General features: G+C 65.0%; 58 protein-coding genes and 1 tRNA gene (2 of these 59 cut by a window edge). 39 read left to right on the top strand and 20 right to left on the bottom strand.

Annotated elements, in window-relative coordinates; all coding sequences use genetic code 11:
• The 8 genes from G7044_RS12475 to G7044_RS12440 form a co-directional block, all read left to right on the top strand.
• Positions 1 to 493 carry the 3' portion of a L,D-transpeptidase family protein gene (locus G7044_RS12475; protein WP_328803852.1) on the top strand. The gene continues 71 nt to the left of window position 1, outside the view, so the window shows 493 of its 564 coding nt (coding positions 72-564); the start codon falls outside the window, past its left edge; the stop codon is at positions 491 to 493.
• A 12-nt stretch (positions 494 to 505) separates the two neighbouring features.
• Entirely contained in the window at positions 506 to 1,000 is a 495-nt protein-coding gene (locus G7044_RS12470) for a GNAT family N-acetyltransferase (RefSeq protein ID WP_207630293.1), read from the top strand.
• A 9-nt stretch (positions 1,001 to 1,009) separates the two neighbouring features.
• Positions 1,010 to 1,633, top strand: a complete 624-nt coding sequence (gene pgsA / locus G7044_RS12465; RefSeq protein ID WP_166329316.1) for a CDP-diacylglycerol--glycerol-3-phosphate 3-phosphatidyltransferase — start codon at positions 1,010 to 1,012, stop codon at positions 1,631 to 1,633.
• A gap of 9 nt (positions 1,634 to 1,642) precedes the next feature.
• On the top strand, positions 1,643 to 1,894 hold the full coding sequence (gene moaD, locus G7044_RS12460; protein ID WP_166329314.1) for a molybdopterin converting factor subunit 1: 252 nt from the start codon (positions 1,643 to 1,645) through the stop codon (positions 1,892 to 1,894).
• Positions 1,894 to 2,331 (top strand): molybdenum cofactor biosynthesis protein MoaE, encoded by a 438-nt coding sequence (locus G7044_RS12455; protein ID WP_166329312.1) that lies wholly within the window; start codon positions 1,894 to 1,896, stop codon positions 2,329 to 2,331. The genes moaD and G7044_RS12455 overlap by 1 nt, the downstream gene beginning before the upstream one ends.
• Positions 2,322 to 2,849, top strand: a complete 528-nt coding sequence (locus G7044_RS12450; RefSeq protein WP_166329310.1) for a hypothetical protein — start codon at positions 2,322 to 2,324, stop codon at positions 2,847 to 2,849. Before G7044_RS12455 ends, G7044_RS12450 begins: the two co-directional genes overlap by 10 nt.
• Positions 2,850 to 2,914: 65 nt before the next feature.
• Positions 2,915 to 4,285, top strand: a complete 1,371-nt coding sequence (locus G7044_RS12445) for a glutamate--cysteine ligase (RefSeq protein WP_166329308.1) — start codon at positions 2,915 to 2,917, stop codon at positions 4,283 to 4,285.
• 7 nt (positions 4,286 to 4,292) lie between these two features.
• Positions 4,293 to 4,829, top strand: a complete 537-nt coding sequence (locus tag G7044_RS12440; protein ID WP_166329306.1) for a hypothetical protein — start codon at positions 4,293 to 4,295, stop codon at positions 4,827 to 4,829.
• Here the strand turns inward: G7044_RS12440 and G7044_RS12435 are convergent.
• Positions 4,826 to 5,638 (bottom strand): uracil-DNA glycosylase, encoded by an 813-nt coding sequence (locus G7044_RS12435; protein ID WP_166329456.1) that lies wholly within the window; start codon positions 5,636 to 5,638, stop codon positions 4,826 to 4,828. The two genes, G7044_RS12440 and G7044_RS12435, sit on opposite strands and share 4 nt — an antisense overlap.
• Before the next feature lie 111 nt (positions 5,639 to 5,749).
• Between G7044_RS12435 and G7044_RS12430 the strand changes: the two genes are divergently transcribed.
• The 6 genes from G7044_RS12430 (at position 5,750) to G7044_RS12405 (ending at position 10,521) form a co-directional block, all read left to right on the top strand.
• Positions 5,750 to 6,715 (top strand): aspartate carbamoyltransferase catalytic subunit, encoded by a 966-nt coding sequence (locus tag G7044_RS12430; RefSeq protein WP_166329304.1) that lies wholly within the window; start codon positions 5,750 to 5,752, stop codon positions 6,713 to 6,715.
• Positions 6,708 to 7,271, top strand: a complete 564-nt coding sequence (locus G7044_RS12425; RefSeq protein WP_166329302.1) for an aspartate carbamoyltransferase catalytic subunit — start codon at positions 6,708 to 6,710, stop codon at positions 7,269 to 7,271. Before G7044_RS12430 ends, G7044_RS12425 begins: the two co-directional genes overlap by 8 nt.
• Positions 7,268 to 7,885 (top strand): hypothetical protein, encoded by a 618-nt coding sequence (locus G7044_RS12420; RefSeq protein ID WP_166329300.1) that lies wholly within the window; start codon positions 7,268 to 7,270, stop codon positions 7,883 to 7,885. Before G7044_RS12425 ends, G7044_RS12420 begins: the two co-directional genes overlap by 4 nt.
• The gene (pyrC, locus tag G7044_RS12415) at positions 7,882 to 9,144 is read left to right on the top strand and encodes a dihydroorotase (RefSeq protein ID WP_166329298.1); all 1,263 of its coding nucleotides are present in this window, start codon (positions 7,882 to 7,884) and stop codon (positions 9,142 to 9,144) included. The genes G7044_RS12420 and pyrC overlap by 4 nt, the downstream gene beginning before the upstream one ends.
• Positions 9,141 to 9,725 (top strand): glycerol-3-phosphate 1-O-acyltransferase PlsY, encoded by a 585-nt coding sequence (gene plsY / locus G7044_RS12410; protein ID WP_166329296.1) that lies wholly within the window; start codon positions 9,141 to 9,143, stop codon positions 9,723 to 9,725. The genes pyrC and plsY overlap by 4 nt, the downstream gene beginning before the upstream one ends.
• Before the next feature lie 61 nt (positions 9,726 to 9,786).
• Positions 9,787 to 10,521, top strand: a complete 735-nt coding sequence (locus G7044_RS12405; protein ID WP_166329294.1) for a dienelactone hydrolase family protein — start codon at positions 9,787 to 9,789, stop codon at positions 10,519 to 10,521.
• Between the two features lie 128 nt (positions 10,522 to 10,649).
• Here G7044_RS12405 and G7044_RS12400 read toward each other — a convergent pair whose 3' ends face one another.
• Together G7044_RS12400 and G7044_RS12395 are read right to left on the bottom strand one after the other, a co-directional pair.
• On the bottom strand, positions 10,650 to 11,963 hold the full coding sequence (locus G7044_RS12400; RefSeq protein WP_166329292.1) for an HlyD family type I secretion periplasmic adaptor subunit: 1,314 nt from the start codon (positions 11,961 to 11,963) through the stop codon (positions 10,650 to 10,652).
• On the bottom strand, positions 11,963 to 13,702 hold the full coding sequence (locus G7044_RS12395) for a type I secretion system permease/ATPase (RefSeq protein ID WP_166329290.1): 1,740 nt from the start codon (positions 13,700 to 13,702) through the stop codon (positions 11,963 to 11,965). The genes G7044_RS12400 and G7044_RS12395 overlap by 1 nt, the downstream gene beginning before the upstream one ends.
• 120 nt (positions 13,703 to 13,822) lie before the next feature.
• Between G7044_RS12395 and G7044_RS12390 the strand changes: the two genes are divergently transcribed.
• Both G7044_RS12390 and G7044_RS12385 read left to right on the top strand, forming a co-directional pair.
• Entirely contained in the window at positions 13,823 to 14,566 is a 744-nt protein-coding gene (locus tag G7044_RS12390) for an MlaA family lipoprotein (protein WP_166329288.1), read from the top strand.
• A gap of 16 nt (positions 14,567 to 14,582) precedes the next feature.
• Positions 14,583 to 15,152, top strand: a complete 570-nt coding sequence (locus G7044_RS12385) for an MlaC/ttg2D family ABC transporter substrate-binding protein (protein WP_166329454.1) — start codon at positions 14,583 to 14,585, stop codon at positions 15,150 to 15,152.
• A gap of 72 nt (positions 15,153 to 15,224) precedes the next feature.
• Here G7044_RS12385 and G7044_RS12380 read toward each other — a convergent pair whose 3' ends face one another.
• On the bottom strand, positions 15,225 to 17,606 hold the full coding sequence (locus G7044_RS12380) for a transglycosylase domain-containing protein (RefSeq protein WP_166329286.1): 2,382 nt from the start codon (positions 17,604 to 17,606) through the stop codon (positions 15,225 to 15,227).
• A 265-nt stretch (positions 17,607 to 17,871) separates the two neighbouring features.
• Here G7044_RS12380 and G7044_RS12375 point away from each other — a divergent pair, with 265 nt between their 5' ends.
• A complete protein-coding gene (locus G7044_RS12375) occupies positions 17,872 to 19,254 on the top strand; it encodes an ammonium transporter (RefSeq protein WP_166329284.1) in 1,383 nt (460 codons plus the stop codon).
• Positions 19,255 to 19,321: 67 nt separating this feature from the next.
• Here G7044_RS12375 and G7044_RS12370 read toward each other — a convergent pair whose 3' ends face one another.
• Entirely contained in the window at positions 19,322 to 20,320 is a 999-nt protein-coding gene (locus G7044_RS12370) for a polyprenyl synthetase family protein (RefSeq protein WP_166329282.1), read from the bottom strand.
• Positions 20,321 to 20,392: 72 nt separating this feature from the next.
• Between G7044_RS12370 and G7044_RS12365 the strand changes: the two genes are divergently transcribed.
• The 3 genes from G7044_RS12365 to G7044_RS12355 are packed head-to-tail and all read left to right on the top strand — an operon-like array spanning position 20,393 to position 21,577.
• The gene (locus G7044_RS12365) at positions 20,393 to 20,602 is read left to right on the top strand and encodes a putative signal transducing protein (protein ID WP_166329280.1); all 210 of its coding nucleotides are present in this window, start codon (positions 20,393 to 20,395) and stop codon (positions 20,600 to 20,602) included.
• On the top strand, positions 20,595 to 21,353 hold the full coding sequence (locus G7044_RS12360) for a tRNA1(Val) (adenine(37)-N6)-methyltransferase (protein WP_166329278.1): 759 nt from the start codon (positions 20,595 to 20,597) through the stop codon (positions 21,351 to 21,353). The genes G7044_RS12365 and G7044_RS12360 overlap by 8 nt, the downstream gene beginning before the upstream one ends.
• A 59-nt stretch (positions 21,354 to 21,412) precedes the next feature.
• Entirely contained in the window at positions 21,413 to 21,577 is a 165-nt protein-coding gene (locus tag G7044_RS12355) for a YdcH family protein (RefSeq protein WP_166329276.1), read from the top strand.
• A 49-nt stretch (positions 21,578 to 21,626) separates the two neighbouring features.
• Here the strand turns inward: G7044_RS12355 and gcvA are convergent, their stop codons facing one another.
• The 4 genes from gcvA to G7044_RS12335 all read right to left on the bottom strand — a co-directional run bounded on the left by gcvA (position 21,627) and on the right by G7044_RS12335 (position 25,886).
• Entirely contained in the window at positions 21,627 to 22,556 is a 930-nt protein-coding gene (gcvA, locus tag G7044_RS12350) for a transcriptional regulator GcvA (protein WP_207630291.1), read from the bottom strand.
• Between the two features lie 259 nt (positions 22,557 to 22,815).
• Entirely contained in the window at positions 22,816 to 23,541 is a 726-nt protein-coding gene (gene phbB / locus G7044_RS12345) for an acetoacetyl-CoA reductase (RefSeq protein WP_166329274.1), read from the bottom strand.
• A gap of 88 nt (positions 23,542 to 23,629) precedes the next feature.
• Entirely contained in the window at positions 23,630 to 24,802 is a 1,173-nt protein-coding gene (locus G7044_RS12340) for an acetyl-CoA C-acetyltransferase (protein WP_166329272.1), read from the bottom strand.
• 262 nt (positions 24,803 to 25,064) lie between these two features.
• The gene (locus tag G7044_RS12335) at positions 25,065 to 25,886 is read right to left on the bottom strand and encodes an EAL domain-containing protein (protein WP_166329450.1); all 822 of its coding nucleotides are present in this window, start codon (positions 25,884 to 25,886) and stop codon (positions 25,065 to 25,067) included.
• A gap of 96 nt (positions 25,887 to 25,982) precedes the next feature.
• Here G7044_RS12335 and G7044_RS12330 point away from each other — a divergent pair, with 96 nt between their 5' ends.
• Complete coding sequence (locus G7044_RS12330) at positions 25,983 to 26,558, top strand: DNA-3-methyladenine glycosylase I (RefSeq protein ID WP_166329270.1); 576 nt, start codon at positions 25,983 to 25,985, stop codon at positions 26,556 to 26,558.
• Here the strand turns inward: G7044_RS12330 and G7044_RS12325 are convergent.
• A complete protein-coding gene (locus G7044_RS12325; RefSeq protein WP_166329268.1) occupies positions 26,536 to 27,078 on the bottom strand; it encodes a TlpA disulfide reductase family protein in 543 nt (180 codons plus the stop codon). The two genes, G7044_RS12330 and G7044_RS12325, sit on opposite strands and share 23 nt — an antisense overlap.
• A 23-nt stretch (positions 27,079 to 27,101) precedes the next feature.
• On the opposite strand from G7044_RS12325, the gene argH reads away from it, so the two are divergent.
• The 6 genes from argH to mscL all read left to right on the top strand — a co-directional run bounded on the left by argH (position 27,102) and on the right by mscL (position 33,451).
• Positions 27,102 to 28,505 (top strand): argininosuccinate lyase, encoded by a 1,404-nt coding sequence (argH, locus tag G7044_RS12320; protein WP_166329266.1) that lies wholly within the window; start codon positions 27,102 to 27,104, stop codon positions 28,503 to 28,505.
• Positions 28,502 to 28,645, top strand: coding sequence for an argininosuccinate lyase (locus G7044_RS12315; protein ID WP_166329264.1), 144 nt, complete (start codon positions 28,502 to 28,504; stop codon positions 28,643 to 28,645). The genes argH and G7044_RS12315 overlap by 4 nt, the downstream gene beginning before the upstream one ends.
• 3 nt (positions 28,646 to 28,648) lie before the next feature.
• Positions 28,649 to 28,900: a DUF2834 domain-containing protein gene (locus G7044_RS12310; protein WP_235931284.1), complete on the top strand. Its 252-nt coding sequence runs from the start codon at positions 28,649 to 28,651 to the stop codon at positions 28,898 to 28,900.
• A complete protein-coding gene (gene lysA / locus G7044_RS12305; RefSeq protein WP_166329262.1) occupies positions 28,900 to 30,168 on the top strand; it encodes a diaminopimelate decarboxylase in 1,269 nt (422 codons plus the stop codon). The genes G7044_RS12310 and lysA overlap by 1 nt, the downstream gene beginning before the upstream one ends.
• A gap of 66 nt (positions 30,169 to 30,234) precedes the next feature.
• Positions 30,235 to 32,856: a DUF4175 domain-containing protein gene (locus G7044_RS12300; protein ID WP_166329260.1), complete on the top strand. Its 2,622-nt coding sequence runs from the start codon at positions 30,235 to 30,237 to the stop codon at positions 32,854 to 32,856.
• 160 nt (positions 32,857 to 33,016) lie between these two features.
• Positions 33,017 to 33,451, top strand: a complete 435-nt coding sequence (mscL, locus tag G7044_RS12295) for a large conductance mechanosensitive channel protein MscL (protein WP_166329258.1) — start codon at positions 33,017 to 33,019, stop codon at positions 33,449 to 33,451.
• 81 nt (positions 33,452 to 33,532) lie between these two features.
• Here the strand turns inward: mscL and ald are convergent, their stop codons facing one another.
• Positions 33,533 to 34,648, bottom strand: coding sequence for an alanine dehydrogenase (ald, locus tag G7044_RS12290; RefSeq protein ID WP_166329256.1), 1,116 nt, complete (start codon positions 34,646 to 34,648; stop codon positions 33,533 to 33,535).
• 187 nt (positions 34,649 to 34,835) lie between these two features.
• Here ald and G7044_RS12285 point away from each other — a divergent pair, with 187 nt between their 5' ends.
• Complete coding sequence (locus G7044_RS12285) at positions 34,836 to 35,294, top strand: Lrp/AsnC family transcriptional regulator (RefSeq protein WP_328803854.1); 459 nt, start codon at positions 34,836 to 34,838, stop codon at positions 35,292 to 35,294.
• Positions 35,295 to 35,296: 2 nt separating this feature from the next.
• Here the strand turns inward: G7044_RS12285 and G7044_RS12280 are convergent, their stop codons facing one another.
• Positions 35,297 to 35,770 carry an META domain-containing protein gene (locus G7044_RS12280; protein ID WP_166329253.1) on the bottom strand — a complete coding sequence of 158 codons (474 nt, stop codon included), beginning with the start codon at positions 35,768 to 35,770 and terminating at the stop codon, positions 35,297 to 35,299.
• A gap of 294 nt (positions 35,771 to 36,064) precedes the next feature.
• Between G7044_RS12280 and G7044_RS12275 the strand changes: the two genes are divergently transcribed.
• The 4 genes from G7044_RS12275 to rnr are packed head-to-tail and all read left to right on the top strand — an operon-like array spanning position 36,065 to position 40,727.
• Entirely contained in the window at positions 36,065 to 36,832 is a 768-nt protein-coding gene (locus tag G7044_RS12275) for a sulfite exporter TauE/SafE family protein (RefSeq protein WP_166329252.1), read from the top strand.
• 31 nt (positions 36,833 to 36,863) lie between these two features.
• Positions 36,864 to 38,009: a succinyl-diaminopimelate desuccinylase gene (dapE, locus tag G7044_RS12270; protein ID WP_166329251.1), complete on the top strand. Its 1,146-nt coding sequence runs from the start codon at positions 36,864 to 36,866 to the stop codon at positions 38,007 to 38,009.
• Positions 38,006 to 38,419: a GNAT family N-acetyltransferase gene (locus G7044_RS12265; protein WP_166329250.1), complete on the top strand. Its 414-nt coding sequence runs from the start codon at positions 38,006 to 38,008 to the stop codon at positions 38,417 to 38,419. The genes dapE and G7044_RS12265 overlap by 4 nt, the downstream gene beginning before the upstream one ends.
• Before the next feature lie 52 nt (positions 38,420 to 38,471).
• The gene (gene rnr, locus G7044_RS12260; RefSeq protein ID WP_166329446.1) at positions 38,472 to 40,727 is read left to right on the top strand and encodes a ribonuclease R; all 2,256 of its coding nucleotides are present in this window, start codon (positions 38,472 to 38,474) and stop codon (positions 40,725 to 40,727) included.
• Here rnr and G7044_RS12255 read toward each other — a convergent pair.
• From G7044_RS12255 to G7044_RS12245, 3 genes are all read right to left on the bottom strand, one after another.
• Positions 40,724 to 41,047, bottom strand: a complete 324-nt coding sequence (locus tag G7044_RS12255; RefSeq protein WP_166329249.1) for a VOC family protein — start codon at positions 41,045 to 41,047, stop codon at positions 40,724 to 40,726. The two genes, rnr and G7044_RS12255, sit on opposite strands and share 4 nt — an antisense overlap.
• A 48-nt stretch (positions 41,048 to 41,095) precedes the next feature.
• The gene (locus G7044_RS12250; protein ID WP_166329248.1) at positions 41,096 to 41,500 is read right to left on the bottom strand and encodes a group III truncated hemoglobin; all 405 of its coding nucleotides are present in this window, start codon (positions 41,498 to 41,500) and stop codon (positions 41,096 to 41,098) included.
• A gap of 107 nt (positions 41,501 to 41,607) precedes the next feature.
• The gene (locus G7044_RS12245) at positions 41,608 to 42,513 is read right to left on the bottom strand and encodes a DMT family transporter (RefSeq protein WP_166329247.1); all 906 of its coding nucleotides are present in this window, start codon (positions 42,511 to 42,513) and stop codon (positions 41,608 to 41,610) included.
• 147 nt (positions 42,514 to 42,660) lie between these two features.
• On the opposite strand from G7044_RS12245, the gene queF reads away from it, so the two are divergent.
• The gene (gene queF / locus G7044_RS12240) at positions 42,661 to 43,122 is read left to right on the top strand and encodes a preQ(1) synthase (RefSeq protein WP_166329245.1); all 462 of its coding nucleotides are present in this window, start codon (positions 42,661 to 42,663) and stop codon (positions 43,120 to 43,122) included.
• Here queF and G7044_RS12235 read toward each other — a convergent pair.
• Positions 43,119 to 43,952, bottom strand: coding sequence for a DUF6635 family protein (locus G7044_RS12235; RefSeq protein WP_235931283.1), 834 nt, complete (start codon positions 43,950 to 43,952; stop codon positions 43,119 to 43,121). The two genes, queF and G7044_RS12235, sit on opposite strands and share 4 nt — an antisense overlap.
• Positions 43,953 to 44,161: 209 nt before the next feature.
• Here G7044_RS12235 and ileS point away from each other — a divergent pair, with 209 nt between their 5' ends.
• The gene (ileS, locus tag G7044_RS12230) at positions 44,162 to 47,149 is read left to right on the top strand and encodes an isoleucine--tRNA ligase (protein WP_166329243.1); all 2,988 of its coding nucleotides are present in this window, start codon (positions 44,162 to 44,164) and stop codon (positions 47,147 to 47,149) included.
• An 81-nt stretch (positions 47,150 to 47,230) separates the two neighbouring features.
• Positions 47,231 to 47,596: a hypothetical protein gene (locus G7044_RS12225; RefSeq protein ID WP_166329241.1), complete on the top strand. Its 366-nt coding sequence runs from the start codon at positions 47,231 to 47,233 to the stop codon at positions 47,594 to 47,596.
• On the opposite strand, the gene G7044_RS12220 is transcribed toward G7044_RS12225, so the two are convergent.
• Positions 47,568 to 48,368: a hypothetical protein gene (locus G7044_RS12220; RefSeq protein WP_328803851.1), complete on the bottom strand. Its 801-nt coding sequence runs from the start codon at positions 48,366 to 48,368 to the stop codon at positions 47,568 to 47,570. The genes G7044_RS12225 and G7044_RS12220 overlap by 29 nt on opposite strands.
• A gap of 33 nt (positions 48,369 to 48,401) precedes the next feature.
• Here G7044_RS12220 and G7044_RS18010 point away from each other — a divergent pair, with 33 nt between their 5' ends.
• Positions 48,402 to 48,941: a hypothetical protein gene (locus tag G7044_RS18010; protein WP_235931302.1), complete on the top strand. Its 540-nt coding sequence runs from the start codon at positions 48,402 to 48,404 to the stop codon at positions 48,939 to 48,941.
• Between the two features lie 23 nt (positions 48,942 to 48,964).
• On the opposite strand, the gene G7044_RS12215 is transcribed toward G7044_RS18010, so the two are convergent.
• Positions 48,965 to 49,048 (bottom strand) — tRNA-Tyr (locus G7044_RS12215).
• A gap of 131 nt (positions 49,049 to 49,179) precedes the next feature.
• On the opposite strand from G7044_RS12215, the gene rlmB reads away from it, so the two are divergent.
• The 3 genes from rlmB to G7044_RS12200 all read left to right on the top strand — a co-directional run bounded on the left by rlmB (position 49,180) and on the right by G7044_RS12200 (position 51,088).
• Positions 49,180 to 49,980 carry a 23S rRNA (guanosine(2251)-2'-O)-methyltransferase RlmB gene (gene rlmB, locus G7044_RS12210; RefSeq protein ID WP_166329239.1) on the top strand — a complete coding sequence of 267 codons (801 nt, stop codon included), beginning with the start codon at positions 49,180 to 49,182 and terminating at the stop codon, positions 49,978 to 49,980.
• Between the two features lie 73 nt (positions 49,981 to 50,053).
• Positions 50,054 to 50,476, top strand: a complete 423-nt coding sequence (locus G7044_RS12205) for a YHS domain-containing (seleno)protein (RefSeq protein ID WP_166329237.1) — start codon at positions 50,054 to 50,056, stop codon at positions 50,474 to 50,476.
• Positions 50,477 to 50,668: 192 nt separating this feature from the next.
• Positions 50,669 to 51,088 (top strand): CoA-binding protein, encoded by a 420-nt coding sequence (locus tag G7044_RS12200; protein WP_166329235.1) that lies wholly within the window; start codon positions 50,669 to 50,671, stop codon positions 51,086 to 51,088.
• A 39-nt stretch (positions 51,089 to 51,127) separates the two neighbouring features.
• Here the strand turns inward: G7044_RS12200 and G7044_RS12195 are convergent, their stop codons facing one another.
• Entirely contained in the window at positions 51,128 to 52,438 is a 1,311-nt protein-coding gene (locus G7044_RS12195) for an NAD(P)/FAD-dependent oxidoreductase (RefSeq protein ID WP_166329233.1), read from the bottom strand.
• A 110-nt stretch (positions 52,439 to 52,548) separates the two neighbouring features.
• Positions 52,549 to 54,374, bottom strand: partial view of an FTR1 family iron permease gene (locus G7044_RS12190; protein WP_166329231.1) — the 3' portion only. The gene runs 364 nt beyond the window's last position; the window shows 1,826 of its 2,190 coding nt (coding positions 365-2,190); its start codon lies beyond the right edge, outside the window; its stop codon occupies positions 52,549 to 52,551.

The raw sequence follows: 54,374 nt of genomic DNA, 5'->3' as shown, positions 1-54,374 counted from the left end.
GCCGCCGGTCGGGCCGGACCCGACGCCGCCGGTCGCCCGCCCGCAGCCGCCCGACCTGTCCGCGCCGCTGCAGGGTAAGATCGACCGCATCCTGATCGAAAAGGGCGCGCGGCGGCTGACGGTCTATCAGCGGGGCAATCTGGTCCGCGAATACCGGATCGCGCTTGGCTTTGCGCCTGATGGCGACAAGCATCAGCAGGGCGATGGCAAGACGCCCGAGGGGATCTTCAAGGTCGACCGCCGCAATGACCGCAGCAAGTTTCACCTGTCGCTGGGCATCGACTACCCGCAGGCGGACGACCGCAAGCGCGCCCGCGAAGGCGGCTATGACCCCGGCGGTGATATCTTCATCCACGGCCAGCCGAACCAGATCGCCGAAGGTTATCGCGTCAAGGGCGACTGGACCGAGGGCTGCATCGCCATCGACAACCACCAGATCGAGGAACTGTTCGCCGCCACCCGCATCGGCACCGAGGTCGAGATCCGGCCCTGACATGAGGACACCATGACCGAAATCACCCTGCGCCCGGCGCGCCCCGACGATGCCGCCGATCTCGCTGCCGTTCAGAACGCGATTTTCGATGCCGGGCTGCGCAAGACCGGCGTTGATGAAGACCGGATGCGCGCGCTGTATCTGGATCATCCGAACACCATCCGGCTAACGGTGGCGGATCGGGGTGGCAGGGTGCTGGGCTTTCAGTGGCTGGGTACCGCTTGGCCGGGCAATGAATATGGCGTGACGCTCGGCTGGGGCATGATCGGCACGCATATCCGGCCAGACGCGGGGCGCAGCGGGATCGGCCGGCGGCTGTTTGCCGAAACGCTGGCAGCGGCGCAAAGGGCAGGGCTGGCCCATATCGACGCCAGCATTGGCGACGACAACGCGCCCGCCTTCGCCTATTATCAGGCCATGGGCTTTCGACCCTATCGCAAAAGCGAGGGCCGTACGCCGCACCGGCTTGATCTGTCGCCTCTTTCCGCCGCCCCGCATAATCACTAGGTTGCGCACATGACCTGGACCGTACCGAACATTCTGACCATCCTGCGGCTTCTGGCCGCGCCCGGCGTCCCGCTGATGTTTCTGTATTTCCAGCGCCCCTGGGCCGATTGGGCGGCGCTGACGCTGTTCCTGGTGGCAGCGCTGACCGACTGGGTCGATGGCTATCTGGCGCGGGCCTGGAACCAGCAAAGCCGTTTTGGCGCGGCGATGGACCCGATTGCCGACAAGGCGATGGTGGTCATCGCGCTTGTGGTCATCACCGGCTATTCCGGCATGAACCCCTGGCTGATCCTGCCGGTCACGGTGATCCTGTTCCGCGAGGTTTTCGTGTCCGGCCTGCGCGAATCGCTGGGCGATAACGCCACCAAACTGGCCGTGACCAAGATCGCAAAATGGAAAACCACCGCGCAGATGGTCGCCATCTCGGTGCTGTTTCTGGGCACGGGGCTGGCCTATGTCGAACATGGTCGCCCGCCACTGTTGGGTGAGGCCGGGCTGCCGGGGGATATCACGTGGTCCTCGATTGCGACATTCATCGGGCTGTTCCTGATCTGGATTGCAGCCGGGCTGACCGCCTGGACCGGCTGGGACTATTTCCGCAAGGCGATGCCCTATCTGCGCGGGCCGAAATAGGGGGCCGAAATGAAGATCGACGTGCTGTATTTCGCCTGGATCCGCGAACGCATCGGCGAACCGCGCGAGCGTGTGGATACCGGCGCCAGCACCGTGCGCGGGCTGGTCAACCAGCTGATCGCGCGGGATGAACGCTATGCTGCGGCGCTGTCGGACCTGTCTTCCTATCGCGTCGCCGCCGATCAGGAACTGGTCGATTTCGACCACAAGCTGGAACATGTGCGCGAAGTGGCCTTCTTCCCGCCCATGACTGGCGGCTGATGCTGATCCGCATCCAGCCCGAGCCCTTCGATCTGGCCCGCCTGCTGGACGGTTTCGGCGCGGGCGCAGGCGCGGTGGTGACGTTTTCGGGCCTCGTGCGCGACGATACCGGCACCATGGTCGCGCTGGAATTGGAACACTATCCCGGCATGACGGAAAAAGCCGTGACCGACATCGCGGCCAAGGCGCAGGCGCGCTGGAACCTGATCGATCTGGCCGTCATCCACCGATACGGCCGCCTGCCCGTGGGCGAGGCGATCATGTGCGTGGCCACCGCCGCCCGCCACCGGGCCGAGGCGTTCGAGGCCGCAGAATACCTGATGGATTACCTGAAATCCCGCGCCCCGTTCTGGAAGCGGGAAATCGGCCCGGACGGGCCCGGCCAATGGGTCGCGGCCAAGGACGCGGACGAGGACGCGTTGTCCAGATGGGGGTGATCCGCCCAGAACTGGCCGCATGGCTTGCGCCCCGCCGCGAGCTGATGGCGGCGGCCACCTGCATGGCGCTTGCCGGCTGGGTGGCGACTTGGGGCGGCTGGTTCTTCGCCGGGCTCGGCTTTTTGGGCTTTGCGATCTGCGCCGCGTGGATGCTGGGCAGCTGGCGCCGGCTTGCCTTTCATCGCGACATCGCCGCACCCGGCGTGCTGGACATCGACGAAGGCGAGATCCGCTATTACGCCGCGCGCGCGCTTGGCGGCAGCGTGGCCTTGCGCGATCTGGCCGAGATTCGCCTGATCCGGCTGGACGGGCATGACAACTGGCGCCTGAAAACCCGCGACGGTCAGGCCCTGCTGATCCCGGTCGAGGCGCGCGGCGCCGACCAACTGGCCGATGCCTTCACCGCCCTTCCGGGCGTCGATATGGGCCGCATCACCAGCGCCCTTGCAAAGCGGGACGGCCCGTCGCTGCGTGTCGTCTGGACGGCGCCGCAGCCCGGGCAGGAAAAGCCGGATTGACGAAGTCGGGTTGACTCGGGGGCTGCCGCGCGCCACCTGTTCCGCCAAACGTGAAGGGGTCCGAGATGTCCATTCCTCAGCAGGGCGGCGGCCTGATCGAGAATCGCGATCAGCTTGCCGAATATATATCCTCGGGCGAGAAGCCGCGCGAAAACTGGCGTATCGGCACCGAGCACGAGAAATTCGGCTATACAAAACCCGAATACCTGCCGCTGCCTTACGATGGCGAGCGGTCGATCAAGGCGATGCTGGAAGGCTTGCAGCAGCGTTTCGGCTGGGAGCCTGTGTTCGAACAGGACAAGATCATCGGGCTTCAGCGCAATGGTGCCAATGTCAGCCTGGAACCGGGCGGGCAACTGGAACTGTCCGGCGCGCCCTTGGAGACGATTCACCAGACCTGCGACGAGGTGAACCAGCATCTGGCCGAGGTGCGTGAAGTCGCCGACCAGATCGGCGCGGGTTTCATCGGTCTGGGCGCGGCCCCGATCTGGCACGCCGATCAGATGCCGATGATGCCCAAGGGGCGCTATGCACTGATGACGCCCTATATGCGCAAGGTCGGCACGCTGGGCACCGACATGATGTATCGGACCTGCACCGTGCAGGTGAACCTGGACTTTGCCTCGGAAGCCGACATGGTCCAGAAGCTGCGGGTTTCGCTGGCGCTGCAACCGGTGGCGACGGCGCTGTTTGCGAATTCGCCTTTCCTCGACGGCAAGACGAACGGCTTTAAAAGCTGGCGCGCGCATATCTGGCAGAACCTTGATGCCGACCGTACCGGGATGCTGCCCTTCGTGTTCGACGACGGCTTTGGATATGATGCCTGGGTCGACTATGTGCTCGATGTGCCGATGTATTTCGTCTATCGCGACGGCAAATATATCGACGCTTTGGGGCAAAGCTTCCGCGATTTCCTGAAAGGCGAGTTGCCGGCCCTGCCGGGCGAGAAGCCGACGCTTTCCGACTGGGCGGACCACATGACCACCGTCTTCCCCGAAGCGCGGGTCAAGAAGTTCATCGAGATGCGCGGGGCCGATGGCGGCCCGTGGCGCAGGCTTTGCGCGCTGCCGGCGCTGTGGGTGGGGCTGCTGTATGACCAATCCTCGCTGGATGCGGCCTGGGATCTGGTCAAGGGCTTTGACGCCGAAACCCGTGAGGGCCTGCGCCGTGCCGCTGGCCGCGATGCCCTGCAGGGCGAGGCGGGCGGCGTGAAGCTGCACGATCTGGCACGCGAGGCGGTGGCGATTGCCGAGGCCGGGCTGAAGGCCCGCGCCCGTCCCGGTGCTGGCGGGCTGGTCCCGGACGAGACGCATTTCCTGAACGCATTGAAGGAAAGCGTTGATACCGGACGGGTGCCGGCGGATGAACTCCTCGCGAAATATCACGGGGAATGGCACGGAGATTTGAATCGCATCTACGGCGAATATTCGTACTGATCGCGCCATGACAGTGAATATTCGATACCGCCTGATCCAGATCCTTGAAATCCTGCTGTGGCTAGGGGCCGTTGCGGGCGTTGGCATGGTCGCGCGCGACGCATGGGCGCTGCGCGAACAGGGCGCATCGGCCATGCTGGACGCCGCCGGGCCGGGCCTGCTGGCCATTGGGGCCGCGATGGCTGCCTTGATCGTGCTGATCGGCATCTATCACAATTCCCGCCGCAGCGCCGAGGCGATGGACCGCCTGTCCCGTCAGGGCGCAGGTGGCATGCGCCGCCTGCCGGGCGCGCAGCGTGGTGCCGATCTGCCTGTGCAGCCCGCAGTGCCCCCGGCTGCCCCTGTGGCCGTGACACCTGCGCCTGTTGCACCGCCCGTGCCTGTCGCCGCCCCGGTCTTTTCGACCCCGGCACCGGTTGTGACCGAACCGGAACCGGCATCCGCACCGGTCACACCGCATATTGTGGAATCTGCACCCGCAGATCCCCGACCAGAGCCGCAAAGGCTGCGCGCGGGTATCCGCAGGCTCGGCCCCGCGAACTAAAGCTTCAACCGGTCGGCCAGCGACAGCAGGTCGGCCCATGCCTCGCGCTTGGCGACGGGGTTGCGCAGCAGGTAGGCCGGATGGGTCATCGGCAGCGCAGGGCGGCCGAAGGCCTCGACCCATTTGCCGCGCAGGCGCAGGATCCCTTCGCGGTTCAGCGCGGCGAGGCATGGCGTATTGCCCATCAGCACCAACACCTCCGGGTCGGCCAGTTCGACCTGACGGCGCAGGAAGGGCAGCGACAGCGCGATTTCATCTGGCGAGGGGCGGCGGTTGCCGGGTGGACGCCATTTCAGCACATTGCCGATATAGATGGCGCGGGTCGCGTCCGGGACCTCGCGGCCCATGCCGATGGCCGCAAACATCTGATCCAGCAATTGCCCCGCCCGCCCGACAAAGGGGCGGCCCTGCGCGTCCTCTTCCTCGCCCGGGGCTTCGCCGATGATCATCACCCGCGCCTTTGGATCGCCGTCCGAGAAGACGAAATTGCGCGCCCCCCGCTTCAGTTGCAGCCCGTCGAAGGACTGCTGCGCCTCGGCCAGTTGATCCAGCGTTTGCGCCGAGGCCGCCAGCGATTCGGCCTCGTTCTGGAAATCGGCATGGTCCGGCTCTGCCGCGACCATCGGCGCGGCAGGGGCCGCTGTCATGGGCATGACCGGCGCGGGCTTTGGCGGCGGGGGCAGGTCGGTCCGGTCAAGTGGGGCGTCCAGCATCGGTTCGTCCACGCCCAGCTCGCGCTGCCATTCCAGCAACGCCAACGCCGTCCAGCCGTCAATCTCGACGCCGCGCCATGTCAGATCCGATTCCATCGCCGCGAAGGTAGGCTGCGCGCCGGTTCGCGGCAAGCCCGACCGCAACCCGAACCCTTGCCGCAAGCCGCCCGGTTTGCGATAGAGGGCGCAGTCCGAAAGGGGTTCCAAATGACGTTCCGCGCCCGCCACTTGCTGGGGATCGAGCCCCTCTCGCCGCCCGAAATCACCTCGATTCTGGATCTGGCCGACAGCTATGTCGACCTGAACCGGCGCACGATCAAGCATTCCGACGCGCTGTCGGGGATGACCCAGATCAACATGTTCTTCGAAAATTCGACCCGCACGCAGTCCAGCTTCGAACTGGCGGGCAAGCGGCTGGGCGCGGATGTGATGAACATGTCCATGCAGACCAGCAGCGTGAAAAAGGGCGAGACGCTGATCGACACCGCCCTGACCCTGAACGCCATGCGGCCCGACCTGCTGGTGGTGCGGCACCCGAGTTCCGGCGCGGTCAACCTGCTGGCGGAAAAGGTGAATTGCGCGGTGCTGAACGCAGGCGACGGCCGCCACGAACACCCGACGCAGGCGCTGCTGGACGCGCTGACCATCCGCCGCGCCAAGGATCGGCTGCACCGGCTGACCGTGGCCATCTGCGGCGACATCGCCCACAGCCGCGTGGCGCGGTCGAACCTGATCCTGCTGGGCAAGATGGAAAACCGCATCCGCCTTGTCGGCCCGGCCACGCTGATGCCCGCCGGTGCCGCCGAATTCGGCTGCGAGATTTACGAGGACATGCGCGAGGGCCTGAAGGACGCCGATGTGGTGATGATGCTGCGGCTTCAGAAGGAGCGCATGGATGGCGGCTTTATTCCGTCCGAGCGCGAATATTATCACCGCTGGGGGCTGGACGCCGACAAGCTGGCCCATGCCAAGCCGGACGCCATTGTCATGCATCCCGGTCCGATGAACCGGGGCGTGGAAATCGACGGCACCATTGCCGATGACATCAACCGCAGCGTGATTCAGGATCAGGTCGAAATGGGCGTGGCCGTTCGCATGGCGGCGATGGACCTTCTGGCCCGCAATCTGCGCGCCGAACGTGGGCGGGCGCTGGCAGAGGGCACCTATGTCTGATGCCGCCACGCCGCCGCCGGTGCCGGTCGATCACCCCGGCTGGCAGGGCATTCTGGACCCGGGCGAGCAGATCCTGTGGCAGGGCCGCCCCGAAGCCCGCATCCGGCTTGACCTGCTTGAACTGGGACGGATCCTTCCGGGGCTGTTCATGGTCGGCTTTGCGCTGTTCTGGATGTGGGGGGCCGCGTATGCCAGCCCGCTGTTCGCAGCATTCGGCCTGATCTTCGTCTTCACTGGCTTGCGGCAAATGCTCGGGCAGGCGTTGCGGGCGTATTTCACATTGTCTTGCAGCTTCTATACGCTGACCGACCACCGCGCCATCATCGGCACCGACATGCCTTTTCAGGGGCGCCGGCTGGTCAGCTATCCCATCGACGCCGCCACGACCACCGAATATGTCGCGACCGAGCCGCCCTCGATCATGTTCGGTCCAGCCATGCGCGGCAAGCGCACGCGGCCGGGTTTTCACTTCGTCGCTGACGCCGACCGCGTCATGGCGATGATCCGGCAGATCCAGCGCGGATCCGATCGGCCAGCCGACGGGGCAGGCGCGTGAAAATCGAAGAACCCGCCACCTATCGCGAGCGCTATGCCGCCAAGGCCGGCGCGGTCATTCAATCGCCCGGCTCGGCGCAACCGGGCTGGGATGCGATCCTTGAAGACGGCGAGGAACTGTATTGGCAAGGCTGGTCCCGCCCAAAGCTGAAATTCGGTAAGGCGGTGGTGGGAAATCTTGTTGCCGGATCGATCATCACCGCATTTGGCGGGGCCATGTGCGCCGCTGGTTGGGCTTATGGCGTGAAAGGCGGCAAGTTCGAGGCCTGGCTGATCGGAATCATCGGATTGCCGCTATTGCTGCTGGGGCTGCTGCGGCTGATCCCGGATGCGGTCTGGGAATACCTGCTGCAACGGCGCAAGTTCTACAGCCTCAGCAACCGGCGCGCTTTCGCCGGCGGTTCGAACCTGCTGGGCAAGCGCCGGCTGATATCATGGCCGATCACGTCCGAGACCAGCTTTCGGCTGATGAAGGGCGATCCGCCCTCGGTCCGGTTCTACGAGGGGCGGCTGGAAAGTGGCAGGCGGCCCAATTATCACGCGGCCTTCAAAGCGATCGAGGATGCGGATGACGTCTATAAACTGCTGCAGAAAATCCAGAGGGACGCGGTATGATCCTGCATTTCGATAACGCCCGGCTGATCGACCCCGAAACCGGCACAGACGGCCCCGGCAGCCTGACGGTTCAGGACGGCTTCATCGCCGCGCGCGATGCTGACGCCCCCAGCGATGCCACGGTGATCGACTGCAACGGCCGCTGCCTTGCCCCCGGCATCGTCGATTGGGGCGTCAAGGTGGGCGAGCCGGGCGAGCGGCACAAGGAATCCTATACCAGTGCCGGGCGCGCGGCGGCGGCGGGTGGCGTCACTACCATGATCGTGCGCCCCGATACGGCGCCGCCCATCGACAACCCCGAAAGCCTGGATTTCGTGGCCAAGCGCGCGCTGGACTCGATCGTCCGCGTGCGCCACATGGCCTCGTTGACCAAGTCCCGCGAGGGCCGCGAGATGGTCGAGATGGCCTTTCTTTGCGATGCCGGCGCCGTGGCCTTTACCGATGGCGTGCGCGTCGTGCCGGACGCCAAGCTGTTCGGTCGCTGCATGACCTATGCGCGCGGTCTGGGCGCGCTGATTGTCGGTCACCCGCAGGAACCGAACCTGTCCAGGGGCGCGGCGGCGACCAAGGGCAAGTTCGCCTCGCTTTACGGGATCGCCGATGTCTCGCCCGTGGCAGAACTTATGGGGCTGGAACGCGATCTGGCGCTGGTTGCGATGAGCGGCGGGCGCTATCACGCCGACCAGATCACCACGGCGGGGGCGCTTCCCGCGCTGCGCCGCGCGCGTGCGGGCGGGCTGGACGTGACGGCTGGGATCTCGATCCACCATCTGACGCTGAACGAATTCGACGTCGGCGGCTATCGAACCTTCTTCCGCTTCACCCCACCCCTGCGCGCCGAGGATGACCGCCTGGCCATGGTACAGGCCGTGGCCGACGGCGAGATCGACGTGATCGCATCCTTCCACACCCCGCAGGACGAGGAATCCAAGCGCTTGCCCTTTGCCGAGGCTGCCCCCGGCGCGGTTGGCCTGCAAACTCTGCTGCCGGCGGCGTTGCGGCTGTATCATCAAGGCGGGCTGACCTTGCCGCAGCTGTTCCGCGCGATGTCGCTGAACCCGGCGCGGCGGCTGGGGCTGGACGGTGGCCGGCTGGCGGTCGATGCGCCTGCCGATCTGGTCTTGTTCGATGCAGATGCGCCCTTTGTGCTGGACCGCTTCACGCTGCTTTCAAAGTCGAAAAACACGCCCTTTGACGGGGCGCGGATGCAGGGCCGGGTCCTGGGCACGTGGGTTGGCGGTGAAAGGGTATTCGGATGATCGCAGTGATCTGGGCCATTCTGGGCTATCTTATCGGTTCCGTTCCCTTCGGGATCGTCATTACCCGCGCGCTCGGGCTGGGGGATCTGCGTCAGATCGGCTCGGGCAATATCGGGGCGACCAATGTGCTGCGCACCGGCCATAAGGGGGCGGCGCTGGCGACGCTGCTTCTGGACAGCGGCAAGGGCGCGATTGCGGTCCTGCTGGCGCGTTGGCTTGGCGGCGATACGGCAGCGGTGGTGGCCGGCGCAGGTGCGCTGCTCGGCCATTGCTTTCCGGTCTGGCTGGGTTTCAAGGGTGGCAAAGGGGTTGCGACCTTTCTGGGCACGCTGATTGCGCTTTACTGGCCGCTGGGGCTGGCGGCCTGTGCGGTCTGGCTGCTGACGGCGCTGATCGCGCGGATCAGTTCGCTTTCGGCGCTGGTGGCGGTGGGGACATCGCCGCTGGTGGCGCTGTTGATCGGCAAGGGGCAGATCGCCGCCGCCGCGCTGTTTATGGCGGTGCTGATCTTCTGGCGGCACAAGGAAAACATCGCCCGCCTGCAGGCCGGGACGGAACCGAAGATCGGCCGCAAGAGCTGACCCTGCGGAACTTTGCCCGGCCCTGATCCGTTTCCTCCGATCAGGGAAAGCGAGGTTCACCATGAAATTCATTGCAGCGACGGCGGCGATGGTGCTTTCGGGCGCGGCCTATGCAGGTGAGGCGGTCGATTACAGCGCCGGCGACCGCACGTTCGAGGGCTATGTCGCCAAGGCCGAAAACCCCAAGGGGGCGGTCGTGCTGATCCACGATTGGGACGGCCTGACCGATTACGAGAAGAAGCGTGCCGACATGCTGGCCGAGCAGGGCTATAACGCCTTCGCCATCGACCTTTACGGCAAGGGCGTCCGCCCCGACTCGATGGAGGCCAACCGCGCCGAAACGCAGAAGCTTTACGATGACCGCGAGACAATGCGCGCGCTGATGACCGCCGGACTGGAGGCCGCGGCCGCACAGGGGCTGACCGCGCCAGTCGTCGCCGGCTATTGCTTCGGTGGTGCGGCGGTTCTGGAAATGGCCCGTGCCCAGCCGGCGGATGTTCTTGGCTATGCCACATTCCACGGCGGCCTCGATACGCCCGAGGGTCAGGATTACAGCGCGGCCAAGGCACCGATCCGCATCTATCACGGCGGTGCCGATACTGGCCCGGACATGGCCACCTTCGCCGGCTTTATTGACCAGCTGGAAGGGGCGGGGACGCCCTATAAGGCGGAAATCTATGCCGGTGCGCCGCATGCCTTTACGGTCTTTGGCTCGGATCGCTATCGCGAAGAGGCCGATCAGCGCAGTTGGTCCGACTTCCTGGCATTCCTGGGCGAGACGATGCCGGGCGTCTGATCCGCGACTTCAGCAACCGGTCGCGCAGCGAGCCTGACCGGTTGATCGCCGACTGCGCCGACTGCGTGGCCTCGGGTGAATTCTTCGGGTCCGGCTTGGCGGTGACCGCAAGCCGGACCCGAAATGCCTTAGCTTTCGCGGAAGGCGCGGGTGAAATAGTCCGTGAAGGGTTTGATCAGATAGGCAGCGGGACTGCGTTTGCCGGTCTGGATATAGACCTCGACCGGCATTCCCGGAATCAGCGCCAGATCACCCAGTTTGTCGCGCTCTTCGGGCGGGATGGTCACCTCGGCGCGATAGTACGAGGTACTCGTCGCCTCATCCACCAGCGCATCGGCTGACACCTGGCTAAGCACGCCGTCGATTTCCGGGGTCGTGCGGCTGTTGAAGGCAGAGAAATACAGCTTGACCGACTGGCCGGGTCCAACCTCGTCGATATTGATCGGGGCTACGCGGGCAGCGATGAGCAGCGGGCGGTCCTGTGGCACAATATAAAGGATCGGTTCGGCCGCGCGGATGACCGAGCGGGGCGTGGTCACCTGCATCTGGTGAATGATCCCGGCGACCGGCGCGGTAATATCCAGCCGCGACAGTTGTTCTATCAGCGAGCGGCGGCGCTCGGCCAGTTCCAGTTCGCGATAGCCCAGATCGCGCAGCTCGGTCTCGGCCTGTTCGCGCCGTTCGCTTTTCTTCTGCAACCGGGTGATGTTGATCTCGGTCTGCCGGGTTTCGGCCTGGGCGCGCATTGCCTGCAATTCGCCGATCTGCCCGTCGATCGCGGCAGCCTCGCGTTCCAGTGCCAGCACGCGCGGCGCCTGCGCCAACCCCTTGTCCAGCAGTGAGCGTTGGTCCGTCAGTTCCTGGCCGATCAGGCCGCGCTGCGCCTCGGCGGCGACGGCCTGGGCGCTGATGCCCTCGATCTGGTTGTCGATCTGCTGCGTCTGCGTCGCCAGCTGATCGAGTGATTGCTGCAAGGTGTTGCGGCGGGTCGTGAACAGGCTTTGCTGCGCCGCCATCAAATGGTTCAGCGTCTCCTGTCCGGCGGCGCTGTCCAGCAGTACCTGCGGAAAGGAAATGGCATCGCTTTCGTCGCGCTCGGCCTCCAGCCGGCCGCGGCGGGCCAGGATTTCGTAATATTGCCCCTCGACGATGGTGAGCTCGGTACGCAGCAGGTTGCCGTCCAGCTGGATCAGCACATCGCCCGCGCCCACCTGCTGGCCCTCGCGCACGAGGATTTTTTCGACTACGCCGCCGTCGAGGTGCTGGACGACCTGGCGGTGCTGTTCGACCTCGACCTGGCCGGGGGCGACGACCGCGCCGGCGATCCTCGTGCCCACAGCCCAGGCGCCAAAGCCCGCGAAGAGCACGAAAATCGCCACCAACCCCAACGTCATCGGCGCGCGGGCCGACCATTCATTTGCAGGTTTCGACGAACCAGACATCAGGTCACCCCCCCTGCGCTGCGCGCGTTCTGGATCGCCTGCGCATTTTGAACCACGGATTTCAGCACCTCGTCGCGCGGTCCGAAGGCACGGACGCCCCCGTGATCCAGCATCAGCAACAATTCGCATTCGGCGATGGCCGCCGGGCGATGGGCCATGATGATGACCGCGCCGCCTTGCGATTTGATGCGGCGGATCGCCATGTTCAGCGCCTGCGAGCCCTCGTTGTCGAGGTTGGCGTTCGGTTCGTCCAGCACCAGCAGCACCGGATCGGTATACAGCGCGCGGGCCAGTCCGATGCGCTGGATCTGCCCGCCCGAAAGCTGACCGCCCGCCTGTGCCAGCGGCGTGTCATAGCCCTTGGGCAGGTTCAGGATCATCTGATGGGCGGCGGCGGCCGTCGCAGCCTGTACCACGCGGTTGGAATCGGGCTGACTGTCCAGCCGGGCGATGTTTTCGGCAACGGTGCCGTCAAACAGCGTCACTTGCTGGGGCAGATAGCCGACCAGACGGCCGAGCTCATCCAGCGGAAACTGGTCCAATGTGGCGCCGCCCAGCCGGATGCTGCCAGCGGCGGGCGGCCATGCGCCAATCAGCGCGCGGGCCAGCGTCGATTTCCCCGCGCCCGAGGCGCCAATGACGCCAAGCGCATTGCCCGGCGGCAAGGAGAAACTGACCCCGCGCAGTGTCGGCGCACGTTCGCCCGGTGGCACGACGCTCAGCTGGCTGACATCCAGCTGCGCCTTTGGCCGGGGCAGGGCGGTGCGCGACGGCATGGGCGGGCGGCGTGTCAGCAGCGCCCCCAGCCGGCGCCAGCCATCCTGTGCGCGCTGCACCAGCGACCATTGACCGACCAGAACCTCGATTGGCTGCAAGGCCCGACCCATCATGATCGAGGCGGCAATCATCGCCCCCGGCGTCAGTTCCTGACGCAGCACCAGCCACGCCCCGGCCGCCAGCATGGCGCTTTGCAGGAACAGCCGGAAGCTGCGGGAGAACACTGTGTAAAGCTGGCTGGAATCAGAACCTGCCAGTCCCGCTTCGGCGGCAGTGCGGCGCGCCGCGCTCCACCGCGCAAATGCGGCATCGCGCATGCCAAGCGCCCCGATCACCTCGCCCTCATCGCGGAACATGTCAGACATGCGTTCAGCGGCCTGCCCGGCAACTGCGCTTTGTTGCAGCGCCCGCTTGCCCGAGATCTGATTCAGTACCGTGGTCAGCACGAGGATCAGCCCGCCGATCGTCGCTACAACACCCAGGATGGGGTGGAAGATATAGACTGCCACAAGGTAAAGCGGCGCAAAGGGCAGATCGAACAGCGCCAGGCTGATGGGTGAGGCGATCAGGTTGCGCACCGCCTCCAGGTCGCGCATGCCGCCACGCGCCACTGCATCAGAGCCGGTGGCGATGCCATCTTCCAGCGCGGCGGCGAAAACCCGCCGGTCCAAACGCTGCTGAAAGCGTAAGGCAACGCGCTGCATGATTCGGCCACGCGCCAGATCGACGATGCCCATGACGGCAAAAAGGAAGACCACCAGCAGAAACAGCGCCACCAGCGTCTCGACCGAGCGTGAGCCCAGGACACGGTCGTAAACCTGCAGCATGAACAGCGGGCCGGTCAGCATCAACAGGTTGACCGCAAGGGAGAAAACCGCCACCGCCGCCAGCAACCCGAAATTGCCCCCACGGGCCGCGCGCAGTTCCGCATATCCCCTGTCGTCGCTGGTCGTGCGTGCCATACCGTTCCGATCATCTAACCGCCCGCCTTGCTGTGGCGGGCCGCATTCCTTATTCCCGTTTCGCTGGCCACCGGCAACGGGTGTGGCGAATTCTGTCAGTCACAGAGGTATACCGCCGAAATGTTAGCAAATCCCTTCCGCCGTGCCCTTTTTCCGGCTGCATTGCTGCTGGCGGGTTGCGCAGCGGGCACGCCGGGGCAGATCAACGACCCCTACGAGACCACCAACCGCCGCGTCCATGCCTTCAACAAAAGCATCGACGAGAACCTCATCCGGCCGTTTACCGCGTCGTCGGCGGATGGCGAAGGCGAAGACAAGCGCGAGAATGGCGTGTTGGTGGTGGTCGGCAATGTCGGCGGAAACCTGACGTTGCCCGGCAAGGTGGTCAACAGCCTGCTGCAAGGTCGCCCCGGCAAGGCCGCGCAGAATACCGGGCGCTTCCTTATCAACTCGACGCTGGGGCTTGGCGGGCTGCACGACCCAGCCGGTCAGGAATTCGGGCTGGACGAAGTCGACACCGATTTCGGAGAGACGCTGTATGTCTGGGGCGCCCCCGAAGGCGCCTATGTCGAGCTGCCGTTGCTGGGGCCATCGACCCAGCGCGATACCCTCGGCAAGGTGGTCGATCTGTTCATCGACCCGCTGGATTACGTGATCGACGACCACGAGGCGCTGACCATCACCGGCATCAAGCTGGCTTCAAAAGTCAGTGACCGGGCGCGTTTTGGCGATACCGTCGATTCCATCTTGTATGACAGTGCGGATAGCTATGCGCAGACGCGGTTGTTGTATCTGAACCACCGCTGGTATGAACTTGGCATGGAAGGGGGCGAAATTGACCCTTACGATCCTTACGAAGAATAGCTCGCGGCGCGGCTTCATGGGCCTTCTGGCCGGGGGCGCGGCGCTGGCGGCGTTGCCCGCGCAGGCGTTGGATACCAACGAGGCGCGCGCCCTGATCCAGCAATCGCTGAATGAGGTCTACGGCGTCATCAATTCCGGCCAGCCCCCGGCGCAGATGTATCAGCAGTTCGAGGCGATCTTCGCCCGCTATGCCGATGTCGATGTGATCGCACGTTCGGCGCTGGGGCCGGCAGCGCGGCAGCTGAGCCCGCAACAGTTCGCGGGCTACAAGCAGGCCTTCCAGGGCTATATCGGGCGCAAATATGGCGCGCGCTTCCGCGAATTCATCGGCTCGCAGATCGAGGTGACGGGGGCCAAGCCGGTGAAGTCGTTCTTCGTGGTGACCTCGGTCGCGAAGCTGAACGGGCGGGCGCCGATGCAGGTGGAATGGCACGTTTCGGACAAGTCCGGCAGCAGCAAGTATTTCAACATCGTCATCGAGGGCGTGAACATGCTCGCTTCGGAGCGGGCGGAAATCGGCGCGATGCTGGCCCAGAATAGGGGCGATGTTGCGGCGCTGACTGCGGCGCTGCAACGGGCAGGCTGACCCCCCGCGCAACACGCATGAAAAAAGGCGCGTCCCGGTCGGGGCGCGCCTTTTTCCTTGTTCAGGTGGGCCTCAGTTCAGGCCTTCGATGCCGCGCAAGACGTCGCTTAGCGGATCGCTGTCGGCCGATTCCGGTGCGTTGGTGACCCCACGGCCGGCATCGGTCGAGCTGGCCGTGCTGCCGGGGAAGACCGGTGCCGTGCCCTGGGCCTGTCCGCCGACCTGCGGCGTCGGTGCCGGCTGGCCAAGCGCGGCTGACAGCGCATCGGCCAGCGGCTCGTTCGACCCGCTGACAATCGGCTGGCCTGCCGGTGCGCCGGCTGAATCGCCGCCCATATTGGTCAGCGCCGCGCTGAGCGCATTGGCCAGCAGGTCGTCGCCCCGGACCGAAGGCGCCACGCCGTCGCCGATGCGCGAACCTTCGTCGCCGACAAAGCGTCCCAGCGGCTCGACCGGCAGGCCTTCGTGGATTTCCTGCATGACCGCCTGCCAGATTTCCGCCGGAAGGCCGCCGCCGGTCACGCCGGTCAGCGGCGTGTTGTCGTCATAGCCCATCCAGACGCCAGTCACGAACTGGTCGGTGAAGCCGATGAACCACGCATCCCGGTAGGACGAGGTGGTCCCGGTCTTGCCCGCCGCCGGGCGGTCGCCCAGGTCGGCGCGGCGCCCGGTGCCGCCTTCGATGACTTGTTCCATCATATAGATCAGGTTGGCCGCTGCCTGCTGCGAGATGACGCGCTGTCCCATGCCGCCGGTCTGGGCGATCATCGGGCTTTCCTCGCCACGGATGCGCAGCTCGACCACGCCGTAAGGGCGCACGGCCCGGCCGCCGTTGCGGATGCCCGCATAAGCGCCGGTCATTTCCAGCAGGGTCGAATCGAACACGCCAAGGCCCAGCGACGGGACATTGGGAAGTTCTGCGCCAACGCCGAATTCCTGCGCGATGCGGCGCACCGAATCGCGGCCGGCCTTTTCCTGGATGCGGATGGTGGCGGTGTTCAGCGACTGCTTCAGCGCCGTGGTCATGGTCACGTCGCCCGAGAAGCGGCGGGTATAGTTCTGCGGCGACCACGGCGCGCTGCCGCGGATGTTGATGGTCAGCGGGCCGTCATTGACGATGCTGTCCGGGGTCATGCCCTGATCCAGCCCGGCCGCGAAGACGAAGGGCTTGAAGCTGGATCCGGTCTGGCGCTTGGCTTGGGTGGCGCGGTTGAACACGCCCGAGACCTTCTCGTCACGCCCGCCGATCATCGCGCGGACGGCGCCATCGGCTGACAGCACGACAACGGCGGCCTCGGCCTTCGATCCGTCCTTGACCTTGGCCTCGAAGGTTGCCTTCAGCGCACGCTCGGCGGCCTGCTGTACCTTCTGGTCCAAGGTGGTCAGGATGGTTACGTCCTCGGTGGTTTCGGTGGTCAGGAAGCCCGGCCCCGATTCCATCAGCCAATCGGCGAAATAACCGCCCGCCCGCGCCGCCGCTGCTTGCGACAGCACCGCCGGATTGGCCTTGGCCTGTTCGAATTCCTGGTCAGTGATGCGGTCCTGATCGTGCATCAGCGTCAGCACCACATTCGCCCGGTCCTGCGCGCGATTGATGTTCGAGGTGGGCGCGAAATAGCTGGGCGCTTTCAGCAGCCCGGCCAGCATCGCCGATTCGGCCACTGTGACCTCGCTGGCATGTTTGCCGAAATAACGCTCTGAAGCGGCTTCGAAGCCGCGCGCACCGCCGCCCAGATAGGAACGGTTCATGTAGATGCCAAGGATCTCGTCCTTGGTGTATTTCAGCTCCATCGCGAATGAGAAGGGGACTTCCTTGATCTTCCGCCAGATCGAGGAGGTCCGGCACTCGGCCTCATAAGCGGCTTCGTCTTCCCAGCGGGTGGGGTCGAAGGTCTCGCCCAGGCACAGCAGTTTCGAGACCTGCTGCGTGATGGTCGAGCCGCCATTACCTTCCAGCGGCCCGCGGCCCGCGGCCATGTTGATCTTGATGGCGCTGGCGATGCCGCGCGGGTCGATGCCCAGATGGCTATAGAAACGCCTGTCTTCGGTCGCGACGACGGCATTGCGCAGCGAGGGCGCGATCTTGTCGGGGCTGACCGAGCCATAAGTCTCGCCCCGCCAGGCAAAGACCTTGCCTTCGCGGTCCAGCATGGTCACGCCGCCGCGCGCACGACCGTCGAACAGCGCCGAGGATTCGGGCAATTGCGAGTAATAATAGAAGGTCGCCAGTCCGATAAGGCCGAACACGGTCAGGGTCGTGGCCCAGATGGTGCCGAAGATCGCGCGCCAGATCAGCCGGAAAAAGCCGCTGACGCCGCGGGTGACTGCGTTGCCACGACGGACGGGGGCGCGGCGGCCGGGTTTGCCGCGCGGCGTCTTGCCGGACGGTTTGGTCGGATTCGCGTAACGCCGTTCGGCCACCACTTGGCGGCGCTTGCGGGGAGGTTCTGCCATAAGCCTGTATTCCTGCGGGACCGGCTTCCCCGGCCTGATTGGGCCGCAGCATACACGAGGTGAGGCCAGATGCGAAGTCCCCTGACCTGTATGTGATCTGCCTGCAATTTGGGCATATGCACCAAACTCCGCCTATTTCGTGACCGCGCTTCGTTTCCGCCCCCCGTGTCCGCTGCTGAAGGCTTGAGCAGTTGGCCCCGGCCCAGCCTTCTGAGGGCAATAGCCGCCGGCGCGGTGGCGACCCAGAACGAAAAGGTGATGCCGAATGAGACAGATCTTCCCCCTCGCAATCGCGCTGGCGCTTGCCGCCGGTGCTGCCCATGCGCAGGAAGCCGCCGTACCGGTGCCGGACAAGGGTGACACCACCTGGATGCTGCTGTCGGGGATTCTGGTCATGATGATGACCATTCCCGGGCTTGCGTTGTTCTATGGCGGCCTCGTGCGGTCAAAGAACGTGCTGTCGGTGCTGATGCAGGTTCTGACCACCTTCTGCGTGATGTCGCTGCTTTGGGTCGCCTTCGGCTATTCGCTGGCCTTCACCGGCGCGGGTGATGCCGCATCCGCCGGGCCGCTGACGCCCTATATCGGCGGGCTGTCGAAATCCTTCCTTGCGGGCGTCACCCCGTCCTCAATCGCCGAGACCTTCTCGGCCGGGGTCTATATCCCCGAGCTGACCTTCGTGATCTTCCAGCTGGCCTTCGCCTGCATCGCCCCGGCGCTGATCGTCGGCGCCACGGCCGAGCGGCTGAAATTCCCTGCGATCCTGATGTTCATCGTGATCTGGTTCTTCCTGTCCTATCTGCCGATGGCGCATATGGTCTGGTGGTGGGGCGGCCCCAGCGCATATGACGCGCCGTCGGGGCTGTTGTTCGGCCATGGTGCGCTGGATTTCGCGGGCGGCACGGTCATCCATATCAACGCGGGCGTGGCCGGTCTGATCGCGGCCTATGTCGCCGGGCCGCGCCTGGGCTATAACCGCGAGCTGCTGGCACCGCATAACCTGACCTTCACCCTGATCGGCGGTTGCCTGCTGTGGATCGGCTGGTTCGGCTTCAATGCGGGTTCCAATCTGGAATCGAACGGTGTTGCCGCGATGGCGATGCTGAACACCGTGGTCGCACCGGCTGCCGCAGCACTTGGCTGGACGCTGGGGGAATGGATCCTGCGCGGCCACCCCTCGCTGCTGGGCGCTGTGTCGGGTGTGGTCGCGGGTCTTGTCGGGATCACGCCAGCTGCCGGTTTTGTCGGGCCGATGGGCGCCATCGTGATCGGCTTCCTGGCCGGCATCATCTGCCTTTGGGCGGTGGTCTGGCTGAAGTCGCGCCTGAAGATCGACGACAGCCTTGACGTCTTCGGTATCCACGGCGTCGGCGGCATCGTGGGCGCGATCCTGACCGGGGTCTTCGCCGCACCGTCGCTGGGTGGCTCGGGCGTGTTTGATTATGCCGCCAATACCGTGGGCGAGTTCTCGATGGGCAGCCAGGTCTATGCCCAGACGCTGGGTGTGGTGATCTGCATCATCTGGTCGGCGGTCGTGTCCTTCGTCGCCATCCATATCGTCAAGGCGCTGATCGGCCTGCGGGTTGAACAGAATGACGAACGTCAGGGTCTGGATATCACCACCCACGGCGAAAACGCCTATAACTGAGGCAGGCAGGAAAAAGGAAAAGGCCCGGCAAAAGCCGGGCCTTTTTCATGTGCTGGGGGGGGGGCGGTCAGGCGATGCGGGCGACCACGAAATCGGCCAGGTCTTCCAGCATGTCGCGAATCGGGCCGGCGGGCAGGGTGGCCAGTGCCGCCCGCGCCTTGGCGGCCCAGCCAAGCGCGTCGGCGCGCGCGGCCTGCAGTGCGCCGTGGCGGGCCATGATCGCCAGCGCCTGCTCCAGATCGCCCTCGGCCTGATCGCCCTTTTCGATGGTGCGCTGCCAGAAGGCGCGCTCTGCCGCGTCAGCGGCGGCGACGGCCTTGATGACGGGAAGCGTCAGCTTGCGCTCGCGGAAATCATCGCCGGTATTCTTGCCGATCACCGCGCTGGTGCCGCCGTAATCCAGCAGGTCGTCGGCGATCTGGAAGGCGATGCCAAGCGCGTCGCCGTAATCGAACAGCGCCCGAACCTGATCCTCGGGCGCGCTGGCGATGACCGCGCCGACCTCGGTCGCCGCCGAAAACAGCGCCGCCGTCTTGCCGCGCACCACCTGCAGATAGATCGATTCGTCGGTCGCCAGATCCTGCGCGGCTGTCAGTTGCAGCACCTCGCCTTCGGAAATCGTGGCAGAGGCGTTTGACAGGATCTCCAGCACGCGCATGACGCCGGTATCGGTCATCAGCTGGAAGGCGCGGGCCAGCAGGTAATCGCCCACCAGCACGCTGGATTTGTTGTCCCAAAGCAGATTTGCGGTGGGCCGACCCCGGCGCTGCTTGCTTTCGTCGACCACGTCATCATGCAGCAGGGTGGCGGTATGAATGAATTCCACCGTTGCCGCCAGATGGATGTGATAGGGGCCGTCATATCCGCACAGCCGCGCCGCCGCCAAGGTCAGCAGCGGGCGCAGGCGCTTGCCGCCGGCCTCGACCAGATGGGCCGTCACCTCGGGGATGCGCGGCGCGTGGCGCGAGGCCATGCGTTCACGGATCAGCGTATTCACCTGGGCCATTTCCGGCGCAAGCGTCTCGCTCAGTCGGTCCATCGGGGTCTGGGTAACGGCAGCGTCCATGGGAATTCCCTTTCCTGACATGCAATTGCCACGCGATGGACAGCGGCGCAACCGCCCGCTAGCGTTTGCGCCATGAAAGAGCTTTTGCGCACCACCGACCCGCTGCGACTTATGCGCGCGCAGGATATCCTGCGCGCCGATGGAATCGAAAGTTTCGCGCTCGACCAGCATATGAGCGTGCTGGAAGGTTCGCTGGGTATTCTGCCGCGTCGGCTGATGGTCGCCGATCGCGACCTGTTCATGTCGCGTGCCATCCTGCGCGAGCATGGCCTGGATGACTAGCACCCGAATCGACGCATTCCTTGGTGGTCGGGTGCAGGTTGAGCAGCCGGTTCATGGTTATCGCGCTGGCGCCGATGCGGTGATGCTGGCAGCCGCATGCCCGGCGCTGCCGGGGCAATCGGTGCTGGAGCCGGGATGCGGGGTTGGCACGGCCTCGCTGTGCCTCGCGGTCCGGGTCGGGGATTTGCAACTGACCGGGATCGAACGTGACGCCAACTATGCCGCGCTTGCCCGCGCCAATGCGATACGGAATGCCGCGCCCTTGCAGGTGATTGAGGCTGATCTGGCAAACCTGCCGCCCGAACTGCGCGCGCAAAGCTTCGATCACGTCATCATGAACCCGCCTTTCTTTCCGAATGGCACCCTGTCGCCCGATGCCGCCCGCGCTGGGGCCCGGCACGAGGAAACGCCACTGGCTGCATGGCTGGATACGGGGCTGCGGCGGCTGAGGCCCGGCGGAACGCTGACCGTCATCCATCTGGCGCAACGGTTGGACCAACTGCTGGCGGGCCTGTCCGGTCGTGCCGGCGACATCACGATCCTGCCGATCACAGCCCGGGCCGGGCGCGATGCGGGCCGTATCATCCTGCGGGCCCGCAAGGGCGCGCGGGCGCCTTTGCGGCTGCTGTCGCCCTTCATCATGCATGAAGGGCCCGCCCATCTGCGAGATACTGAAAATCTTAGTGAAAATGCGCAGGCGGTTCTGCGCCAAGCTGTCGCGTTACCGTTACCCGATGCCGATAGAGGGTGACAGAATCAATCATCTGTGCTGCAATCCCTCCTGTTCGACAAGCGTACAGGAGGACACATATGTCGGTCGATGCTCACATCGAAAAACTCCGTGAAAAGCACGACAAGATCTCCAAGGCGGTAGAGCAGGCGCAGCGCGCGCCCGGCGCCAGCGATTTCGAGATTGCGGAGATGAAAAAGGAAAAACTTCGTCTCAAGGAAGAAATCACGCGCCTGAACGCCTGAACATTGGTTCCCAGTACCAAAGGCCCGTGATCACGCGGGCCTTTTTCATTTACCAGTCTTCGTGAAAGTCTCGCCCTTCTGTCATTGGATCCATCTGTGCGATTTCGGCGCCGATCCAGTCCAGAAATGCGCGAATGGGTGGGTGGTCGTCAGCGCCTGAAAGATGCAACAGCCTGAAACCCGCCTGCGTGCGCAGCGACACCGGAAAGGGGGCAACCAAGCGCCCTGCCGCAAGGTGGTCGTGGCTGATTGACCACCGCCCGATGATGATACCGGCGCCCGCAACGGCAGCATCCACTGCGTGATCGTGATGCGAGAAGGTGACCCCGCTTGCTGGCGGACTGCCCAGCCCGGCAGCACGAAACCAGCCGGCCCAATCGGGCGTGGGGTGAATGAAATCCAGATCATGCAGGTGCAAAAGCGGGGCCATGCGCAGGCTTTCGGGGGTTGGATAGCGCGCGGCCATTTCGGGCGACATCATCGGGGCGTGCCAGTCCTGCGGCATCAGATCATGGCTGACCCCAATGCCCGGATTGGGAAGCCCGTACCGGATCGCAAGGTCGACCCCGTCGCGATCCAGATCCAACAAGCGCAGGCTTGCGACAAGCCGTAACTCGATCTCGGGATGGGCGCGGGCAAAGCTGAACAGGCGTGGGGCCAGCCATTTGGCGGTAAATGCCGGACCCGCCGTGATGGTCAGGCTGCGGTCTGACTGGCTGCGCTGCGCCTCTCTCCAGGCATTTCGGATCTGGTCGAATCCGGCCCGAGTTCCGGGCAGCAGTTGCGTCCCGACCGGTGTCAGGGACAGCCTGCGATGCGCCCGCAGGAAGACTGGCTGCCCAAGCTGTTCTTCCAGCTGCTTGATCTGGAACGACAACGCTGCCGGGGTGACGTGCAACTCCTCGGCAGCGCGGGTGAAGGACAGGTGTCGCGCTGCCGCTTCAAAGGCACGCAACGCGGTCAGGGGAAGGTGATCCATAATTCAAGAATCTCTTGAAGAACGCGCGAATATTACTCGTTTGTTGCAGGCAAAGCTGCGGATGTAATCTTCATTCTAGCAGAAATTCTTTACAAGGGCGGGTGCCATGATCCAGATTCCCACATCGGAACGCCAGCAGCAGGCCCATGACGAAGCGCACCGGCTGCGCCGCGCCGCTTTTGCAAGGCTGTTCTCGGGCTGGAACAAAAAGAACCGGCCCCGCAAGGGGGCCGGCGCTGAGGCTGGATTTCTTCTGCGATCACGAGAAGAATTGTGCCCCGTTCGCTGAAATGGTCGAGCCGGACACGAAACCTGCATCGTCCGACGCGAGGAAGACCACGCAGCGTGCGATTTCCTCGGGCTCGCCCAAACGACCGACCGGGATCTGCGGGATGATGCGTTCGTTCAGCACCTTTTCGTCAATGGCGCGCACCATCTCGGTCCCGATATAGCCCGGCGCCACCGCGTTGACGGTAATCCCGGCGCGCGCGCCTTCCTGCGCCAGCGCGCGGGTAAAGCCGATATCGCCGGCCTTGGCGGCCGAATAATTGGCCTGACCCGCCTGACCCTTCTGCCCGTTGACAGAGCTGATATTGACGATCCGCCCAAATTTGCGGTCGCGCATTCCCGACCAGACACCATGGCTCATGTTGAAAAGCCCGGTCAGGTTGGTGTCGATGACCTCTTTCCACTGCTGAGGAGTCATCTTGTGGAACATCGCGTCGCGGGTGATGCCGGCATTGTTCACCAGCACCGCGACCGGGCCAAGCTCGTCCTCGACCTGCTTTATGCCGGCGGCGCAGGCGTCGTAATCGGCGACCGACCACTTATAGGTCTTGATGCCGGTTTCGTCGGTGAAGGCCTTGGCGGCGTCGTCATTGCCGGCGTAATTCGCCGCAACGGTGTATCCGGCCTCTTTCAGCGCCTTGGAAATGGCCGCGCCGATCCCGCGCGAGCCCCCGGTTACGATGGCTACCTTCGACATGCTTCCCCCCTTCCTGGAAATAACCCGTGAAATATTGCTAGCTGTCTGAGGTGCGGCGCGCAAGATCATTGCGCGCCACGGGGGCCAATCACCGCTCGATGCACATGGCAACGCCCATGCCGCCACCGATGCACAGCGTCGCCAGGCCCTTCTTCGCGTCGCGCCGCGCCATTTCGAACAGCAAAGTGTTCAGGATTCGCGCGCCCGAGGCGCCAATCGGGTGGCCGATGGCGATCGCGCCGCCGTTCACGTTCACGATCGACGGATCCCAGCCCATGTCCTTGTTGACGGCGAGGGCCTGGGCGGCAAAGGCCTCATTCGCTTCGATCAGGTCCAGATCTTCGACCTTCCAGCCGGCCTTTTCCAGCGCGCGGCGACTGGCCGGGATCGGGCCGGTGCCCATGATCGCCGGGTCAAGCCCCGCCGTTGCGTATGAGGCGATGCGGCCCAGTGGCGTCAGACCACGACGGGCGGCCTCTTCCTCGGTCATGACCATGACGGCGGCGGCGCCGTCATTCAGGCCCGATGCGTTGCCGGCGGTTACCGATCCCTCTTTCGTGAACGCAGGCCGAAGCTTTTGCATGGCTTCCAGCGTCGCGCCGTCGCGGATGTATTCGTCGTCAGAGATGGTGACATCGCCCTTGCGGCCCTTGACCACGAAGGGCACGATCTCGTCCTTGAATTTGCCGGCCTTCTTTGCGGCCTCGGCCTTGTTCTGGCTGGCGACGGCGAATTCGTCCTGCGACTCGCGCGAGATGCCCCATTTTTCGGCCACGTTCTCGGCGGTCTGACCCATGTGATAATTGTTGAACGCGTCCCAAAGGCCGTCCTTGATCATGGTGTCGATCATCTTCATGTCGCCCATCTTCTGACCGGCGCGCAGATGTGCGGCATGGCTCGACAGCGACATCGATTCCTGGCCGCCGGCCAGAACAACCTGCGCGTCGCCCAGCAGCACCTGCTGCGCCGCCAGCGCGACCGAACGCAGGCCTGAGCCGCAGACCTGGTTGATCAACCAGGCCGCCGATTCCTGCGGCAAGCCTGCATTGATATGCGCTTGGCGACCGGGGTTCTGTCCCTGACCGGCGGTCAGCACCTGGCCCAGAATGGTCTCGCTGACTTCGGCCGGGTCGATCCCTGCACGTTTGACAACTTCGGCCAGTACCGCCGCGCCGAGGTCATGGGCGGGGATATTGGCGAAGGAACCCAGAAAACTGCCAACCGGGGTGCGGGCGGCAGAGACGATTACGGCTTTAGTCATGGAAAGCGTCCTTTCGGGTGAACAGACTGGGCCGGCGCAAGGCCGTTCCTTTCACCATGCCGAACTGCAACCTAGCGTCAAGCCGCAGCGGTAAGATCGAAAAGCCCGCATTCCGCCCGGCATGCCGCCTATTTGGGCGTGCTCCCGTCCACAGACAGGCGAGGCACCCGCGCTTCGGGCGGGCGCAATGGCCGCCGCCTGTGCGTTGCCATGCCCGCGTAAACCCCGACCCAGAGGGGCAAGGTAACAGCGGATTGCCAGCCTAGCGCGCAGCGGCTTTGGGTGTCTTCCAAGGTGGGGTGATTGTGGGCGCCCCGAAGTAATATCCCTGCAGGCAGTCGATCCCCATGTCGATCAGATAGGCGGCCTCGTCCGCCGTTTCGACCGATTCGGCGACGGTGAACATGTCGAAATGATGGGCGATTGCCTGCAATGCTGCTGTCAGCACCTGATTGTCGGGCTGCTCGGCGATCTTGCGGATGAACTGCCCGTCGATCTTGATCATGTCAAAGCTGAATTCGCGCAGATAGCGGAAAGAGGTATGCCCGGCCCCGAAATCATCCAGCGCGAAGCTGGCGCCGCGGCCCTGCAGATCGCGCATGAACGGGACCACGACCTCGGGCATGTCCATCGCCGAGCTTTCGGTCACTTCCAGAATCAGCCGTTCGGCGATGCGTTCGTCCTGGGCAATGCCGCGGCGCAGGGTTTCCATCCAGACCGGGTGCCCGATCGAGCGCGCCGACATGTTCACCGAAAGTCGCAGCCCCGAATCCTGCTGCAGAGTATGCAGCCCCAGCGCGATCGAGGCGCAATCAATGCGTCGCCCCAATTCAGTGGTTTCGGCGCCGGGCATGAAGTCGCGCAGCGGTATAAAGCGGCCCGTATCGTCGATGATTCGGATCAGGCCTTCGTGGAAGGCGGTCAGGCTGGGGCGGTCGGCCTGGACGATGGGCTGATAGGCCAGCACCGCATCGCCACGGCTCAGCGCGTTGTCGACGACCTCCATCGTCAGGCGCGTCCTGTGATCTATCACATAGTCCAACGCCGATTCGACGCCGTCATCATCCCCGTTTCCTGCATCCATCATGACCGAATCCTTGCTACGTCTATATGCATCATGACGATGATGTCTTAACATGGGGTGAAACCCGAACATTTTCGAAATTAAGGATTAATAACAATGACCGAGCGCTGCGGCTGGTGCGGGACCGAGCAGATCTATATCGACTATCACGACACTGAATGGGGGGTGCCTGAATATGACCCCCGCGCATTGTGGGAAAAGCTGGTGCTGGACGGGTTTCAGGCCGGTCTCAGCTGGATCACCATCCTGCGCAAGCGCGACGCCTTCCGCGAGCAATTCGAGGATTTTGACCCTGAACGCATTGCCCGCTGGGATGCGAAAAATGTTGAAAATGCCTTGCAAAATCCTGGCATCATCCGCCATCGCGGCAAGATCGAGGGCACCATTCGCAGCGCCCGATTGTTTCTGGACATCGAATCGAGCGAGGGATTCGTGCCCTATCTTTGGGGTTTCGTGGGCGGTCGGCCGATCCAGAACGGCTGGACAAGCCTAAGCCAGGTCCCCGCCGCGACCGAGGAATCGACCGCCATGTCAAAAGCGCTGAAAAAGCGCGGCTTCACCTTCTGCGGGCCGGTGATCTGCTATGCCTTCATGCAGGCGACGGGCATGGTGAACGACCACGTCACCAGCTGCCATTGCCACGACCGGGTCAAGGCGCTGTCAGCTGCGTGACGGCTGCCTTGGCCGCGTCCGATGCCCAATCGGCCGGCCCCATCAGGCGGGCGACCTCGTTCCCGTCGCGGTCGATCAGGATCGTGGCGGGCATGGCGACAACGCCAAACTCACGCGCCAGCTTCTGGCGCGGGTCCAGCAGGACCGGCAGCGAATCAAGCTCGGCCTCGGCGAAAAACTTGTCGATTGCGGGCTGGGGGTTGCGGCCCGAGGCGATGGTCACGACCTGGAAATCATCGCCGCCCAGTTCTTTCTGCAAGGCGTTCAGCGCCGGCATTTCCTCGCGGCAGGGGGCGCACCAGGTGGCCCAGAAATTCAGCAGCACCGCCTGACCGGCATAGTCGGCAAGCGTATGTTCGGCCCCTTCGGGATCGGTGAAAGGCGTTTGCGATACCGCCGCGCCATTGCCCGCGGCCAGCTTCAGCCCTGCGGCATTGGCAGCATCCAGATCGACCTCTCCGGCGACGGCCATGTTTGCACCGGCAGCAAGCGCCGTATAAAGGATCAGCATACGCAGCATCTTCAACCTTTCGGACCAGACGGATGACCGACGCCAAGACCCCCAAAGACAAAGCAAATGCCATGTGGGGCGGGCGTTTCGCCGCTGGTCCCGACGCGATCATGACGGCGATCAACGCCTCGATCGGGTTTGACCGGCGGCTTTACGCCCAGGATATCCGGGGCAGCCGGGCCCATGCCGCGATGTTGGCAGCGCAGGGCATCATCACCTCTAAAGATGCCGAGGCGATCCGGGAAGGCCTGCTCACCGTATTGTCAGAGATCGAGGGCGGCGATTTCCCCTTCAGCGAGGCGCTGGAGGATATTCACATGAATGTCGAGGCGCGGCTGAAGGAGATCATCGGCGAACCGGCGGGGCGGCTACATACCGGGCGTTCGCGCAACGATCAGGTGGCAACGGATTTCCGGCTTTGGGTGCGCGATCAATGCGACGCGGCGATCAGCGGGCTGCGTGCCCTGATCGAGGCGGCGCTGGCGCAGGCAGAGGCCGGGGCCGATTGGGTGATGCCGGGCTTTACCCATTTGCAGACCGCGCAGCCGGTGACCTGGGGGCATCACATGATGGCCTATGTCGAGATGTTCGGGCGTGACCTTGGCCGTTTTCAGGACGCCCGCAAGCGGATGAACGAATCTCCGCTTGGTGCTGCGGCATTGGCTGGCACCGGCTATCCGATTGACCGCCATGCCACTGCAAAGGCGCTGGATTTCGACCGGCCGATGGCCAACAGCCTCGACGCCGTCAGCGACCGAGATTTCGCGTTGGAATTCCTGTCGGCCGCCAGCATCTGCGCGGTTCACATGTCGCGGCTGGCCGAAGAACTGGTGATCTGGTCCTCGGCCCAGTTCCGTTTCGTGTCGATGTCTGACAAATGGTCGACCGGCAGTTCCATCATGCCGCAGAAGCGCAACCCCGACGCGGCTGAGCTGATTCGCGCCAAGATCGGCCGGATCCTCGGCGCGACCGTGGCGCTGTTCACGGTGATGAAGGGCCTGCCCTTGGCCTATTCCAAGGACATGCAGGAGGACAAGGAACAGGTCTTCGATGCCGCCGACAACCTGATGCTGGCGCTGGCGGCGATGGCGGGGATGCTGTCGGATCTGACCGCCAACCGTGACAAGATGGAGGCTGCGGCCTCGGCCGGGTTCTCGACCGCGACTGATCTGGCCGACTGGCTGGTGCGCGAGGCCGGGTTGCCTTTCCGCGACGCCCACCACGTCACCGGCTCGCTGGTGGCGATGGCGGAAGGGAAGGGCGTCGATCTGCCAGACCTGACGCTGGCGGATATGCAAACGGTCCATCCCGCGATTACCGAGGATGTGTTCAACGTGCTGGGCGTCCATAATTCGGTCGCGTCGCGGCAAAGCTATGGCGGGACTGCACCCGATCAGGTCCGCGCCCAGATCTCCCGTTGGAAGGACATGCTGTGAAATACCTGCCCCTGATCGCGCTGCTGGCACTGACCGCTTGCGGCGTCGACGGCCCGCCGATCCGGCCCGCGGCGGACACGCCACCGCCGGGCGTCACCGTGTCGGGCGATGCGCGCATTGGCGTCGTGACGACGCTGTGACGAATGGGTTTTGAACTGACGCCGCTGCGGGCCTGCTGGCTGGGGCTGGCGGTGATGGGCGCGCTTGCTGGTCTTCCGCCTGCGGCCCCCGGCTGGAACGTCGCCGTCGCTTTGCTGGCGCTGGCAGTCTGGTGTCTGGTCGAAACCATGGTGCGTCGCAACTGGTTGGCTTTGCTGACATTTCCGGCGATGGTGCTGGGTATCGGCTGCGCGCTGCCGCTTTATCTTTTCCTCCGCTCTCGCAGGATCGCCTGATGGATCACTTCAATTACCGCAATGGCGAACTTCACGCCGAAGACGTCCCGCTGTCCCGCATTGCGGCCGAGGTTGGAACCCCGGTCTATGTCTATTCCAGCGCCACCCTGACCCGGCATTTCAACGTCTTCCAGCAGGCGCTGGAATGGGCGCCCGATCACCTGATCTGCTATGCGGTAAAGGCCAATTCCAACATCGCCGTGCTGAAACTGCTGGGCGATCTGGGGGCGGGGATGGATGTCGTGTCCATCGGCGAATATGCCCGCGCGCGCACGGCCGGCGTTCCGGGCGAGCGCATCGTCTTTTCCGGCGTTGGCAAGACGCGGGATGAAATGCGGCTGGCACTGGAAGGCGGCATTCGCCAGTTCAACGTCGAATCCGAACCCGAGCTGCTGGCCTTGTCCGAGGTCGCGGCCTCGCTGGGCGCGGTTGCCCCGATTGCGATCCGGGTCAATCCTGATGTGGACGCGAAAACGCACGAGAAGATCGCCACCGGTAAATCGGAAAACAAGTTCGGCATCCCCATCGCCCGCGCGCGTGAGGTCTATGCCGAAGCGGCGAAGCTGCCGGGGATCGCGGTTGTTGGCATCGACATGCATATCGGCAGCCAGCTGACCGATCTGGACCCCTACCGGCAGGCCTATGCCAAGATGGCCGACCTGACCCGCGCGCTGCGCACCGATGGGCACGACATCCGGCGTCTGGATCTGGGCGGTGGGCTGGGTATTCCCTATCAGCGCAACAACTCTGCCCCGCCGCTGCCCATCGAATACGGGCAGGTGATCCGCGAGGCCGTGGGTGATCTGGATTGCGAGATCGAGATCGAGCCCGGCCGCAATATCGCGGGCAATGCCGGGGTGTTGCTGAGCTCGGTCATCTATCTGAAACAGGGCGAGGGGCGCGATTTCCTGATCCTCGACGCCGCCATGAACGACCTGATCCGCCCGGCCATGTATGGCGCGCATCACGATATCGTGCCCGTGAAGGAGGCCGCACCGGGGGCAGAGGTCAGCGCCTTCGACGTGGTCGGCCCGGTTTGCGAAACCGGCGATACCTTCCAGAAAGGCGTGGATTTGCCCGCGATGGCGGCGGACGATCTGGTCGCGTTCCGCTCTGCCGGGGCTTATGGTGCTGTAATGTCGTCGGAATATAACTCTCGCCCGCTGATCCCAGAGGTGCTGGTCGACGGCGATCGTTACGCCGTGATCCGACCGCGCCCGACCCTGCAAGAGATGCTGGCGCGCGAGGCTTTGCCGGACTGGCAGTAAGCCGGGCAGGAAGCGCTTGCCGGATCGCCCGCCGCGCCGCAGGATAGGGGCAGACAAAGTAACGCCATGCCCCACGATTCCGACCTGAAACGCCAAACGCCCGAAGAAGCCCCGGCAGAAGATCTGACCGGGGCCCTGCCGCGTCTGTCGCGCGTTCTGCGGCTGACGGGTGCGGGACTGTGGTGGGAATCGCTGGCCCGCGCCTTCTGGCCGGCGGTGACCTGGACCCTGCTTGTGCTGGCGGGGATGAGCTTTGGCCTGATCGCAATGGTGCCGGACGCGCTGCGCCCCTATGCGGGTGCGGCTGTTGGCGTGGTGCTGTTGGCGACCCTGATCTGGGGCGGCTGGCGGTTTCGCAGGCCCCCAACCGGCGCGGCCGAGCGGCGCGTCGATGCCAGCCTGCCCGGACGCCCGCTTTCGGCGCTGCGTGATCAGCCGGCGCTGGGGGGCGAGGGTGCGTTGTGGCAGGCGCACCGCGCGCAGATGGCGCAACGCGCCTTGGCCGCGCGGGCGGTCGCGCCCGATGCCGGGCTGACCCGCCGCGACCCCTTCGCCTTCCGGCTGGCGGCGCTGACTGCGGTGGCCATGGCGCTGCTGTTCGGCAGCGCCGGCGATCTGGGGCAGGGGCTGGCGGCGCTGGCACCGACCCGGCCGCAGCCGCGCCCCGACCAACCGGCCACCGCTGGCCTTGGCTGGGAAGGCTGGGCCGAACCGCCGGCCTATACGCGTAAGCCCACGCTCTATCTGAACGATCAGCCCGAGGGTGCGGTTCTGGATCTGCCCGAGGGCAGCAGGATCAGCCTGCGCCTTTACGGCGACGCCGCCGAGATTTCGCAGGACATCGGCAATGCTCTGCCGGGCGAGGATCCGATGGCCCCCGAATTCCGCGTCGAACAGACCGGCACCCTTCAGATCGGCGACCGTCGTTTTCAGGTTACCGTCCGCCCTGATGACGCCCCCAGCATCACCCTAGGCCCTGCGGCCGAACGGCGCGCCGATGGCCGGCTGATCCAGCCCTTTACCGCCAGCGACGATTATGGCGTGACCGATGGCCAGGCCGAGATCTCGCTTGATCTTGCCAAGATCGACCGCCGCCATGGCCTTGCGATCCAGCCCGAGCCGCGCGAGGCGCTGACCCAGCGCCTGCCCTTGCGCGGCGCACGTGCGCAGGTCGAGGGCCAGCTGACTGCCGATCTGAAAAAGCACGCCTGGGCCAATCTGCCGGTGCAGGTGCGGCTGAACGCGCAGGACGGGATCGGCCAGCAGGGCCAGTCCGAGACGCTGGCGATGGAACTGCCGGGGCGGCGCTTCTTCGACCCCTTCGCAGCCGCCCTGATCGAGCTGCGCCGCGACCTGATGTGGTCGCGCCAGAACGCGCCGATGTCGGCGCAATGGCTGCGCGCGATCCTGTGGCAGCCGGACGGCTTTGTCGATCCGGGCATCCTGCGCGACCTTCAGGCCGTGGTGGCCGGGCTGGAAACCGCACCGCTGTCCGACCTTCAGCGCGACGCCCTGGCCGAGGCGCTGTGGCGGGTGGCCGTTCAACTGGAAGATGGCGGCCTTGCCGATGCGTTGGAGCGGATGCAGCGGGCGCAGGAAAAGCTGGCGCAGGCGATGCGGCGGGGTGCCTCGCCCGACGAAATCCGGCAGTTGATGGATGAATTGCGCCGCGCCACCGACGATTATCTGGAACGTCTGGCCGAGCAGGGCGAGAACAATCCGTCGGACCGTTTCGACCGCGCGCCCGTGCAGATGATGAGCGGCGATCAGATCCAGCAGATGATGGACGAGATTCAGCGCCTGATGAACGAGGGCCGCATGGCCGAGGCGCAGGCCCTGCTGGAACAGTTCAACCGCATGATGGAAAACATGCAGGTCCGGCGCACCGAAGGCGGTCAGGGCGAGGGGCGCGGGCAGGGACAGGGCTCGACCGGGCGCATGGCCCAGACGCTGCGCGAACAGCAGGACCTGGCAGACCGCGCCTTCCGGCAGATGCAGGATGAGTGGCTTGGCTTGGGCGATGATCCCGGCGAAGGGCAGGAAGGCCAGCAGCCGGGCGAGGGTGAACAAGGCGAGGGCCAGCAGCCGGGCGAAGGTCAGCAGGGCGGCGGGCAGCAGAATGGCGGGCAGCAAGGCGGCAGTGGTCAGGATCTGGCCGACGAACAGCGGATGTTGCGCGACGATCTGGGGATGCAGCGCAGCCTGCTGCCCGAACGCGGCACCCCCGAAGGTGACGCGGCGGGCGAGGCGATGGACCGCGCCGGTCGCGCGATGCAACAGGCCGAGCAGGCCCTGCGCGACGGCGATACGGCCGGCGCCATGGACCGGCAGGCCGAGGCGATCGAGGCCCTGCGCGACGGTATCCGCGCGCTTGGCCGCGGCGAGGATCAGCGCGCCGGACAAGCCGAAGGCGAGCAGGGCGAGGGCCAGCAGGAAGCCTCGGGGCCAGATGGCCAGTCCCCCAGTGGTGACGGACGCGAAGGACGCCTGTCCCAGCGCCGCGATCCGCTGGGCCGCGCCTTGCAGGGCATGGGCGGCGGCGTCGCCACCGACGACCCGCTGGCCGAGGGCGAATCCGACGATCACCGCGCCCGCGACCTTCAGGACGAAATCCGCCGCCGCCTGGGCGAACGCCAGCGCCCTGAGGCAGAGCGGGACTATCTGGATCGGCTGATCGACCAGTTCTAGATCCGCCGCCGCCCGCCGGTCCCCCAGCATTAGCGGCGTATGAAGCTGGATCGCATCAACACACCGAAAAGCGTGGCCGTTACGTTAGACCTTACTTCACATATGCGAGAGGTGGTATAAGCGGCCGCATCTACGCGCGAACGAGGGAAAGGTTAAACGCATGATCAAAGAGTTCAAGGAGTTCATCGCCCGCGGCAATGTCATGGACATGGCTGTGGGTATCATCATCGGTGCCGCCTTCACGGCCATCGTAACATCGTTGGTGGCAGACCTGATCAACCCGATCATCGGTCTGATCACCGGGGGAACGGACTTCTCCAGCAAGTATTTCGTGCTTTCGGGTACGGCGCCGGAAGGTGCCTCGCTGCAGGCAGCTCGTGATGCGGGCGCGAACGTCTTCGCCTATGGGGCGTTCATTTCCGCCGTGATCAACTTCCTGATCATCGCCTTTGTGGTCTTCCTGCTGGTCAAGGGCGTGAACCGTGTCAAGGACGCGGCATCGAAGCCCAAGGCCGAAGAAGCAGCCGCCGGCCCGACCGCCGAGGAACTGCTGGCCCAGATCCGCGACGAGCTGCGCGCCCGTCCGACCGTTTGATCCGACCGTTTGACCAAAGGAAAGGCGCGCCAATCCGGCGCGCCTTTTTCGTTGCCGCAGCGTTGTGTCAGCTCGGGGCGATCAGGAAATGACCGCCTCGGGCTTGACGGCGGGGATGTTCAGCGCCGCGCCGACCGGCGGTGAGGTCAGCTTGCCCTCATGCGTCGACAGGCCGGCGCGCAGGTGGACATCGTCGTGCAGCGCCTGCCGCCAGCCCTTGTCGGCAAGTGCCAGAACGAAGGGCAGGGTGGCATTGCCAAGCGCCTGGGTCGAGGTGCGCGGCACCGCGCCGGGCATGTTGGCGACGCAGTAATGGATGATGCCGTCGACATCATAGATCGGATCCTGATGGGTGGTCGGGCGCGAGGTTTCAAAGCAACCGCCTTGGTCGATGGCCACGTCGACCAGCACCGCGCCGGGCTTCATCAGCCCCAGCTGAGCGCGGCTGATCAGCTTCGGCGCAGCAGCGCCGGGGATCAGCACCGCGCCGATGACCATGTCCGCCTGCGGCAGCAGCTCTGCCGTCGCGGCGGCGGTGGCGTATTGGGTGGTCAGCCGGCCCATGAAGATGTCGTCCAGATAGGATAGCCGCGGCACCGACCGGTCCAGAACGGTGACATTCGCGCCCATCCCGGCTGCAACACGAGCGGCCGCCGTGCCCACCACGCCGCCGCCGATAATGACGACATTGGCCGGGCGCACGCCGGGCACGCCGCCCAGCAGCACGCCTTCGCCGCCATTGGCCTTCTGCAAGGCCCAGGCCCCTGCCTGCGGGGCAAGCCGGCCCGCGACCTCGGACATCGGTGCCAGCAGGGGCAGGCCGCCGCGCGCATCGGTGACGACCTCATAAGCGATGGCCGTCACGCCGCTGTCCAACAGGTCGCGGGTCTGGTCGGGATCGGGGGCGAGGTGCAGATAGGTAAACAGCAACTGACCCCGGCGCAGCATCGCGCGCTCCGGTGCCTGCGGCTCTTTCACCTTCACGATCATCTCGGCGCGGTCGAAAACGGTCTTTGCGTCGGGTGCGATTTCCGCCCCGACAGCAAGATAGTCGTCGTCGGTGAAGCCGGCGCCCAGCCCGGCACCGGACTGGATCAGCGCCTTGTGGCCACGATGGATCGCCTCGCTTGCGGCGGCGGGGGTCAGGCCGACGCGAAATTCCTGGGGTTTGATTTCAGTCGGGCAACCGATCAGCATGACGTATCTCTCCTGTCTGGGGCGACCTGTCGCGGGTCTCTCCTGGGTGGGGTGACCCGTTGCAGGGCCTTGGCACTAGGCTGACACGGAACTGGCGAAAATTCCTGCGGAAGTTTTGCTTGCACATGGTGATTGATCGAAGAATCTTGCGTGGTATTCAGAGTTGATCGGGGAAATCTTCGGTATGATCGAAATCGACGCGATAGATCGCCGGATTCTGGCGATTTTGCAGAAGGACGGTCGAATCACGAATGCCGATCTTGCGGCCCGGGTGAACCTGTCGGCCTCGGCCTGTCATCGGCGGGTACAGCGGCTGGAACAGGACGGCTTTATCCGTGCCTATACGGCGCTGCTGGATCGGCGAAAGCTGGCGCGACTCAGTACGGTCTTTGTGGAAATCACCCTGTCCGGGCAGGCGACCGAGCTGCTGGAGGCGTTCGAGCGTGGCGTGCGCACCATCCCGGACCTTCTGGAATGTCACCTGATGGCGGGCACGGCGGATTATCTGCTGAAGCTGGCAGTGGCGGATACGGACGATTTCGCCCGTATCCATCGTGAATATCTGACCCGCCTGCCGGGCGTGGCGCAGATGCATTCGTCTTTTGCGCTGAGGACCGTGGCGGAAACCACGGCCCTCTCGCTTTAGATTTACTGGCCGCCGGCCTTGGCGGTTTCGTTCGGGTTCAGGTTGCGCCCGATCGGGCCGGCCGGGGTTGCCAGATGGCCGTATTCGAAGGTCAGCGTGTCCGGCCCGCCCGAGATGCGCAGAACGCCGTCTTCATAGCTGATCTTGCTGGCCTGACGCAGAGCGTTGAAGAACTTGGTTTCCTGATTGCTCCAGCGGCAGGTCTGGCCAGCGGTCTGGATCTCACCAGCGACGAATTCCGGCGGCGTGCCGGAAACCGGGACGACGAAGTTGTTGCAGCCGGTGCGGCCGGTCATTTGCGTCGGCTGGATGTTCATGGTGGTGTGGCGCACGCTCAGCACCTCACCGCCGATATTGAACAGCACGTAATCGCCGGTCGGGATCGTGGAGTAGGGCTCGTCCGGGGTGGACGGGGTCGGCTCACAAGCTGCAAGGGCAAGCGTCGCAAGCGCGGCAGCGGTCAGTTGGCGGAACATGGCAGCATCTCCGGGTTAACGAATCGATAACATTGAAAGGGGGATTGCATCGCGGGCATTTACCGTCAACTCACTGATATGTCAGCAATCGCGCTGTTTTGCAATGTTTCGCGGCGCGGATTTGGAGGCTTGGAACAAGGATAATCAAGGCACTGCGGGCGTCGGCGCGGGTTTTGCCGCGGGTGTTGGCGTATGGCGGCCACGTTGCGGAATCGTCGCGCCTGTTGCGGACTTGTCACGAAATCGCGCCAAATCCTTGTTGCGACGACCTTGGGCCGCGCTAGGCTGCGGGCCATGTTCGGCCTTGATTCCAGCATCTTCTGGTTCGTCTTCGCGGTCACGCTGTTCGCCGGCTTCGTCAAGGGCGCGGTGGGCTTTGCCATGCCGATGATCATGATGTCGGCCTTTGCCTCGGTGCTGCCGCCCAAGCTGGCGCTGGCGGCGCTGATCCTGCCGACGCTGGTGACGAATGTGATGCAGGCCGGACGGCAGGGCATGGGGGCGGCCCTGGGGTCAGTCCGGCGCTATCGCTGGCACATCGCCATGGTGGCGATCTTCATCCTCGTCTCGGCAGCCTTCATCACCGCGGTCCCACAAAGCCTGATGTATCTGCTGCTGGGCATCCCCATTGTGGCCTTTGCGATCTGGCAATTGTCGGGGCGTCCGATGGTGCTGCCCATCCATCACGCACGCCGGGCCGAGATCATCACCGGCATCATCGGCGGCCTGTATGGCGGGATCTCGGGCATCTGGGGGCCGCCGCTGATCGTCTACCTGCTGTCGGTGGGCGCGCCCAAGGCCGAACAGATGCGGGTGCAGGGCGTGGTGTTCCTGATGGGCGCGGTGGTGCTGACCTTCGCGCATCTGGGATCGGGCGTCCTGAACGCGCAGACGCTGCCACTGTCTGCCGTGCTTGTGGTGCCGGGCGTGGTCGGCATGATCGTCGGGCTGCGCGTGCATGACCGGCTGGACGTGGCGCAGTTCCGCCGCTGGACGCTGGTGCTGCTGGTCTTCAGCGGGCTTAATCTGGTGCGGCGCGGGCTGGAACTTCTGGCGGGCTGACCCTATCCCTATGGCCAAACAGGAGCCCGCCATGACCGATGCCGCCGAACTGACCGCTGAACTGATCCGCTGCCCCTCGGTCACGCCCGAGGAGGCGGGCGCGCTGACCCTGCTGGCCGACCGGCTGCGCGCCGCGGGCTTTGAGGTCTCGCGCCCCGATCGCAACGGCATCCCGAACCTGTTCGCCCGCTGGGGTGCAAAGGGTGCCGCGCGGAGCTTCGGCTTCAACGGCCATACCGACGTCGTGCCGCCGGGCAATCTGGGCAGCTGGACCCATCCGCCGTTTTCCGGCCACCTTGACGAGGACGGCATGATCTGGGGGCGCGGCGCCACCGACATGAAATCGGGCGTCGCGGCCTTTGTTTCCGCCGCCATCGACTTTGTCACCGAAACCCCGCCCACGGACGGCGCGGTCATCCTGACCATCACCGGGGACGAGGAAGGCGCCGGCCGTGACGGCACTACCGCCATTCTCGACTGGATGGATGCGCAGGGCGAGGCGATGGATGTCTGCATCGTGGGCGAGCCGTCGAACCCCGCCACATTTGGCGAAATGATGAAGATCGGCCGGCGCGGATCGGTCACTTACCGCGTCACCGCGACGGGGGTTCAGGGCCATGCCGCCTATCCCAGCCGGGTGCGCAACCCGCTGCATGCGCTGTGCCGGTTCCTGGATCAGCTGGCCTCGGCCCCGCTGGACGCGGGCACCGACCATTTCGATCCCTCGGGGCTGCAGGTGACGACCGTTGACTGCGGCAACGCGGCCTCGAACGTGGTGCCGGAACGCGCGACGGCGGTGTTCAACATCCGCTTCAACGACTTGCATACGCCCGAAAGCCTTGACGCCGATCTGCAGGCGCGCGCGGCCGCTGTCAGCGCCGAAACCGGAGTGACGATCACGCTGGTGCCCGATGTCTCTGGCATGGCCTTCGTGACCCAGCCCGGCCCCTTCGTCGATCTTGTGCGCGGCGTGGTCGAGGCCGAAACCGGGGTGCAGCCGATCCTTTCGACCTCGGGCGGAACCTCGGACGCGCGTTTCGTCAAGGACCATTGCCCGGTGGTGGAATTCGGCCTTGTCGGCCGTTTCATGCACGAGGTTGACGAACGCGTCCCCGCCGATCAGGTCCGCGCCCTGAAGCGCGTCTATCAGCGCATCCTGACGGAGTATTTCGCATGAAAGTTGAACTGACCGACGATCTGGACACCTGCCTGACCCTGCGCCGGACCGTCTTCATCGAAGAACAGGGTGTCCCCGAGGCCGAGGAGATCGACGATCTGGACGATCAGGCGCAGCATCTGCTGGGCTGGCAGGACGGCGTTGCGGTGGCGACGGCGCGGATTTTCCTGAATGACGGTGTGGGCAAAGTCGGCCGCGTCTGTGTGCTGGCGCAGGCGCGTGGCACTGGGGCAGGGGCCGCGATCATGCGCGGCGCCATTGACGCGTTGCGCGCGCAGGGGGCGGCGAAGGTCAAGCTGTCCTCGCAATGCTATGCGATCCCCTTCTATGAAAAGCTGGGTTTCTTGGCCTACGGCCCCGAATACCCCGATGCAGGCATTCCGCATCGCGACATGGTGCTGGAACTCTGATACCCCTGACGGGAACGCGCTGACCGGGCCCTCGCCCGGCGAAAGGACGACCATGGCATTGCCGAGCAAGCAGCAAATTCTGGACTGGGTGGCGGAACACCCCGACGCCGCCGCCAAGCGCGATATTGCCAAGGCTTTCGGCGTCAAGGGGGCCGAGAAGATCGAGCTGAAGCGCCTGCTGAAGGAACTGGCCCAAGAGGGCCGGTTGGAGCGTCGCCGCAAGTCCTATCGCGATGCCGAACATCTGCCGCCGGTCACGGTTGTCGAACTGCTGCCCCCTGACGGGCAAGGCGACATCTTCGTGCGCCCGCTGGAACTGCGTGGCGACGGACCGCCCCCTCGCATCCTCTATCGGCCGCGCGAAGCCGACCCGGCGCTGGGTAAGGGCGACCGCTTCCTGGCCCGGCTGATCGAGGAACGCGGCGAGGATCAAGACTATATCGCCCGGCTGATCCGCCGCATCGGCGAGGCCAAGCACAAGATCGTCGGCATCTTCCGCAAGAACGCCGAGGGCGGCCGGATCATGCCCATCGACAAGGGCGCCGACCGCGAATGGCGCGTGCGCGAGGCCGACAGCTTCGGCGCGCAGGATGGCGAACTGGTCGAGGCCGAACAGGCTGGTCCCAAGGGCCGCATGGGCCTGCCGCAGGCGCGTATCACCGACCGGCTGGGCGATCCGTCCGCGCCGCGCGCCGTCAGCCTGATCGCCATTCACCAGCACAATATCCCCGACGATTTCCCGGACGAGGTGATTGCCGAGGCCGACGCCAAGAAGCCCGCGACCATGAAGGGCCGCGAGGATCTGCGCGACCTTCCGCTGCTGACCATCGACCCCGCCGATGCGCGCGACCGTGACGATGCGGTGGCAGCGATGCCGGATACTGACCCGAAAAATCCGGGCGGGATGATCCTGTGGGTCGCGATTGCCGATGTGGCCTATTACGTCACCCCCGGCAGCGCACTGGATCGTGAGGCGCGAAAGCGGGGCAACTCGACCTATTTCCCCGACCGCGTGGTGCCGATGCTGCCCGATGTGCTGTCGGGCGACCTGTGCAGCCTGCATGAAGGCGTCGACCGCGCCGTGCTGGCCGTCAGGATGCGGCTGGATGCGCAGGGCAACAAGATCGGCCATGACTTCCATCGCGGCATGATGCGGTCCCGCGCGAGCCTTTCCTACGAACAGGCGCAGGCGGCGGCAGACGGCAACCCCGACGAGGCGACAGCGCCCCTGATGGACGACGCGATCAAGCCGCTATGGCAGGCTTATGATCTGCTGAAGGGCGCGCGCGCCCGTCGCCAGCCGCTGGATCTGGACCTGCCGGAACGCCGGATCGAGCTGACCGATGACGGCCGTGTCAAATCGGTGAATTTCAAGGACCGCTTCGACGCCCACAAGCTGATCGAGGAATTCATGGTGCTGGCGAACGTCGCCGCCGCCGAGGAATTGAACCGCCTGAAACGCCCGCTGCTGTTCCGCGTCCACGAAGAACCGACGCTGGAAAAGCTGGATGCCCTGCGCGAGGTGGCGCAGGCCTCGGGCTTCAATCTGGCGAAGGGGCAGGTGCTGCATACCAGCCACCTGAACCGGCTGCTGGCGCAGGCCGAGGGCACCGATTTCGACGAGCTGATCAACATGTCCACATTGCGCTCGATGACGCAGGCCTATTACAGCCCGGACAATTTCGGCCATTTCGGACTGGCGCTGAAGAATTACGCCCATTTCACCAGCCCGATCCGCCGCTATTCCGACCTGATCGTGCACCGGGCGCTGATCCTGGGTCACGGCTGGGGCAAGGACGGGTTGTCGGAGTGGGACATTGAAAACCTGTCTGACACGGCGACGCAGATCTCCAACACCGAACGCCGCAGCATGGAGGCAGAGCGCGACACCACCGACCGTTATCTGGCGGCCTATCTGGCGGAACGTGTCGGCAGCGAAATGACCGGCCGGATCAGCGGCGTGCAGAAATTCGGCGCCTTCGTGAAGCTGGACGAAACCGGCGCCGACGGGCTGATCCCAATCCGCGAGATCGGCAACGAATATTTCCACCATGACCGCGAGGCGCAGCAGTTGATCGGCGCGGAAACGGGCTTGGAAATCGGTATCGGTCAGCGGGTGCTGGTGCGTCTGGCCGAAGCCTCGCCCCTGACCGGCGGGCTGATCCTTGAGCTTCTGGAGCTGGAGGGCAGCGCAATCGCCCAAAGGCCAAAGACGCGGCGGGGCAGGGGCGTGCGCCGCCGGCCCGCGCAGGTCAAATCAAAGGCACGGGCGGCGGCGAAGAAGGCAAAGCGGCAGCGCCGGGGTTAGGCTTCGGACCAGACCGCCATTTCATTGCCGCCCGGTTCGCGGAAGTGAAAGCGACGGCCGCCGGGGAAATCGAAGATCTCCTCGGTGATTTCAGCCCCGGCCTCGCTGACTTTGGCGAGCGCTGCCTCCAGATCGTCGGTTTTCAGGATCACCAGCGGCGGGGCCAGCGGTGCATCCGAAATCCCGCCCGAGATGCCAGCTTCCACCAGTTCCTGATAGGACGGCCCGTAATCCTTGAAGCCCCAGCCGAAGGCCTTGGCGAAGAATTCCTGCGTCGCGGGCAGGTCGGGCGAGGCGAATTCGATATAGTCGATCTTCATGGCGAATCTCCTTAAGTGTTCGCCATTCGTTCTGCGCCTGTTTCCCTGTTAACGCAAGATAGGTGGCCCGTCGCTGCGTTCGCGCAGATCCTCGACCCCCATGCGCAGACCGCCGCCGATGCGGTGCGCCAACGCCGACCAGCCGGCGGCCGCATCCTCGGGCAGGGTGCGAAGCAGGGTTTCATCGAACAGCATCAGCCATGGCGCGAAATGTTCGGCCCGCACGTCGCCCGCCTGCATATGGGCGCGCATCGGATTGCCGTCATAGCTGCGCTCATACAGGATCGCGTTGCGCCAGAAACGGGCGATCTTTTCCTCATGCGCGGGCCAGTCGGTGACATGGTTCGCGAAGATCGGGCCAAGCACCTCGTGCCGGCGGATGGCCGCGTAAAAGACCGCGACCACGCGGTCGATCTGTTCGGGGGTCACGTTAAAGCGGGGCGGAATGCTCATGTCGTCTAGATGGCGTTGTCGGGGCAGCGCGGCAAGGGTTGGGATTGTCGCAGTCGCGGCATGCTGAGCCATGCCATTGCGCGGCCATGGCTTTGTGCTGGCTGTCGTCAAAGAGAGCGCCGAGGCCGAAACAACCGCTCTGGCGGGATCACAACCATCAGCCCCGCCAGCGTGATCGCGATGATCCCGACCCAGCCCGGCACACCGGGCAGCGTCGCGAACAGCACGAAATCAAAGATGACGGCCCAGACGAGTGCAGTGAACTCAAAAGGAGCGAGAAGTGAGACCGGCGCCCGCGCCATCGCTTCGATCGCGGCGATATGGGCAAGCCCGCCCAGAAGACCGGCCCCGATCAGTACCGAGGTCGCATAAAGGTCCAGGCTTTTCCAGCCGAAGGGCAGCGTCGCAAGGCCGACAAAGGTCGTGAACAGCGCGAAATAAAAGGAAATCGTGGCGGTGCTTTCCGTTCGCGTCATGGTCTTCACATAGACCCTGTAGATTGCTGTCAGCACCGACAGGCCCAGCCCCGCAGCGATGCCGATCATCGCGCCCTCGCCCGGCATGGCCATCCCTTCCCACAGGATCGCGATGACGCCGGCAAAGCCAAGTGTGACGGACGCGACCAGCCATGCGGTAATCCGCTCGCGCAGGAAATAGGCGGCAACGGGCAGGGACAGGACCGGGCCAAGAAAGCCCAATGCCTCGGCATAGGCGACGGGCAAATAGGCCAGCGAGATAAAGGACAGCGCCATCGCAGAGGCCCCCAGCATGCCGCGCAGAACATGCGCGCCGGGGCGGCGGGTGCGCAGCGCAGCCGGAAACTGGCCGCGGATCGCCATGTAAATGCAGATCGGAATGATCGCGATGGACGAGCGCCAGAAGATGATTTGCCCCAGCGTGGCCTTGTCCGAGGCCTCGCGGATCAGCGCCGACATGGCGGTGATCAGAAAGGCCGCCAGCAGGCGCAGGCCGATGCCACTGTTCGGGCTTTCTACCGGTGGGGCATAGCTCATGAATGTATCCTGCTGAAATCGCTGCTACATTGCTGCGAACATTCGGAATTGACAACACCCGATCTGACCTCGCTTTGACCTGCGCTGGCAGGGCTGCTATGCCCGCCGCACCCGGTCGCAGCCCACCCGGACAAAACAGGAGCAGACATGCCGCATTACACAGACAATCTGACCCAGCTTGGTCAGGACACGAAGCTGCCCGCCAACCCCGATGAGGCCGTGCTGGAACGCGTCCCGAACCCGCAGGCGGGCGAGGGTTACGTCGTGCGCTTCACCCAGCCCGAATTTACCAGCCTGTGCCCGATGACCGGACAGCCCGATTTTGCCCATCTGGTGATCGACTATGTGCCGGGCGACTGGCTGGTGGAATCGAAATCGCTGAAGCTGTTCCTCGGGTCGTTCCGCAATCACGGCGCCTTTCACGAGGATTGCACCGTGACCATCGGCAAGCGGCTGGTTGAAACGCTGGCCCCCCGCTGGCTGCGGATCGGTGGATACTGGTATCCGCGCGGGGGCATGCCAATCGACGTGTTCTGGCAGACTGGGGCAGTGCCCGAGGGCATCTGGCTGCCCGATCAGGGCGTCGCCACCTATCGCGGGCGCGGCTAACGCCAGACGCGCAGCAGGCTGATCGCCGCGTCGGACAGATCGCCCAGCCGCGCCAGCAGGTGTTCGCGAGCCAGCCCGCCCGATTGCGTGGCGTCGGCCCGGTCCAGCTTTGCATACATGCGCATCAGCCGCCGGCGATGGGTGCCGGTGGCCAGCTGGAACGGATCGGCGACCAGCCCCGCGAATGTCGTGGCGAGCGAGGCCAACACGGCCAGAACGACTCCGGTCAGGATGACAGCCCAGGGCGACAGCTCGACCGGGAAGGCCCAGTACCACGCCCCTCCCAGCCGTTCGCCCAGCCAGAAATCCTGCACGGCAGTGCCATGCGCGCGGAACTCTGCCAATGGCCCGGCCAGCGAAATGACGCCCGGAGTCGCCCGTTTAAACAGGAACAGCCCCGCCGCCAGCACCAGCAGAGAGGTGGTGATTTCGGCCACCGCGTTCCGCGTCTCGGCATGTGCGGCGATTTCGGCGCGGACGACTTGGCGGTCGGCCTTTGGGCCGACACCCTGCGCGGTCAGATCCTCGGTCAGGCGGGTCACGTCTGCCTCAATCCGGCGGGCCACGTCAGAGGTCAGGAAGATCTGGCGCGACTTCAGCCACGCGCCCGCCCGTTTCGCGCCAAGCATCGACAACAGCCCACCCAACAGCCGCACCAGCAGGAACAGGGGCGACAGCGCCACGTTCAGCGGGGCGCGCAGCAGATCCCAGCCAAGCGCCTCGCGGTGCAGCGCCAAGGTGCCGCGCAGCCCATAACGGGCGCGGACAAAGCGGTTGACTGCGGTTTCGCGCGCCATGTCGAAGCGGGCAGGGGCGGGTTGGGGCATCATTCATGTCCGCAGGGGCGTGTTCCTTGCAGATAGGTGCTGCGCGCGGCCGGGCAAGTGCCAACTCCGCTTGCAGCCCCGGCCTGTGCTTTTTATATAGCGCAGCATGTTCAGAACGGGCCGGATCATACGAATTATCCGCCCGGCGGCGTAGGGGTTCCTCGCCGCCGGGATTTCGCATGCCTGATCTACCCCCTGAAGGATTCCCGCCGATGAGCGATACCCCCGACTACCGCGACACCGTTTTCCTGCCCGAAACCGATTTTCCGATGCGCGCCGGCCTGCCGCAGCGCGAACCGGAATGGCTGGACCGTTGGGCGCGGCTGAACATCTATGACACGCTGCGTGCCAAGGGCGAGGGGCGAAAGCCCTTCATCCTGCATGACGGCCCCCCCTATGCGAACGGCAACCTGCATATCGGTCACGCGCTGAACAAGGTGCTGAAGGACTTCATCACCCGCTCCCAGCAGATGATGGGCCGCGACGCGCGCTATGTCCCCGGCTGGGACTGCCACGGCCTGCCCATCGAATGGAAGATCGAGGAACAGTATCGCCAGAAGGGCGTCGACAAGGACACTGTCGACACGGTCGAGTTCCGTCAGGAATGCCGCCGCTTTGCCGATCACTGGGTCGGCGTGCAGCGCGACGAGTTCAAGCGGCTTGGCGTCACCGGCAAATGGGACGATCCCTATCTGACCATGAATTACCACGCCGAGGCGGTCATCGCCGAGGAGTTCATGAAGCTGCTGATGAACGGCTCGCTGTATCAGGGGTCGAAGCCGGTGATGTGGTCGCCGGTCGAAAAGACCGCTTTGGCCGAGGCCGAGGTCGAGTATCACGACCATACCAGCCACACGATCTGGGTGCGGTTTCCGGTTGATGGTTGGGTCGCAATCGATAAATCAACTCCGCCAGCTTATGGTGACGAGCCGATAAAGCTGCCGGACACGGATCTTCATGTAAAGCTTCAAGGAGCATCGGTCGTAATCTGGACGACGACACCGTGGACTATACCGCAAAACCGTGCCGTCGCATTTAGCCCTGACATCTCGTATGGTGCCTATCAGGTTGACACCGTTTCGGAAGGCTCGATGGCGACGGCGGGAGAGGTCCTGATTCTTGCGGACAAACTCGCCGACAATGTCCGGCAGGCTGCGAAAATAGAAAGCCTGACGAGGCAATATGATGTGCCGGCGTCAGTCCTTGAAGACCTGCAACTGGCACATCCGTTCGATGGGCTGGTCGAGGGACAGGACGACGACGGCAACAACTGGAACTTCATAGTTCCGTTGCTCCCCGGCGATCACGTCACCGACGACGCGGGAACGGGCTTTGTGCATACCGCGCCCAGCCACGGTGATGACGACTATCAGCTTGGCCTGAAGCATGGCCTGCCGATGACCTATAACGTTGAACCCGATGGCAGCTATCGCAAGGACCTGCCGATCTTCGGGGGCGAGGCGATCATCCAGCCCGATGGCAAGGACGGCCCGGCTAATGTCAGCGTCATCAAGAACCTCGCATGGGCGGGCAAGCTTCTGGCCAAGGGCAAGGTCAAGCACAGCTATCCGCATAGCTGGCGTTCCAAGGCGCCGCTGATCTATCGCAACACGCCGCAATGGTTCGCCGCCATCGACAAGGATCTGGGCGATGGCATGGACGAATATGGCAAGACCATCCGTAGCCGCGCCCTGACCAGCATCGACCAACTGGTGAAGTGGACGCCGCAGACGGGGCGGAACCGCATCTTCAGCATGGTGGAAAACCGCCCCGACTGGGTGCTGTCGCGGCAGCGCGCCTGGGGTGTGCCGCTGACCACTTTCGTGAAGAAAGGTGCGAAGCCGACCGATGCCGATTTCCTGCTGCGCGATCCGGCCGTCAACAAGCGCATCGTCGAGGCGTTCGAGGCCGAAGGCGCAGACGTCTGGTATCGCGAGGGCTTCAAGCAGCAGATGTTGGACGGGATCGTGAACCCGGACGAATACGATCAGGTCATGGACGTGCTTGATGTGTGGTTCGATTCCGGCTCGACCCATGCCTTCGTGATCCGTGACCGGGCGGACGGCAGCCCCGACGGGATCGCTGATCTTTATCTGGAAGGCACCGACCAGCATCGCGGCTGGTTCCATTCCTCGCTGCTGCAGGCCTCGGCCACCAAGGGCCGTGCGCCCTATCGTGGTGTGCTGACGCATGGCTTCACGCTGGACGAGAAGGGCATGAAAATGTCCAAATCGCTTGGCAATACCATCGTGCCCGCTGAGGTCATCAAGCAATATGGCGCGGATATCCTGCGGCTCTGGGTGGCGCAGGTGGACTATACCGCCGATCAGCGCATCGGGCCGGAGATCCTGAAAGGCACCGCCGACAGCTATCGCCGGCTGCGCAACACGCTGCGCTTCATGCTGGGGAACCTGTCCGGTTTCACCGATGCCGAACGCATCGCGCCCGAGGATATGCCGGAACTGGAGCAATGGGTGCTGCACCGCCTTGCGCAACTGGATCACCGCGTCCGGCAGGGCTACGACGCCTATGACTTCCAGGGCGTGTTCCAGGCGCTGTTCCAGTTCGCGACGGTAGACCTGTCGAGCTTCTATTTCGACATCCGCAAGGATGCTCTGTATTGCGACGGGCCAGACAGCATCCGCCGCCGTTCCGCGCGGACGGTGCTTGATCTGCTGTTCCATCGCCTTGTCACCTGGCTGGCCCCGATCCTGCCCTTCACGATGGAGGATGTCTGGCTGTCGCGATTCCCGTCTGACGACGACAGCGTGCATCTGCACGATTTCCCGGAAACACCCGCGGATTGGCTGAACGAACCGCTGGCGCTGAAATGGGAAGGCGTGCGCCGCGCCCGCCGCGCCGTCACCGCGGCGTTGGAGGTGAAGCGCGCCGACAAGACCATCGGGGCGTCGCTGGAAGCCGCGCCGGTCGTGCATGTCCGCGACGATGCGATGCTGAAGGCGCTGAAATCGGTGAATTTCACCGATATCTGCATCACTTCGGATCTTTCGCTGACCGCCGACCCGATCCCGGCCGAGGCCTTCCGCATGCCCGATATCGAAGGTGTCGGAGTCGTCTTTGAGCCTGCCGAAGGCGCGAAATGCGAACGCTGCTGGAAGATACTGCCCGATGTCGGCACGCATAAGCATCCGGGCACCTGTGCCCGCTGCGACGCGGTCCTGACCAAGGCAGGTGTCTAAGGCCGCCGATCCGGCCTGACCGCTGCCCCCGCCAATCGGGTGCGGCGGTCATCGGCTATCTGGGGGCTGTCGCCTGGCGCGATGATTTGGGTGACCGGCGGTTGGCCCGACAAGCCGCTGGTCCGTTGCGATCAGATTCTGGTGCTGGTCATTGCCTTGTTGGGCGCGGTCGCCGGGTGGTTTGTCATCGACCGGCTGGGGCGACCCGGCTGGAGGGGGCTTCTGCGCGATATCGGCATCGCCGCGCTGGCGCTGGTTCTTACGGTTTCCGTAGGAATGGCAGGCTTCTTCGCACCCGCGGCCATTATTGCGCCGCTTTGGGTGCTGTTGTCGCTGGCCCATCCGCTGACCGGACCCATCGCCTTGATCGGTGCTGTTGTGTTGCTTGGCTATGCCCGGCTGACAATTGCCCGACCGGTCACACCAGCCACCATCCCGCCCGCTTGATGCTCTGCCGCAAGGCGCGTTCGCGCAAGGGCAGGTGCGCGCGGTCGATGGCCGGGCGCAGCTTGTCGCGACCATTGCCCTGATAGATCAGCCGCGCCGCCGGCTCCCATCCTTGCAGCGCCGCTTGAATATCGGGTGCCGAAGCGGCGCGTTCCAGCGTTTCGACGGCGTCATCATCCTCGCGGGCATAAAGCAGCGGCAGATTGCGCCAGTGGCAGGTGATCTCGCCGTCCAGACCCGCCAGCTCCGGCCCCGGCCGACCGCCGCCAAGGCTGTGGATCACCAGCGGCAGCACCACCTGGTCCAGCCAGGGGTACAGTTCTTGCGAGGCGAGTGCATCGCCCGGCTCGCTGCGGATCGCCGTCGCCCAGTCCAGAAAGCGCTGTGCGAACTGCGCCGGGTCGGATCCGAAGAACCAGCCGGCGTTGAAATACAGGTAACGCTCCCAATGCTCGTCCGGCTGGGTCAGGTCCAGCGTGGCGGCGTAATCCAGCCCGAAGCGGTCATAAAGCGATTTCCAGATATCGCCGTAACCCGGCCCGTAAAGCGGCGGCGCAGGCCATGTCCCCTCGCGCCGCATCGAGGCTGCGGGACGGGAGAAATCAAAGGCAACCTGGTCCAGCGGCCCGGTGATCAGCGTGTCACTGTCGAAAAAGACGAAGTTCTCGCCCGGCGGCAGAAGGGACAGCGCCTCGATCTTGTTGCCATGCGGATAGGCGGCACCGAAATGGTGGGCGGTGAAGGGCAGAATCTCGGCGCCGCGCGCGGCCAAAGCGGTGCGGCTGGCTTCTGACAGGCGGGTCCGATGGCCCGACCAGGCGCCGTCTTCCAGCGGCTCGGCGACGATCAGCCGGCCAGCCCAGTCAGGGGCGTTGGCGCGCAGGGATTCGGTGAAAAGCAGGGCCTCGCATTCCAAACGGCCAGCCTGAGCGACAATCAGAATGTTGAAGGGGGCCGTCTGGGTTTTGTTTTTATTGTCTGGATTGGGTCGTTTTCGGCTGATTTTCGCCGATCGGGCCGCGGCATCGACGAAATTTTCCGCATTTTTGTGCGATTTTCGGGGCTCGCCCGCTTGGGCAGGCGGATTCTTGCCCGTCCCGCGCGCTTTTCCTGCTGCCTGCGCAGCTTCCGCCGCCTTGGCCTCGCGTCGTGCACGATTGGCGGCATTCTTGGCGCGTCGTGCGGCCTTTTCGGCGTCGGTCAGGCTGGGCTTTTCGGAATTGTTCATGCGTGCGGCCAGATCAAGATGGTTTTCCCGGGTCTAGCGGTTTTATTCGCCCGGAAAAACCGCCAAGCACCGACAAATCGCGCCAAGCAGCATCGCGGTGTGACACCACTTCGTTGATATCGAGAAATTTTCAGGGAAAGTGGTGGGCGACCCTGGAATCGAACCAGGCATGGGTCTCCCCGGCGGAGTTACAGTCCGCTGCCGCACCTTGCAGCACGTCGCCCGCCGAGCCTTCGGCGTGGGGGGTGGAATAAGGCTGTGCGCGGGGGGCGTCAAGCGGGAATCGGCCAGAAATTCGGATGGGCTTGCACGCAAGGGGCGGGATGGCGCAGAAGGGCTGCAAAAGGGGATGCAAATGGCCGAAAACAAAAGCCGCAAGCCGGATTGGGTGATCGCGAAGGAACGCGCGAAGAAGGCCTCGGCCGCCGAAACGATCTGGCTGTTCGGCCTGCATGCCGTGCGCGACGCGCTTGCGAATCCCGCCCGCGAAAAACTGCGGCTGGTGGTGACGAAAAACGCGCTCGACCGGCTGGGCGACACCGCCGGGATGGAGCCGGAGATCATCGACGCCCGCGTCTTCGACAAGACCGTCGGCCTGCCGCCCGACAGCGTCCACCAGGGCGCTGCGCTGGAGGTGCGGCCGCTGAACTGGGGCAAGCTGGACGAGGTGGCCATCGCGGGCGAGGGGCTGCCACTGATGGTTGCGCTGGACCGGGTGACCGATCCCCATAATGTCGGCGCGATCCTGCGCTCTGCCGAGGTATTCGGCGCCCGCGCGGTGATCGCACCGGCCCGGCATACCGCCCCGGAAACCGGGGCGTTGGCCAAGACCGCGTCCGGCGCGCTGGAACGCCAACCCTATCTGCGCATCACCAATCTTTCGGACGGGCTGGAGGCGTTGAAGGCGGCGGGTTTCGTCACCATCGGGCTTGCCGGTGAAACCGATGCCGAACTGGACGACGTGCTGGATCTGGTGGATGGCCGGCCGATCTGTCTGGTCCTTGGCGCCGAAGGCCCCGGCCTGCGCGAAAAGACCCGCGAGACCTGCGACTATCTGGCGAAGATCCCATTTGCGGGGCAATTCGGGTCGCTGAACGTGTCAAATGCGGCTGCCGCGGCTCTCTATGCTGCAACACGTCGTTTCAAATCGACTTGAGGTCACCCCCCGAATCATGGACAGGTCAACTGCCGGGTGCCATGTCAGTATGAGCCTGACATGATCCGAACCGATGATTGCCAACCGTCTGACCACCACCTTCGTCGCCCTGCTGCTGACGCTTCCACTGCCGGCATTCGCTGAAAGCTGGGCGCTTGGCGGCTTTGACCCGGTCGCCTATGTGACCCAGGAACGTGCGGTGCCGGGGCGCGGTGATATCGTGACCACATGGCGCGGCCGCGAGTATCATTTCGAAACCGAAGCCAACCGCGCCCTGTTCGAAGCGAACCCCCGCGCCTATACGCCCGGCTTCGACGGGCTTTGCGTGGTCGCGCTGAGCGAGGGCCGGTCCGAGCCCGGCGATCCGCGCCAATTCGTGACCATCGGCCAGCGGGTCTATTTCGTCGGCAGCGAGGGGCGTCGGCGCGAGCTGCTGTCGCATCCCCGCGACATGCTGATGCAGGCCAAGGGCATGTTCCTGAAGCTCAGACCCTGAATTTTCCCGTCGCAATTAATCACGAAAGCGCGAAGGCCCTTGGAATTCCCGAATCGGGGTCCATATTGATAGCACGGGCGCGTTGCCACGGAACGGCCGCGCTCAGATCACTGTCCCTCGTTCCGCGACTTGCGCCCGGTCTTCTGGACCGGGCGCTTTTTCTATGAAAAGGTCGCGCCCGAGGAGAATTTCATGACCGAAGCAGAACTGTTCCGCCGCATCAAGGACGCGACAAGCGTGATCGCCATTGTCGGCCTGTCGCCGAAATCCGACCGCCCAAGCTGGGGAGTCGCGCGATACCTGCAGGGCCTTGGCAATCGCATCATTCCGGTCAATCCCGGGCATGCCGGCGAACAGATCCTGGGCGAGACGGTCTATGCGGACCTCACCTCGATCCCGGCCGATGCGAAGGTCGATATGGTCGATATCTTTCGCCGCCCGGAGGCCGTGCCCGCCATCGTCGACGAGGCGCTGACCGTGCTGCCCGACCTCAAGGTGATCTGGATGCAATTGGGCGTGACCCATGACGAGGCCGCCGCGCGGGCAGAGGCTGCCGGCAAGATCGTGGTGCAGGACCGCTGCCCGAAGATCGAATATCCGCGCCTCGGCTGATGCGTCGCGGGGGGCGCCGCCCCCGCTGACTATGCCGGATCAGAACCCCAGCCGGTCGCGCAGGGCGTACCAGCTCATCCCTGCGACCAGCATCGGCCAACGCAGCATCGCCCCGCCGGGAAAGGCAGGGCTGGGCAGGGCGGCCATGGTGTCGAAGCCCTGCGTCTGGCCCGCCACCGCATCCGCCATCTGCTTGCCGGCCAGCGTCGCCAATGCCACGCCATGGCCCGAAAATCCGCTGGCAGACAGCGCATTCGGTGCTGGGCGGATAAAGCAGGGCAGGCGGTTCATGGTGATCGCCAGCGTGCCGCCCCAGGCATGGGTGAAGGGGATATCGGCCAATTGCGGATAGATCTGCGCCAGCGGCTTGCGCACCTTGGCAGCGATATCGGTCGGGAAGCGATAGCTGACATTTTCACCCCCGCCGAAGATCAGCCGGGTTTCCTCGTCCAGCCGCCAGTAATTCACCACGAATTTCGTGTCATGCACGGCGATGTCGCGGGTCAGAACCTCGGCCGCGCGGTCGCCCAGGGGTGCGGTCGCGACAATGAAATTGTTGATCGGCATCACCCGCGCCGCGACCTTGCGCGACAGATCGCCAAGGTAGCCGTTCCCGGCAAGGATCACCTGATCGCAACTGATCTGCCCGCGATCGGTCTGGACCACCGTCTTGCCGGTCGCAGTTTGCGCATGGGTGATATGGCGGACATGCGACATTTCGAAGATCTGCGCGCCCGCCGCCCGCGCCAATCGCGCCATGCCAAGCGCCAGCGCCAGCGGGTTCAGATGCCCCGCGCCGTGGTCCAGTTCGCCGCCGCAATAGGCGGCTGACGGCAGGATGGCGCGGAAGGGTTCGGCGGCGAAGGCTTCGATACGGTCATAGTCGTAGTGGCGGGCGAGGTGTTCGATATGCTGGCGCGCGGCGTCGAGTTCGGCCGGTTTGCGGAAGGCATGGGCCACGCCGTCACGGACCGGAACGCCTGCGCGGGTGGCAAGGTCGCGGGTCAGGCGCTTGGCCTCCTCGGCCATGGACCACAGCCGTTGCGCGCCTTCCTTGCCGGCGATGGTTTCCAGTTCCTCGACATCCAGCCGCTGGCCCGAACCCAGCTGCCCACCATTGCGGCCCGAGGCGCCGAAGCCCACGCGATGCGCTTCCAGCAGCGCGACCTGATAACCTGCCTGTGCCAGATGCAACGCTGCCGACAGCCCGGTATAGCCGCCGCCGACCACGCAGACATCGGCGCGCGTGGCACCCTGCAAGGCCGGGAAGGGCGGCAAGGGCGTCACCTGATCGGCATAGACCGAGGGCGGATAGGCACCGTGGCGGTCGTTTGAAAACAGCAGGTCCATCTTTGCCCTTCCTCGCGGGGTACCGCCGACGGCCCAATTCATGCCAGAGCGGGGCCGCAAGCGCGAGGCGGTTTTGCGTTTTGTCGCCCCGCTTGCATTGGGGCCGTGGATCAGCCCCGCTTTGCCGCCAGTCCCGAGGCCGCGCCGGGGCGGTGTCGCCACAACCACGGCAGGGCAAGGATCAGCAACACCAGCGCCTGGGCGGCCAGAGGCTCTGCCACCGGGAACAGGCCGAACCACAGTTGCAGCCAGTCCCGATCCGGGAACCAGGACACCGGTGTGGCGCTGACAAGGGCGGCCGTCTGCAGGCCCCGGATGCCGGCACCAACCAGCATCACCGCCAGCACCGCCAGCAGGATCGAGGTGACGCGGAAGAACAGCCGCAGCGGCAGTTTCCGCCCCGAGGCAAGCACCAGCCAGCCCGCTGCCAGCGCCGCCGCGCCGCCGGCCAGCAGGCCGATCAGCACCGGACCGGGCGCGGTGCTGGCCAAAAGGGCTTCGTAAAACAGGACGGTTTCGAAGCCCTCGCGGAAGACCACCAGAAAGGCCAGCATTGCCACGGTCCAGGGCGTTGCGACGCCGGCCAGCCGGGCGCGGAAGGCGGCGACATGGCCGCCGCTGGCGGTCAATCCCAGCACCATCCAGACCAGCACGGCGGCGGCAATCAGGGCGGTCCAGCCCTCGATCGCCTCACGTGCCAGGGTCGACAGCGAAAAGATCCAGCGCGCAGCCGCCCACAGGGCAAAGCTGCCGATCAGCGCCAGCACCACGCCGCCCGTGACGGGGCGGCGGAAACGGCCGGGGGGGAGACCCTCGGCGCGCAAGGCGGCCAGCAGGGCGGCGATGATCAGCACCGCCTCCAACCCCTCGCGGAAGACGATACCGGCCGATTGCAGCGCCGCGCCGACGGGCGAGACGGTGGCCTCGATCCGGGCGCGGGCCTCGATCAGGTCGGCCTTGATGCCGGCGATTTCCTCGGCCACGGGCTGCTGGCGTGCGATCAGCGTGCCGAGGCCGGGGCGGCTGGCGCTGCCTTCCCAAAAGCGCGCCTCCAACCGCAGCGCCATCGAGGGCGCGCGCGGCACAAGCTGTTGTTCGATGTCGGGGTCGAACCAGCTGTATGCCTCCAGCCGCTTCAACTCGGCTCCGGGCCAGTCGCCGGCCTGAGCCATTAGCTGCAATTCATCCAGTGCGGCGGGTAGGGCGTCGACAGCGGCGGCATAGCCGCCGGCAGACACCTCTTCGCCGAAACTGGTGTCGATCAGCGCCAATGCCTCGGTCACCAGCGGCTCTACCCCATCCTCGCGCGCGGTCATCCGGGTCTTCATGCTCGCCAGCAGCTCGGCCAGCTGTGCTGCCTGCGCGGGGTCGGCCATCTGCGGCGCCAGATCGCCCAGGATCATCGCGGCCCGGTCACGGAACAGCACCGCCTCGTGATATTCCATCGGCTGGCTGATCTCGCCATTGCGGACGCCGTCCTTGTATTCTTCCCATACCAGCGCGATGAAACGACGCAGCAGACGGGCGCGGCGCAGCGTTTCCTCGGGCGACAGGGTGACGGGCGCATAGCCCGACAGCATCGCCCCGATCTGGTCAAGCGCGGCGGGATCGGTTGCAGCCTGCGCCAGCGCGGCGCGGAAGGCGGCGCTGCCCTCGGTGCCGAGATGGTTGGCGAGGTTGGGGCCGAGATAGGCGGCTAGTCCCTCGATCCGGCCCAGATCGCCGGAATATTGGACCTTGTGACCCGCCGCCGCGTCGTCGCGGGCGCGGGTCAGCGCCAGCCGCAATTCGGATGCGGCCACTGTCAGCAGTTCGGACGCCACCGTCTCATGCGCGGCGGCTGGGTCCAGCGTTGCCTGACCCAGCGCCTGCACCGCCAGCGCCGCGGCGGTATCGCCCGAGGCGCGGGCATAATCGCGGATTGTCAGCCAGTCCG

The organism is Paracoccus xiamenensis (assembly GCF_011308835.1).
GTDB lineage: Bacteria > Pseudomonadota > Alphaproteobacteria > Rhodobacterales > Rhodobacteraceae > Paracoccus > Paracoccus xiamenensis.
This window is presented reverse-complemented; position numbering and strand designations above follow the sequence as displayed.

Coding starts and splice junctions, on each gene's coding strand:
- plsY (WP_166329296.1), top strand. CDS start 9,141: ATGATCGCAGTGATCTGGGCCATTCTGGGCTATCTTATCGGTTCCGTT.
- phbB (WP_166329274.1), bottom strand. CDS start 23,541: ATGTCGAAGGTAGCCATCGTAACCGGGGGCTCGCGCGGGATCGGCGCG.
- rlmB (WP_166329239.1), top strand. CDS start 49,180: ATGGCCGAAAACAAAAGCCGCAAGCCGGATTGGGTGATCGCGAAGGAA.
- G7044_RS12445 (WP_166329308.1), top strand. CDS start 2,915: ATGTCCATTCCTCAGCAGGGCGGCGGCCTGATCGAGAATCGCGATCAG.
- G7044_RS12280 (WP_166329253.1), bottom strand. CDS start 35,770: ATGTTCCGCCAACTGACCGCTGCCGCGCTTGCGACGCTTGCCCTTGCA.
- G7044_RS12390 (WP_166329288.1), top strand. CDS start 13,823: ATGTTAGCAAATCCCTTCCGCCGTGCCCTTTTTCCGGCTGCATTGCTG.
- G7044_RS12265 (WP_166329250.1), top strand. CDS start 38,006: ATGAAAGTTGAACTGACCGACGATCTGGACACCTGCCTGACCCTGCGC.
- G7044_RS12200 (WP_166329235.1), top strand. CDS start 50,669: ATGACCGAAGCAGAACTGTTCCGCCGCATCAAGGACGCGACAAGCGTG.
- mscL (WP_166329258.1), top strand. CDS start 33,017: ATGATCAAAGAGTTCAAGGAGTTCATCGCCCGCGGCAATGTCATGGAC.
- G7044_RS12275 (WP_166329252.1), top strand. CDS start 36,065: ATGTTCGGCCTTGATTCCAGCATCTTCTGGTTCGTCTTCGCGGTCACG.
- ileS (WP_166329243.1), top strand. CDS start 44,162: ATGAGCGATACCCCCGACTACCGCGACACCGTTTTCCTGCCCGAAACC.
- pyrC (WP_166329298.1), top strand. CDS start 7,882: ATGATCCTGCATTTCGATAACGCCCGGCTGATCGACCCCGAAACCGGC.
- G7044_RS12335 (WP_166329450.1), bottom strand. CDS start 25,886: ATGGATGCAGGAAACGGGGATGATGACGGCGTCGAATCGGCGTTGGAC.
- G7044_RS12355 (WP_166329276.1), top strand. CDS start 21,413: ATGTCGGTCGATGCTCACATCGAAAAACTCCGTGAAAAGCACGACAAG.
- G7044_RS12435 (WP_166329456.1), bottom strand. CDS start 5,638: ATGGAATCGGATCTGACATGGCGCGGCGTCGAGATTGACGGCTGGACG.
- queF (WP_166329245.1), top strand. CDS start 42,661: ATGCCGCATTACACAGACAATCTGACCCAGCTTGGTCAGGACACGAAG.
- G7044_RS12470 (WP_207630293.1), top strand. CDS start 506: ATGACCGAAATCACCCTGCGCCCGGCGCGCCCCGACGATGCCGCCGAT.
- rnr (WP_166329446.1), top strand. CDS start 38,472: ATGGCATTGCCGAGCAAGCAGCAAATTCTGGACTGGGTGGCGGAACAC.
- argH (WP_166329266.1), top strand. CDS start 27,102: ATGACCGACGCCAAGACCCCCAAAGACAAAGCAAATGCCATGTGGGGC.
- G7044_RS12360 (WP_166329278.1), top strand. CDS start 20,595: ATGACTAGCACCCGAATCGACGCATTCCTTGGTGGTCGGGTGCAGGTT.
- G7044_RS12235 (WP_235931283.1), bottom strand. CDS start 43,952: ATGATGCCCCAACCCGCCCCTGCCCGCTTCGACATGGCGCGCGAAACC.
- G7044_RS12450 (WP_166329310.1), top strand. CDS start 2,322: ATGGGGGTGATCCGCCCAGAACTGGCCGCATGGCTTGCGCCCCGCCGC.
- G7044_RS12310 (WP_235931284.1), top strand. CDS start 28,649: ATGGGTTTTGAACTGACGCCGCTGCGGGCCTGCTGGCTGGGGCTGGCG.
- dapE (WP_166329251.1), top strand. CDS start 36,864: ATGACCGATGCCGCCGAACTGACCGCTGAACTGATCCGCTGCCCCTCG.
- G7044_RS12425 (WP_166329302.1), top strand. CDS start 6,708: ATGTCTGATGCCGCCACGCCGCCGCCGGTGCCGGTCGATCACCCCGGC.
- G7044_RS12395 (WP_166329290.1), bottom strand. CDS start 13,702: ATGGCACGCACGACCAGCGACGACAGGGGATATGCGGAACTGCGCGCG.
- lysA (WP_166329262.1), top strand. CDS start 28,900: ATGGATCACTTCAATTACCGCAATGGCGAACTTCACGCCGAAGACGTC.
- G7044_RS12370 (WP_166329282.1), bottom strand. CDS start 20,320: ATGGACGCTGCCGTTACCCAGACCCCGATGGACCGACTGAGCGAGACG.
- G7044_RS12255 (WP_166329249.1), bottom strand. CDS start 41,047: ATGAAGATCGACTATATCGAATTCGCCTCGCCCGACCTGCCCGCGACG.
- G7044_RS12400 (WP_166329292.1), bottom strand. CDS start 11,963: ATGTCTGGTTCGTCGAAACCTGCAAATGAATGGTCGGCCCGCGCGCCG.
- G7044_RS18010 (WP_235931302.1), top strand. CDS start 48,402: ATGGCCCGACCAGGCGCCGTCTTCCAGCGGCTCGGCGACGATCAGCCG.
- moaD (WP_166329314.1), top strand. CDS start 1,643: ATGAAGATCGACGTGCTGTATTTCGCCTGGATCCGCGAACGCATCGGC.
- G7044_RS12325 (WP_166329268.1), bottom strand. CDS start 27,078: ATGCTGCGTATGCTGATCCTTTATACGGCGCTTGCTGCCGGTGCAAAC.
- gcvA (WP_207630291.1), bottom strand. CDS start 22,556: ATGGATCACCTTCCCCTGACCGCGTTGCGTGCCTTTGAAGCGGCAGCG.
- G7044_RS12245 (WP_166329247.1), bottom strand. CDS start 42,513: ATGAGCTATGCCCCACCGGTAGAAAGCCCGAACAGTGGCATCGGCCTG.
- G7044_RS12430 (WP_166329304.1), top strand. CDS start 5,750: ATGACGTTCCGCGCCCGCCACTTGCTGGGGATCGAGCCCCTCTCGCCG.
- G7044_RS12300 (WP_166329260.1), top strand. CDS start 30,235: ATGCCCCACGATTCCGACCTGAAACGCCAAACGCCCGAAGAAGCCCCG.
- G7044_RS12205 (WP_166329237.1), top strand. CDS start 50,054: ATGATTGCCAACCGTCTGACCACCACCTTCGTCGCCCTGCTGCTGACG.
- ald (WP_166329256.1), bottom strand. CDS start 34,648: ATGCTGATCGGTTGCCCGACTGAAATCAAACCCCAGGAATTTCGCGTC.
- G7044_RS12195 (WP_166329233.1), bottom strand. CDS start 52,438: ATGGACCTGCTGTTTTCAAACGACCGCCACGGTGCCTATCCGCCCTCG.
- G7044_RS12440 (WP_166329306.1), top strand. CDS start 4,293: ATGACAGTGAATATTCGATACCGCCTGATCCAGATCCTTGAAATCCTG.
- G7044_RS12375 (WP_166329284.1), top strand. CDS start 17,872: ATGAGACAGATCTTCCCCCTCGCAATCGCGCTGGCGCTTGCCGCCGGT.
- G7044_RS12250 (WP_166329248.1), bottom strand. CDS start 41,500: ATGAGCATTCCGCCCCGCTTTAACGTGACCCCCGAACAGATCGACCGC.
- G7044_RS12330 (WP_166329270.1), top strand. CDS start 25,983: ATGACCGAGCGCTGCGGCTGGTGCGGGACCGAGCAGATCTATATCGAC.
- G7044_RS12405 (WP_166329294.1), top strand. CDS start 9,787: ATGAAATTCATTGCAGCGACGGCGGCGATGGTGCTTTCGGGCGCGGCC.
- pgsA (WP_166329316.1), top strand. CDS start 1,010: ATGACCTGGACCGTACCGAACATTCTGACCATCCTGCGGCTTCTGGCC.
- G7044_RS12385 (WP_166329454.1), top strand. CDS start 14,583: ATGGGCCTTCTGGCCGGGGGCGCGGCGCTGGCGGCGTTGCCCGCGCAG.
- G7044_RS12455 (WP_166329312.1), top strand. CDS start 1,894: ATGCTGATCCGCATCCAGCCCGAGCCCTTCGATCTGGCCCGCCTGCTG.
- G7044_RS12365 (WP_166329280.1), top strand. CDS start 20,393: ATGAAAGAGCTTTTGCGCACCACCGACCCGCTGCGACTTATGCGCGCG.
- G7044_RS12225 (WP_166329241.1), top strand. CDS start 47,231: ATGATTTGGGTGACCGGCGGTTGGCCCGACAAGCCGCTGGTCCGTTGC.
- G7044_RS12340 (WP_166329272.1), bottom strand. CDS start 24,802: ATGACTAAAGCCGTAATCGTCTCTGCCGCCCGCACCCCGGTTGGCAGT.
- G7044_RS12380 (WP_166329286.1), bottom strand. CDS start 17,606: ATGGCAGAACCTCCCCGCAAGCGCCGCCAAGTGGTGGCCGAACGGCGT.